We start from the raw sequence: 44,798 nt of genomic DNA on the forward strand, positions 1-44,798 counted from the left end.
GTCCAGAGGGCACACGCCCTTTGGGGCCCTCCCTTGCAGGGAGGGTTTGGGTGGGTAGAGAAAATCGATTTCAATGGGGTTATAGGGGCAGCGCCCCTGATATTAGTCATTAAATCGGGGTCCAAGGGGCTCCGCCCCTTGAATCTCCCTCTAGGGAGACTTAAACGGGTGGCGTCGGGCACCAGCCCGGCGGCCCCTCGCACAACATCGTGGCATACGCCGGATCGTCCTTAGCCAAGTCGGCAAAATAGCTGCCAAGCACATGATTGCCAGATACAGAGCCCATGCGGAAGGAGCGCTTCACTTCTCCTTTGACATGCATGTAGTAGAAAATGTTCTTCGTCTTCGGCTGCCGATAGACGAGCGGAGGCAGGTGCGGCACAATATCATACTCATTTTGCACCCGCCAGTGCTGTTTAATGGTCCGATTATAGGATCGAGCGAATTTCACATCGCCGACGCGCGGAGAACCATACGTGTAGACGATTGGTTCTCTGCCGGTATTGGTCCCAATATCAAAAGCCGCAAGCGTCGCAAGCGCGCCGCCAAGACTATGGCCGGTTATAAATAACGGCTTGTCGGGATCGGTCGCTCGCAGAATTGCACGAACAGCCTCGCGGCAAGTCATATAAATATCAGTGAAGCCCTTATGCGATTGGCAGGACGTCTTCACCGGTTTGTACGGAACTTGTTGAGAGATAAAGTCCGACACCCAATCCATAGCAGAGCCGGAGCCTCTGAAGGCGAGGACGACAGCGCGATCGGATTCCAGTACAAAGCCGAAATATTCCGGTGTATCCTCGTAGGATTGCGCTTTGAAGGAGCCTGCTAATTGATAGCCTGCAGGTACAAGAAACGCCCCGTCGGGGCTGCCGTATTGCACATAGGTTTGGCCGCATACCGCAGCTAGAAACAAGGCTGTACGCGTGTCGAAATGCTGCCCGTTCTCGTTGTTCTTCAATGCCATCTGCCATCGCCTCCCCTAAGCCGCGCCACACAGACGGTTGCCAATAGTCATCACTCATAGCTTATGAAGGAGAAAGGCAATTCGGAACCATCGACATTAATCTCCATAGAGTGACAAAATCACATCATGAAGCAGCAAAATAACACATAGGATGCTGTGACTTTTGGCACTATACTGATAGGAAGGTCATTTTGCACATACAATAAGTCATAGGAAAGGTGACACGTTACAGATGGCAATTGTACAGTTTCCAGAAGGCTTCAAATGGGGAGCGGCAACCGCTTCGTATCAAGTAGAAGGCGCGTATCAAGAAGGCGGCCGCGGGCTGTCGATCTGGGATACGTTCGCACGTACGCCAGGCAAAGTATTCATGGGCGATAACGGCGATGTCGCCTGCGACATGTATCACAAATATCCAGAAGACGTAAAGATGATGGCGGACATGGGCATTCAAACGTATCGTTTCTCGATCGCTTGGCCTCGCATCATTCCAGACGGTTCCGGAGAAGTGAATCAAGAGGGTTTAGAATTCTACCACCGTTTGGTAGACGAGCTTCTGAAGTACGGCATTGAGCCAATGTGTACGCTGTACCACTGGGATCTGCCGCAAGCGCTGCAAGACCGTGGCGGATGGGATAACCGTGAGACGATCGATCATTTCGTTCGGTACTCCGAAACCGTTTTCGAATCATTGAAGGGTAAAATCAAACTGTGGGCAACATTCAATGAGCCATGGTGCGTATCTTTCCTGTCCAACTACCTGGGCGATCATGCGCCAGGCAACCGCGACCTGCAGCTCGCGACGAATGTGTCGCACCACCTGCTCGTTGCGCATGGCCGTACGGTTCGCAAATTCCGTGAGATGGGCATCGTCGGCCAGATCGGCATTGTGCCGAACATGGAATGGCGTGAACCTTACAGCACGCGCCAAGAGGATATCGACGCTTGCGAACGTCAAGCAGGCTGGTTGAACGAGTGGTTCATTCGTCCGGTCATGCATGGCCATTATCCAGAGATGCTGGTTGAATGGTTCCGCGGCAAAGGCGTTGAAGTGCCGATTCAACCAGGCGACATGGAGGACATCTCGCAGAAGATCGATTTCCTCGGCGTAAACTACTACACTGGCACGGTCGGCAGATATAAAGCGAACGAAGGTCTGTTCGATTGGGAAGAGGTCGACATGGGCTGGGACCGTACGGACATCGGTTGGACGTACTACCCGCAAGGCTTGTATAACGCTCTCATGTTCCTGAAGAACAACTTTGGCGATATTCCGATTTACATCACGGAGAACGGTGCATGCTACAATGACGAGCCGTCCGCAGATGGCAAAGTTCACGATGACCGCCGTATTCGTTATATCAAATCCCACCTGGCATCGGTATCCCGTGCAATCGAGTCCGGCGTTAACGTCAAAGGCTACTATGCATGGTCGCTGATGGATAACTACGAGTGGGCATTCGGATACTCGATGCGCTTCGGCATGACGTACGTCGACTACGATACGCAAGAGCGTATTCCGAAGGACAGCTTCAAGTTCTACAGCAAGGTTGCAGCGTTGAACTGGTTCACGGTATAAGCATTCGGACAAGCCGGCGGGCGGGATTTCACAATCCTGTCTGCCGGCTTTCGTTTTCCCTTTTTCTTGCAATCTTAATGTTAATTTAACGTTGAGCAGGTATAATAACTTTATCTGTGCACTTATATTGATCGGAGGGAATTAGAGTGGGACAAGCAGTAAGCAAATCGACATACAAGCAGAACCGTAAAGATTTACGAGTACGCAGCAAAGAACGTCAGAAGAAAATCAGAACGTTGATGTGGGCAACGGGCGGCGTCCTTATCGTCGCGATTATTTTGTTGTTTGCACTGGCTCCAAAGCCGGATCCAGCGCAATTTGATTTTGAAACCCTTCCAACGCTTGGCAGTAAAGACGCAAAAGTGAAAATTGTCGAGTTCGGCGACTTCAAATGTCCTGCCTGCCAGCAGTTCGCACAGGACGTTAAGCCGGAACTGATGAAGGAATATATCGATAAAGGCATCGTATCGCTGTCGTTCATGAACTACCACTTTATTGGTCCGGACTCGAAGACAGCAGCCCTTGCCGGTTTGGCTGTCTATCATCAGAGCAATGATGAATTCTGGAAGTATTATCAGGCGTTGTACGACAAGCAGCCTGACGAAGGTCTCCCGTGGGCGACCGTTGATTATCTCGTCCAGCTCGCGAAGGATGAGAAGCTGAATATCGACTACGACAAGCTGCGCAGCGATATCGAGAATGAAACGTATGCAGATGAATTGTCCGATCAAATGAGCCGCGTACGTCCGCTTGACATTACAGGCACCCCAACGCTGTTCGTGAACGGAACGAAGGTCGGCGGATCCGATACGCTGTATTGGGAGCCAGTCCAAGCAGCGATAGAGAAGGAATTGAAGAAACTGGACGAGGCGGGCCAATAATCGATGAATGCTGACAATCGCTCGTCGTTCTTTTACACGTACGGCTTATACATGGCTTGGATCGTCAGCATCGCGGCGACGGCGGGCAGCTTGTATTTGAGTGAAGTGATGCATTTTACACCGTGCCGCTGGTGCTGGTTCCAACGGATCTTTATGTATCCGCAAGTCGTTTTGCTCGGAATGGCGGCTTACCGCGGTGATCGGCGGATGGCCTCTTATGTGCTGCCGCTCGCGATAATCGGCGGATGTATTTCGGCTTGGCATTATGCCGAGCAGAAGGTGCCTGGTCTGTACAAAATGGTGCCATGCACGGATGGCGTGCCATGTAATGAAGATTACCTCGATTGGTTCGGTATTATTACGATACCGCTTATGGCGCTTGTCGCCTTCATCTTGATTGCCGGCAACCTGTGGCTTACGAATCGCGCATACAAGCGGGAAGAAGTGCTGGAAGCGGCAGAAGAATAACAGCCATGCATAGCTGTTCAGGCGGATCCTACCAGACCGCTTGGGCAGCTATTTTTGATTCGATTGCTCCGGCGGCGGGTATTAATAACATAACAATGCGGACTTGCGTAAGAAGAAACGAGGGTATGAGATGCAAGCTCAAGAACGGAGCAATGACAGACTGAATATGCGCGTTGTCCTCGTGGACGACAACGCGATGAATGTAACCGTCGTACAGGAAATGCTGAAGCGGGCAGGGTATCGCAATTTAAGCTCCTGCTCCTCGGCAACTGAATTATATACGCTGCTTGGCATTGGTGAGGATGGAACGGATCTCAAGCCCGCTTATGAAGAGCCTGATGTCGACCTCATTCTGCTCGACATGATGATGCCCCGGATCGACGGCATTACAGCGTGTCGGACGATTCTAGGCATCGAACGGTTGAAGGATATTCCGATTATTATGGTTACGGCAATAAGCGATTCTAAGAAGCTGGCGGAGGCGCTTGACGCTGGCGCATCAGACTACGTGACGAAGCCGATTAATCGGGTCGAATTGATGGCCCGGATCCGTTCGGCGCTCCGCCTGAAGCAGCAGAAGAACTGGCATCGGGAGCGGGATCGCCGGCTGCGGGATGAGCTTCGACTAGCTCGAGAAGTGCAATACGCCGTTCTGCCGCAGCGACTGGAGAATGATCAGATCGTCATCGATGCGATCTACCGTCCGTCGGAGGAGCTGTCGGGTGACTTGTACGCATGGCATCGGATAGATGACAACCGATATGCCGTTGCTGTTATCGATGCGATGGGACATGGCATTTCGTCCTCGCTTGTATGTATGTTCATCGCATCCGTGCTTAAGGAAGTGATGAGCAAGCTGTCCGATCCGGAGGATGTCGTGCGAGAGCTGAATCGACGGGCCATGCAGCTGCATTTTTCCGATCAGCTCATTCAATATTACTTCACGGGCATCTACATGGTGATCGATATGGAACGCGGAGTTGCCGAGTATGTGAACGCCGGACATCCGCCGGGGCTACTGCTTCGATCGGGCGCGGGCCAAGTGGAGCAGTTCACAGGCGGCAGCCCGGCTATCGGTTTGTTCGAGGGAATAACGGTCAATAAGCAATCGCTTCAGCTCGCTCCGGGCGACCGCATCGTCATAGTGACGGATGGACTGCTCGATCGGACGGACGAGGCTGCCGAGGACCCATTCGATAATCTCGGCAACAAACTGATCAGCCCGGGATTGGAAGACTGGAGCAGCTTTCCGGAAGGATGGCGAGAGGCTTTGTTCGAAGAGCCGACCGAAGGACGAGGAAGATCCGATGACCAATGCTTATTGTGGATCGCATTGAAATAATTGCGCAAGAATAACAAGCCTCCCGTTCGCCGAACTCATACTCGGCGCTGCGGGAGGCTTGTTTCATTCCAATGATATTATTGACGGCTGCGCGGCTTGTCCACAGCGCTGGTGTCGTTCAGGTTCATCATAGCGAGTGTTGTTGCAGGGCGATCCGTTCCCGAATCGCTGTTCGACTTCTTGCCGGAGCTGCGGCGTTTTCTCGTACGAGAGCGCGATAACCCTTCCTCGGATGTGCTGTTCTGCAGTTTATGTCCGGCATCTGCTGCCCGAGAGGAGGGGCTTGGTTTGCGGCCGCCGAACCAATGCGCCCGCCACATAAGGAACCATATGACTGCTGTTAAGAGCAGATCGATCGCACACATCGCAGGAAAGCTCCATATCTCGTCCATATAAGGTAAGCTGCGAATGTTCATGCCCCACAATGCGCCAACAACAATCGTTGGAGCGAGCAGTACCGCTGCATTCGCCAGCACCTTCAATGTATCGTTGCCGCGTTGAGTGGATGCGGCTTCTCCCATCGCGATAAGCGTATCGAGTTCTCGCGCATAGGTCTGGATCAGCGCGTCGATCCGTTCCAGCTTATGCTGCAGACGGACATAAGCCTCGCTCTTGATCAGCGTTCCCGCAGAGAACGCTTCTTTCAAAGCATTATTGAGCTCATTCACTGGGACGAACAACCGCTGCCAATGAAGCAGATCGTATCGGCAGTCGAACAATAAATTCATCCGTTCGATCTGCTGATCGCGGTTCCTCAGCGCCTGCTCCTGATCGAGCAGCTTCTTCTCGAAGCTGTCCAGTCCATGATGCAGCTGATCGAGCACGACGCTCATTATTGTCGCTAGAGCTTCGCCGCCGCTGATACACTGCTGCAGTTGAACGTTCCAAGGAGGCTGCTGTGTTCGAATCGACAGCCGCCAATCGTCATGAATCGTCGTTAGTATGTTTGCTGTTACCCAGTAACGCAGAGGCTGAATGTCTTTCTTATCATCGGACAGCTGTACAAGCAGTGTCCCGTATAGAAGCGGCTGGCCATCCTCAAGTCGATGAACGACAATATGATTTGCGCTTCGCTCGAAGCAGTCGTCCAGCCATGCCGAGCATTCCGGCATACGCTGCTTCAAGGCGAGCAGACGTTCCTGCGCTTGCTCCTGCCGCAGCTGTTCGCGTTTTAATTCTATGTCTGCCGGTATTCCGCCCTCTAAGGGCTTGTCCGTATTCGATCGTTTGGCACGCGACGGCATCGAAGGAAGGAGTTCAAGCTGCAATTGCACGTCGTCCCGAGCGTCGGTCGATTGCTGGTGCAGGTCTTCCGCGAACGGCTGCCGAAGCTGCAGCCACTCCCAGCCGGCTGGGAATCGAAACGTTCGTTCGTTCATACAATGCCTCCTGTTGGAATCGATACCGTATATCTCATTGTTTCATCATAACCCGAATAGGTGGAAGTGTTCAACGTAAATAACGAGAACAGCGCACCGAGCATGCCGCCAATGCGTCATTCGTCGGTGCGCTGATTCATAGTTCGGAATGATGACTGTCCGTTAGGCTCCGCCGCAGCTTCTCGATGGCTCGGCGTTGAATGCGCGAGATGCTCATCTGAGAGACGCCAAGCTGCTCAGCGATAAGCCGCTGCGGCACGCCGTCTTCGAATACGAGCTTCAGCACCTGCCGTTCCTCAGGCTTCAAGGATGCCATAGCTGCTTCGATGTCGAGCTTCTTATCGATATGCTCATATTCATCAAGCTGCGAATGGAGCAGTTCGCCAAGCGTTGTTGTGCTCTCTTCTTCGCTGATCGGCGTATCCAGCGATACATAGTGATACAGATCGCGCCCGCCGAGAATCTCGAGCGTTTCCTCGACGGTCAGATCCATATGAGCGGCGATTTCTTCAACCTTGGGGGAACGCTCCAGACGGACGGTGAGCTCATCGATCGTCTGCTGGACGGAGATTCCTTTTTCCTTAATGCGACGAGGCACTTGAATATACCAGGACTTATCCCTCAGGTAGTTCTTCATATGACCGATGATGCTCTTCATTGCATAAGGTTCGAACTGTACGCCAACTGCCGGGTCATACTGCTTATACAGCCGTAAGAGCGACATTTGGCCAACCTGTATGAGATCCTCGTACAAGTCAGGACGATTCCGTGCAATCTTGCTTGCAGCCATTCGAACGATAGGTGCGTGATATTCAATTAATATCGTTGCAGCTTCATTGGTCGGATTCCTCTGGTACTCCGCAATCCGCGCGGCGCTGTCATGAAGCTGCCGGGACGGAGGGAATGTCATGCCCATTCCCCGCTTTTGGTCAAACGTTTGGTCATCATGACCTGTGTACCAGTACCGCTCGATACTTCAACCTGATCCATCAAGGCCTGCATGAGATAAAGGCCAAGCCCGCCAGCCTCCAGCTCTTGAACCGCCTTGCCATGCAGCGATTCGGCTCTGCGCGCCACTGCCGCCGCATCGAAGCTGCTGCCATCGTCCTTCACGACGATCGATAATGCATCCGATTGCTTGATGAATCGAATCTCGACGCGCGGCTGCTCTTCAGGTGCAGCGAACGTCGTGCCGTCGGGCAGATCGCCGTATGCATGAAGCACTGCATTGTTGCATGCCTCAGACAACGCGACCTTCATATCTTCAATCTCCTCGAAGGAGAAGCCCATTTTGCTTGCTACCCCGTATAAGGTTAATCGAGCAAGATCTACATATTCTGCTGCTGCTGGAACGAAGATCGTAATGATATCATCCTTCATACGCATCGCATCTTGATCTCCTTTCAGTACGATGATGGCGCAGAGCCGGACAGGAATGGTGAAATGCCAGTCATATCGAATAACTTCCGAATATTCGGCGGAATCGCCTCAACAAGGAAAGGTGCGTTCTTCGCATGGCGTGCCCGCACAACGGAGACGAGAATGCCGATGCCGGTGCTGTCCATGTAGCGCAAGTCGCGCAGGTTGAGCACGAGCTCCCGATCGCTTAATTCCACAAGGGTAGACATTGCCGCACGCATCTGGGATGCCGTCTCTAGGTCAAGCTCGCCGCTCAGGTATACGGTACAACGACCTTCCTGATTCTCTGTTCTTAAATAAAATTTATCGGGTGATTTCATAACCGATACCCCACTTCAATGGAATGCACAACGTGTACCTTATTAATAATATCTATTAATTAACCATAACCGCAAATAACGAAATGTGAAACAGGGCATAATGTAACCGATTTATCCCATCTCATGAGCTCAAGCAGCCCACGGTATTCCGTGATCGGTCAGGAGGTTTCTTTATGGCAAGCAAAATCGGTATTTTCGCATCGGAACGGCATGCAACTACGGCTGTGCAGCAGCTGCTTCAAGCGGGGTTTACAACGGGTGAAATTAGAATTATAGCCAAGGATGGATACCACTCCCGTACATTAGAAGCGGAGTGCGGCATGCATGTCGATGAGCTGCGCGATATCGTCGATGCAACGGGCAATCATTCAGACGGTTACTCGAATGGTGATTTTCGTCAATCTTCGCTTGTCGGCACTTCGGTTGCTGCAGCGGGCTTAGCAATCGGCAGCTTGAACTTCTCAGGCGGGATTCCCTACGCGGGAGCAGCCTTTCTGGCCGCCGTACGCACGGACGGCAACGAGTCCACCTATGACCGCATCCTGTCTTCGCTGGGTGTAGAGGACGGAAAGCTTGACCAATGCCGTACTGCTGTTCAAGATGGCTCCATCGCTGTTATGGTGCTCAGCTCGGAGAGTAAGACGCTGCTGGAGGTCGATGGAGGACCTGAGTTATCGAAGCTAAGCAATGCCGAGGCAATCTATCGTGCTGCAGGCGCGACGACCATTCTATAGCGTGAAGTTTCAGCCAGTCATTCCGCTGCAGCAATTGCAGGATGACTGGCTGTTCTTGTTTATGGAATCGACAGAAGCGATGGCCGATCAAGCTTCAGAAGCTCCGCAAGCGGAGGTGCTTGGCCCTGGATCAGCTCGTATAGAAGTTGACGCGCCATGACGCTGTAGACCGTTCCATTGCCGCCGTATCCAAGGCAATAATAAACATTGCGGCGGGCAGGATCACGCCCGATGAATGGAAGGCCGTCACGCGATTCGCCGAACGTAGCGCTCCATTCGTACGCTGTCGGAGCGGTCATTGCTGGGAACATTTGCTCCAGACGGTCATGAAGCTTGCTGATCCGTTTGTTCCTGGCTGCAGCACTCTCGATCGGTTGCGGCGGTTCTTCGTCAAGCCCGCCGATAATGATCCGGTTATCAGGCGTTGTTCGCATATACAGATAGGGGCGGGCGGTTTCCCAGATCATCATCCGCTCATGCCATGCTTCGAAGGAAGCAGTCTGAGGTTCCGTCACAATGGCGAAGCTTCGATTAAGATTGGATTTTACCAGCTGGGTGCGCAGCTCTTCTGGCTCATAGCCGACCGCGAAGATGACGCGTTCGGCTGTAATCGTACCGCCATCGGATGTTGTGAGCAGATGCTCCTCGGTTTTGCTAGTGGTGTGACGGATTGCATCAGTATGCTCATAGATTGTAAGTCCAGCATTTACGGCATCATCGGCAAGCGCATGAATAAGCAAGAAAGGATTTACCTCAGCATCTCCATGAGTCACAATCGCGCCCGTTTTCGTGAAGGGGAAATGCGCTTGTATATCGTGCGGCGTCCACCACTCCACATCAAAGCCATGGCTATTCAGCATTTGGAATTCTCGCTTAAGCTTAGGCACATCTTGTTCGGTAGTGGCCATATATAAGCTGGAGCGATGCTTGAAATCGCATCTGCTCGCCAAGCTATCGGTTAGGCTGGAAAGATGCTTGATCGCGTCACTGCAAGCCTTGTAGAAGAGAACGGCTCGCTCCTCTCCGATCCGATCTGCTAACTCCGACAGCATGATGTCATTGGTGAACTGAATGAGTCCGGTATTCGCGCAGCTGCTTCCGCCGGCTATTGTCCCTCGTTCCACGACTGCCGTCCGGATGCCTTTAGTGGCCAGCTCATGCCCGCATAATATGCCTGACATGCCTCCTCCTACGATAACGGAATCATACTGAACATGTCGATTTCCAAGCGGCTCATAGGACTGAACGGGCTGTGAAGCTGTGCTCGGCCAGTACATGGAGCCCGTGTGCAATTGTTTCCTCGTCATCCAACAATCACTCCCGCTACTTACTATGTCCAATTCCGAACATCCAATGCTCACTCGCTCTTGTCCAGATATCCTAGATGTGTTGCATGACCGGGAGCCGAATATAATTATTAGCAGGACGGGTACATTACAGAACGATAAACATGAGCTGCCGTGAAGGAAGATGGATGTGTTCGAGAGGGGATGCAGCGGATGGGTACGACGAATATCGAACGGGTTGAGAACGGCGGTGTTCCGCTGGCTGTGACGATACGAGGCGCAGAGACGGAGAATGTGCATCACGGCCATATTGCGGTCGTAGATGCAGAAGGTCAGCTCATCGCATGGGCAGGGAATGCTGATGTTCCAACGTTCATGCGATCAACTGCGAAGCCGGTCCAAGTTCTGCCTATAATAAGCGCGGGTGTTATGGACATTCATCAGCTGCCCGAAGCGGCAATCGCGATGATGACAGCTTCCCATCGAGGTGAGCCGGCGCATGTTCGGATGCTGGAGCTTATGCTGCGCGAATTAGCGGTCCGAGAGGAGGAGCTTGTCTTCGACGAGGGACTTCCGCTTGATGCAGACGCTAGGGATGCGTACATGCAGTCGGGCGGCAAAGCTCGCAAGCTATTCCATAATTGCGCGGGCAAACATATTGGACTGCTGGCTGCATGCAAATTGGAGGAATGGCCAATGGCCAGCTACGCCGAATTGGATCACCCGATTCAGCAGTCCATTCGCCATTGGATCGCCGAACTGACGGAGATGTCGGCAGCGGATTTGACCGGCGGATTCGATGGATGCGGACTTCCGGTGTATACGATTCCGCTAAGCAGGCTAGCACTGCTCTATGCAAGGCTGGCTGCCCCGCCGGCAAGCGTAGGGGAGGATGTACGGGTCATGCTTGACCGCATTACCAATGCGATGAATGCAGAGCCTGATCTCGTGGAAGGAACAGGCAGGCTTGCGAGCCTGCTGCTGCGCAATCGCAGCTGTGTTGCGAAGAGCGGCGCACAGGGCGTATTCGCGCTTGGACTGCGGGAAGAGGGACTGGGCCTTATTATCAAAATGTCAGACGGAAGCGAGTCGGCCTGGCCTGTCGTTCTTGCTTCTTCTATTCAACAGCTTGCGAGCGCTGGCCTGCTGAGCTCTCGCATTGCCGATCAGCTTAGCCAGCAGATCGGCGGAGCGTTTCCCTCTTCGATGTACAACGATGCGGGACGAATGATCGGAAGAAGAGAAGCGATCGTCCAACTTCAATACTCAGAATAAGAGACGTTTCTCTCCTTGAAGCACGCCGCGACGATAAGAGGATGGCGACTGCTCGTACAGCCGTTTGAACTGCTTGGAGAAATACAGCGCATCGGGGATGCCGACGGATGCTGCGATTTGCTCTACGGTGAGCTCCGGGCGCTCCCGCAGCAGCAGACGTGCCTTGTCGATGCGCAGCCGCAGCAGGAAGGTGACGGGCGTCATCCCTGTCGCGCGCTTGAATACACGGGACAAGTAGGCGCGATTGTAGCCGAGCGTTTCGGCCATTTGCTCGATGGAAACCGGCATCGCGAACTGAGCGGACAAGTAATGCGTGACTTGGCGGACGAGCGTCTCCCCGCCATTCTCGCTGCGCTCCATATTGCCCTCCAGCCCGGCAGCCTTGCCGCCATAAACGCTGAAGAGCAGCTGCAAATAACCTGCGGCCTGCACGGCCCCCATGGCGCCGCCTTCCCGCAGCGATCGATACACTTGATGGAATAACACGGCTGTTCGACGATCCGCTGCTTGGCGGAGCACTCGATTGGAGTCGTGGAAGCCGCATGACGCCAACAGCTTGTCCGCCTCCTCGTTCCCCTCGAATGCAATCCATCGATACATCCACGGGTCTGAATCGCTAGAAGTATACCGTATCAGCTGCTCAGGCTCGATCAGAAAGGTATCTCCGGCATGAAGCTCATAGGGAGTTTCGCCGATCGTAAAGGTCCCGCTGCCCGACAGGATGTAATGCATGAGATAGTAATCATACACTTTCGGACCGACCTTATGGCCGGGCTTCGTCTGGCTTTCGCCAGCGAACAATACATTCAATCCATGAAATCGGTCAGATGAGTGATTAGAGGCGACAGTATACGTGTACGGATGCTTCATGACGTGCAGCTCCTCGTAATTTACATAATAGTTACCAGAACGATAAAGTCACATCTTATTGCGAATCAAACATGAAGTTGTCTTCATTGTGCTATAGGTTGGGGCATTGTGCAAGAAAGGAAGTCACATAAATCCATGTGAAGAGCACTTCAAGCCATTTTCGATCAATCGCCGATTCCGTTATACTGAATTCAGATAACAGCAATTCATTTCGATAGGATAAGGAATGTGATCGCTACAATGGCTAACCTACAACAACTGAAGAAGCAATTTATCGAGCTCCACGGCGGGTCCGAAGATACGATTCGAGTATTCCATGCACCAGGACGCGTGAACCTGATCGGCGAGCATACCGACTATAACGGCGGCTATGTGTTCCCGGCAGCGCTGACGTTCGGTACGACGCTGCTTCTTCGTCCGCGTACGGACGACAAGCTGGCGTTCGCTTCGACGAACTTCGAGCTGCGCGGCGAAGTATCGCTCGGTCACATCGTCAACGACGAGAAGGACGATTGGATGAATTATCCGAAAGGTATCGTCAATGAGCTGCAGCAGCGCGGCGTGAAATTCGACAGCGGCTTCGATCTGCTCTACCATGGCGAAATTCCGAATGGCGCAGGCTTGTCCTCCTCTGCTTCGATTGAGGTCGTGACGGCGTTCGCACTGCTAAGCACGGCAGGCGAGCCGCTTGATACGGTAGAGATTGCGAAGCTCGCGCAGCGTTCGGAGAACGAGTTCAACGGTGTCAAATGCGGCATCATGGATCAGTTCGCCGTTGCGAACGGTCAGAAGGATCATGCGATTCTGCTCATGTGCGATACGCTCGAGTATGATCTCATCCCGTTCCGATCGGGTGCCTACAAGCTTGTCATCGGCAACACGAACAAGCGCCGCGGTCTGGCAGACTCGAAGTACAACGAGCGCCGCGGCCAATGCGAGCAAGCGGTAGCGGATTTGCAGCAGGCGCATCCATCGCTTACGCTGCTTGGCCAACTGAGCTTGGAGCAGTTCGAAGCAAGCGAACATTTGATTCAAGATGAGACGGTTCGTCGTCGTGCGCGCCACGTCGTCGAAGAGATCGACCGCGTACTTCGCTCGATCGAAGTATTGAAGGCCAATGATCTGGCAGCTTTCGGCCGCTTGATGAACGGCTCGCATGATTCGCTGCGCGACCTTTATGAGGTGACTGGCGCTGAACTGGATGCAATGGTGGAAGCAGCGCGCAGCGTTGATGGGGTACTGGGTTCGCGAATGACAGGCGCAGGCTTCGGCGGCTGTACGGTATCGCTCGTTCATGAAGATGCGATTGAGCGCTTCAAAGAAGAGGTTGGCCGCAAGTATAACGAAGCGACAGGCCTCGCGGCTGACTTCTACGTGTGCAGCATCGGCAACGGGGTAGAAGAGCTTGTATAATTTATAGAACGTTGATAACTATTTTGATATAGAGGAGAGATTCGGTATGGCAGTATTGGTAACGGGTGGCGCAGGATACATCGGCTCGCATACGGTAGCGGCATTGCTGGAGCGCGGGGAAGAAATCGTCGTAGTCGACAATCTGCAGCAGGGCCATCGTGAAGCGGTGCTTGGCGGCAAGCTGTATGAAGGCGATCTTCGCGATGAAGCATTTCTGGATCAAGTGTTCAAAGAGAATTCGATCGACGCGGTGATCCACTTCGCCGCGAACTCGCTTGTTGGCGAGAGCATGACGAATCCCGGCAAGTACTACCACAACAACGTGTACGGCACGCTGTGCCTGCTCGAAGCGATGAACAAGAACGGCGTGAAGCGTATCGTCTTCTCGTCGACGGCAGCAACTTATGGTGAGCCGGAGCGCGTTCCGATCGATGAGCATGACCGTACGGTTCCGACGAATGCATATGGCGAAACGAAGCTTGCAATGGAGAAAATGATGAAGTGGTTCGACACCGCTCATGGTATCCGCTATGTATCGCTTCGTTACTTCAATGCGGCTGGTGCGCATGCCAGCGGCAAGATCGGCGAGGACCACAGCCCTGAGACGCACTTGATTCCAATCGTGCTGCAGGCTGCGCTTGGCCAGCGTCCGCACATCTCGGTATTCGGCGACGACTATCCGACCGAGGACGGCACATGCATTCGCGACTACATCCATGTCAGCGATCTGGCAGACGCCCATGTACTGGCGGTTGATCGTCTCCGCCGTGGCGAAGACAGCGCGGTTTACAACCTCGGCAACGGCCAAGGCTTCTCGGTTAAGCAAGTCATCGATATCGCGCGCACGGTGACGGAACGTGAAATTCCGGTTGTAATGGAAGCCCGCCGTGCCGGCGATCCAGCCGTTCTGATCGCATCGTCCGAGCGTGCCCGCAAGGAGCTCGGCTGGCAGCCGAAGCGTGACAAGCTCGATGACATCATCCGCAGCGCTTGGCAGTGGCATTCGGCGAATCCGAATGGCTACGGCAAGTAAGGACAAGAGGAGTGACAGCTATGACTGAACAACTAAATGCTCCGATCGACGCTGATCAGGCAGCCATGCTAATCGAACGGCTTGTCCGTTTCGGTCTGCAGCGCGGCATGATCGATCCGCTCGACGAATCCTATACGCGCAACGCCCTGCTCGAATTGTTCCGATTCACGGCGCCTTATGAAGGCGATCTGCCGGGTGAAGCGCTGGACAGCCCAGTGTCGCTGCTTGAGCCTCTGCTTGATTATGCTGTAGAGGCAGGGCTCATCCCGGACGGCACCTTGACGCAGCGTGATCTGCTTGATGCGCGCATTATGGGCATGCTGATCGGTCGTCCGTCCGAAGTAGTGGCTTCGTTCCGTGCAACGGCAGAGCGCGAAGGCATCGAAGCGGCAACGAGCTGGTTCTATCAGCTTAATATCGATGCGAACTATATTCAGATGAACCGGATTCGCAAGAACCAGTACTGGCGCCACGAGACGCCGTTCGGCAAGTTAGAGATTACGATCAATCTATCCAAGCCGGAGAAAGATCCGAAGGAGATTGCGCTGCTTAAGACGCTTCCTCCGAGCCGTTATCCGAAATGTCTGCTGTGCGAATCCAATGTTGGATACGCGGGCAGAGCCGATCATCCAGCGCGTCAGAACCTTCGCGTACTGCCGCTGGATCTTCGCGGGGAACGCTGGTACTTCCAATATTCGCCGTATGTGTATTATAACGAGCACAGCATCGTGTTGAAGGGCGAGCATTCGCCAATGCGCATCTCGCATGAGACGTTCGGCCGTCTGCTGAACTTTATCGATGCGATGCCTCACTACTTTATTGGTTCAAATGCGGATCTGCCGATCGTAGGCGGTTCGATTCTCCACCATGACCACTTCCAAGCGGGAAGACATACGTTCCCGATGGAGGAGGCGCCGATCGAAGCGTCGTTCGTCGATCCTTCGGAGCGGGGAGTGCGCTACGGCATCGTTAACTGGCCGATGTCGGTCATTCGCGTCAATGGCGGCAGCAGTGCGGCAGTTCTTGCTGCTGCGAACCGAATTCTGGACGCATGGCGCGAATATTCCGATGCCGATGCGGACGTATTGGCATTCAGCGAAGGCGCAGACGGCAGCCTTGCGCCGCACAATACGGTTACGCCGATCGCTCGCTTGAACAACGGCGAATACGAGCTGGATCTTGTGCTGCGCAACAATCGGACGAGCGAAGAGCATCCGGACGGCATTTTCCACCCGCACAAGGAGCTTCACCATGTGAAGAAGGAGAACATCGGGCTGATCGAGGTTATGGGCCTGGCCGTGCTTCCGGGCCGCTTGAAATCCGAGCTTGAGGCGATTGCCGCTTACTTGACGGGCGAGAAGGCTTGGAGCGAGGCGGAGGCAGCAGCAGATTCGTTCGCATTGCGTCCGCATGCGCCTTGGATTCGCGAGCTGATCGAGCGCCATGGCAGCGCGCTGAGCTCAGAACAAGCGGTTAACGTTCTGCAGCAGGAGACGGGCGACAAGTTCCTGGCCGTCTTGAAGGATGCTGGGGTCTACAAAACAACAGCTGAAGGCCGTGCGGCATTCCGCCGATTCATGGCTTCGCTCTCACTGATCGAACAATAATTGTAGTTCATTCAAATAAATTACGATTATTGAAATATAATAAATACAATAAATCGCTTTCGTTCGTCATTAAGTGGCAAGCGGGAGCGGTTTTTCTATGTACATTGCACTAATTTGCGCGAACGATGTCTGAAATTATTCGCTTTGTACGGTTGGCCTTTAGATAATATTTATGGTATTATTTTATAGAAAATAATACTAAATGATTTTTATATGTTGTAAGGTCATTTTGTAACTTATTTTTTCAAGCCGATATAGCGATTGGAGGAGTAACCGATGTCTAGCGCAATTTTTCCACTAGATGAATTCATGAAGTTGAATACAGAGGAACAAATCGAGCACCTGAAGCGTTGGAAGATGGACTACACACTAAAGGATATTCGAGATGCTTGGGGCTTCAAGCATTCCGCACAATATTATATGCTGCTGAAGAAGCTGCGTATCTACGAGCGTGTCGTGAACAAGTCTGACAAATTTTTCCCGGGCGAGGCAGTCGCTCCTGCTTTGTATGGTTCAGACCGTTTCGCGGCGCAAGCCGGTTACGGCGCTGCGAAGCAGCCAGGCGATCACTTCTCCTATCATCTGAATGTAACGCTTAGCGGTAACGAATTGGCAGAGAAATTAGAGCGTGCAGCACAGTTTCTGAAGGGCGAGGGCAAACAGGTAACGGTGAAATTGTCGATTGAGACGGTTGCGCCGACTGCGTCACCAGACCCAGAGTCGAGCGAGAACGAGCAATAAATGATACAGAAGACCGAGGCTTCATTAAGAGCCTCGGTCTTATTTTGTGTTGCGACAGAAATCTGTTGTTAATTGTAGAATAATGTTTATGCATGTTATAAAATGTAATTAAATATTTAATAATTTAAACTATTGGTTCCGAAGCTTGCCTAATTCGGATACAAGAGCCTCAACTTCCGAAATGCTGAAGGATGGTTTGGAAGCAATTACTTCATAAATATCCTTGATATCCTCATATCGGTTCAAGTCGAAGTGGTTTGGCTGCATAGCAGCGGCGGTTGCCATCTTCAGCTTGGATTTGATCTCGTCAATCATAAACGCCACATTGCTAATTGTCGGTTCGTTTAAGTTCATTTTCGTATCCCTCACTATTCCATCGTTTGATGTATTGTACCATGCCTTGTCGTTCATCGCCATTGAAGCACGATGGCCGATCCGTGATTGCGCAACAAAGAATACGTTTCCGAGTCTGCAGGAGAGAACAGGCCTCGTTAGAGGTTTTATCGGATTTAATGGGGCTTGCCGTTCATTGCTGATCCAATTGAAATCAAGTATCATGGATGAGGAATGTAGGAAAGGATCGGAAGCGTTATTATGGGAATTCGCAGTAGAAATCGAAAGCCGCAGCCTGCTCCCAAACGGGTATCCATAACAGTCGATGCGAACGGCATTCAGACGCTCCTTAGACCGGCTGCGGCAGAGCACAGGCTTGGCCGGGAAGTGGCATTCGTCTGCATCGGGACGGATTGCTCTACCGGGGATGCTTTCGGTCCATTAGTCGGCTCTGCGCTTCGGGCTCGGGGCTGGGACAATGTCAATGGCACGATGGAGCAGCCGCTCGATGCGAAACGGATTGCACAAGAAGGCATACAACCTCCGGCCAATGCGATCGTCATTACAGTTGATGCATGCCTCGGCAGACCTGAATCTATCGGTATGTTCGCCTTTGCGGAAGGTCCATTGAAACCAGGACAAGGGATAGGTTTGGATTTGGCTCCCGTTGGGGATTATTCCATTGCGGGCGTTGTCAATCGGCAAGGGCCAAGACCGTATCAAACCTTACAAGCAACTTCGCTTTACCTCGTGATGCGAATGGCGGAGTCGGCAGCTTCTGCGATTGATGCGGCGCTGCGAGGACACAACCTTAAATAGTGCAAGTCCAGGAGGAGTTATGATGAACCAGCAATCGATAGCAGATCGTTCAATTGATGTACATAATGGTACACTTACAATCGCATATGCGGATACGATGCCAGAAGGCGGTGCGGAGATCAATGTCGTACTGCTGCACGGATATTGCGGCAGCTCCGCTTACTGGGAACGGGTCGTGCCGCAGTTGTCTTCATCCGGCGCACGAATTATCGTGCCGGACACGAGAGGTCATGGCCGATCGTCGGCGCCTGTTTCGTCGGCGTATGCGATGGAAACGTTAGCGCAGGATGTGCTTGCGCTTATCGACGCGCTTCAATTGGAGCGAATCGTCCTGCTGGGGCATTCGATGGGCGGTTACACGGCGCTTGCATTTGCAGAGCAATATGCAGACCGTCTGCGCGCGTTCGGCCTCATTCACTCGACTGGACTGCCGGATAGCGAAGCCGCACGCGAGAATCGGGATCGTACGGTAAGCAAGATTGAGGAGCAGGGAATTCGCACGTTTGTTGAAGGGCTCGTTCCGAACCTGTTCGCACCGAATGCACCTGCTGATCTAGTCGCCCGCGCCATTGACATCGGATATGGAACATCCGCGCAAGGCGCGCAAGCTTCGGCGCTTGGCATGAAAGATCGCCCGGACCGCCGCAGCCTGCTGGAGACGTCGCAGCTCCCGCTGCTTCTTGTGGCAGGGGCGCAAGACGGCATTATTCCTGTGGAGCGGACGTTTACGACGAACAGACAAGGAGCAAGTCAAGTGCTGCTTCAGTCGGCGGGACATATGGGGATGCTCGAGGCTCCGGAAGAGCTAGCTGCAGGCATTCTTCAATTCGTAGCAACGATCTAGAAGGAGGCGCTTATGCTTCAGCGTGACTATATGATGCGCATGATCGAAAGCATGACCGAAACGCTTGGTCAAATGATGGGCTTACGCAAGCAGCAGAAGCAGGAAGAGGCGCTTGCGTTGTCCGGGGACCTGCTGGAGAAGCTGCTGCGGATGAAGCCGGAACTGGCCAGGAAGCTGTCAGCGGGCGATTTGATAAGTATGCTGGGCCAACGAGGAACGGCTGATCCTGAAGATTTGCGCGCGCTCGGTACATTGATGTCCGCGGAGGCTGACACATTCGAAGAGCTGGGACGCGAAGCGGAAGCTGCTGCGCTGAGAGGGAAGGCGCTCCATATGATGCTTGCGGCAGAAGTGGAAGAACAGGCGCATGCAAGCGTGCTGGCTGAGGAACTTGGCTTAACGGCAGGAGCCGTACAGCAGACAAGCGAGTCGGACACATCGCCGGACAAGTCGGACGAGGCAGCTCTATTAATGGAGCGGCTGGGCAACGCAAGATTGCCGCGAAGCACTGGACTGCTTGCGGCGGAAGTTTGCGAGCGCAGAGGCTGGTATGACAAAGCAGAGAACTACTTATACGCCATGTATGAAGATGGCGTTGGCAAGGCTGGCGATCTGAAAGATTTCTATACACGATTGTTGTTAAAGAGTGACGAACAGCTGGAGGCGGGCGGACTGCCCCGCGAAGAGCTGATGCTCGGCTTGGACGAGCTCGATCGATGAAGGAGTGAACGTAATAGCTTTATGGAACAATGGCGGTTAGATTTGATGCGTTGGGTGGATGAAGGATTGGTGCTGCAAGCGACGCTCAGTCAACTTCGCCGCAAAGATGGAGACGCACCTGCTCGCACGACGATTCGTCCTGTTCAATTGAAGGACGGGCTGCACTATCAATTCGAGTATCATTACCCGAACAAAGCGAAGCATGAGAATGTGCCTGCTGCGCAAGCGGGTGAGCGCATTGCTGAGTGGATCGATGCGAACTATCGGCAGGCGCTGTTCAAGACGAAGGAAGCGGACTATCAGATTCTGTTCAGCAAGAAAGGGAAGGCAGCTGTTCTCAAGAAGCCGGCTTCTGCGCAAGGTGCTGATACAGCAGACCATAATCGCAAGAAAAATCGTGTGCTGGATGCCCCTGCACCGTTCTTGATAGAGCTTGGCATCATGACGGCAGAAGGCAAAGTGAAAGACAGCAAGATGGATAAGTACCGTCAGATCAACCGTTTTCTTGAGATGGTGACCGATGTACTGCCGCATCTGCCGAAGGATCGTCCGGTCAAGGTAATCGATTTCGGCTGCGGCAAATCGTATCTGACATTCGCCTTGTATCACTTGCTCGTCATTGAGAAGGGCTACGAGCTTCAAGTGGTCGGTCTGGATTTGAAAGCGGATGTCATTGCGTTCTGTCAATCGCTCGCGGACAAGCTTGGATATGAAGGGCTCCAGTTCAGAGTAGGTGACATCGCCGAATACAATGAATCGGCTTCCGCCGACATGGTCGTAACGCTCCATGCATGTGATACGGCTACCGATGCAGCGCTTGCGAAGGCGGTTGGCTGGGGAGCGCAGGTTATTCTATCGGTGCCATGCTGCCAGCATGAACTGTTCCGTCAGATTGAGAACGAAAATCTGAAGCCGCTGCTCTCGCATGGGCTGCTGAAGGAGCGGTTCGCAGCGCTGGCAACCGACGCCGCTCGCGGAGCGCTGTTGGAGTCGGTCGGCTATAAAGTACAGATGCTCGAATTCATCGATCCGGAGCATACGCCCAAGAATCTGCTTATCAGGGCAGTAGCGGCCGCGGTGCCGGAATCCGTCAAGCGTCGCAAGTGGGACGAGTATGTTCAATACCGCAATATGCTGTCTATTGATCCTTATTTGGAGAAGGCGCTGGGTGAAGAGAGGCGTCCTCGGCCGGTAATCGAAGGTGAACACTGATGATTGGCGTTTGGATTGAATTTGCCAACTATTTGATCCTGCTTGTTCTCTTTGTCCTCGTATTCGTGCGCGGTTCCTTTACAACGCTGCATCGAATCTATTTGTTATTCCATATGTTCATGCTGAATTGGCCGCTTGGCCAGACGGTGCTCTATATGGCAGAGGCTCCTGATTACCGAATGTACATCATGAAGATTATGTTCGTCTGCTTGGCGGTATTGGGGTATGGCTGGTTCGTATTCGCGATCTTCCTGACCGGTCGATCTTACGTCTACAACAAGCCGAGGCTGTTATTCACTGCCATCCCGTCGATATTAACGGCCTGCATGGTGATGATTAATCCGTCCGATTGGTTTATCCAAGAAACGGGAACGCGGCTGACAGAAGCCAGTTATGGACCGTTGTTCTGGTTGCTCGTTGCTGTTCTCGGCGGCTATATGGCGCGTGCGATTGGACTTATGCGAGGAGCGATTCATACTGGCGGAGTTTCGGCGCAATTGCGCAAGCGATTACAAATGGCGCTGCGCGGGCTGATGTTGTTTTTGGTGTTCGGCGTCATTGATATTTTCGTTAATGTAATCTTCGAATCGAAGGGACATGTTGTGCCTGGCTTGATGTCGCTCGGGATGACCTTGAGCGGTCTTTACTTCGTCATCGCCATACAGCGCAATCGATTGTTCGATCTGGTGCAATTCGCGCAGCAGGACGTATTCAATTCGATGTCTTCCGGCATCGTAGTTGTCAACGAACAGGGCAATGTTGCCGATATTAATCGTGTAATGCAGCCGATCATGCCATTTCGCGTCGGGGACAAATTCGATATTCGTGCGATGCTCAGCACGATGCGGGCAGTATCCGAACAAACCGAGTTGTTCATTGAATGGCATGAGGCGAATTCGCCAGAACGTCTGGAGATGGAGGTGCTTGTTCCTTCATTCACGACTGCAAAGCGTCACGTCGTCGTTGTATCCGCGCCGATCAAAGCGAATAATGACGAGACGGCAGGCCGTATCATAACGATTCAAGACGTCACGGATTATCGGCTGCTCATGGAAGAGACGCGCAGGCAGAACGAGACGCTTCAAGTGCAGAATCAAGAGCTGCTCAAGATGCAGGATGAGCTGTCCGCAGCGAATCGCAAGCTGGAGCTGATGGCGGTCACGGACAGCCTGACGGGCTGCTTCAATCGCCGTTACCTGCTGAGTAGACTCGAGAACGAGCTTCCGTCGCTTGCGATGTACAGCAAGCCGGTCGCCGTGCTGCTATTTGATATCGACTTGTTCAAATCAGTGAATGATACGTATGGCCATTTGGCTGGGGACATGATACTTGTCCAGACAGCGGAGACAATCCGCACGATGCTGGGGCCTAACGATGTGTTGGCACGGTATGGCGGTGAAGAGTTTACGGTGTACATGCCCGGAGCCGATATGAAGCACGCGACGGAAGCGGCGGAACGGATTCGTAGAGCGGTGGAATGCAGTGAACTGCCATGGAATGAGGATATCGTTGAATGGAACCGTAGGTCCGAGCTTGAAGTGGCGGCTGGAAGCGAGTTTGGCGCCGGACAACGAGATGCCTGCGTCAAGAAGCTGTCTGTGACGATTAGTATGGGTGTAGTGGCAGATGAATCGCTGCAGCCGGCCAATGCGATTGAGTCGGCAGCGTACTTAAGACAGCTGTTTGCACGAGCGGACGAGGCGTTGTACATCGCGAAGAACGCGGGTCGTAATCAAGTGGTAAGCCGTCTTTTCGAGCATTAGTCCGAATTCATTAAATGATTTAGCGATTAACATGAGAGCGTAGTCATTAGGCAATAGGTCATGGTACAATAGATTGGTGTTCCATATTTTTTGGCATGAAGAAGGCGGGAACTAGTATGAAGAAGGTAAACATTCATCAAATTAAGCCTGGGGACAAGCTGGCTAAGCCGATCCTGCAGGACAATGGGAATGTTCTCCTAGGCGTGGGCGTTGAACTGAACGAACGGTTTATAGACAGACTTCGCAAGCTTGGCATCGATATGCTGTTCGTTGAGGACGCTTTTACCGATGACCTTGAGCCGCCTGAGGCAATTTCGGAAGCGACACGTCAAAAAGCGGTAAATGCTATCTATCAGACGATGGCTAATTTGAAAGACCAGAACTTCATGAAGGGCAAAGCGGTTGCTCCTGAGATGGGACGTCAACTGCGGCAGGTGTTCGGGGAAATTCTGAATGACGTCATGGTACGCGGCGATGTCATGGTGAATTTGACGAATATCCATACGACTGATGCTTACTTGTTCCAGCACTCCGTTAACGTTGCAGTATTGTCCGGCATTATCGGGATTGCCAAAGGCTACAATAAGATTCAATTGGAGGAACTCGGCATTGGAGCGCTGCTGTTTGATGTTGGGATGACGAAGGTTCCATCTGCGCTGCTGAACAAGCAGGAAGCGCTGACGGATGCAGAGCGTGCAATCGTAGAACGACACACGAATGATGGCTTTGATATTCTTCGTAAGCAGTATGATATTTCACTGCTTTCCGCCCATTGTGCGCTGCAGCACCACGAACGGTTCGATGGATCGGGATATCCGAGAGGCCTGAAAAGTGACGAGATTCATCTGTATGCCCAAATCGTTGGTCTGGCTGACACCTATGACGCGCTGACATCGCCGAGACCGCATCGCAAGCGTTACACGCCGTCGGAAGCGATTGAGTTTCTATTCGCAGCCGGCAACACGTATTTTGATTTCGAGCTGGTCAAGCTGTTCTGCAAGCATATTTCGGTTTACCCGATCGCTACGACCGTCCGGTTGAGTACAGGACAGATTGCAGTCGTATCCGCGAACAATTCGCTTGCGGTACACCGTCCGAAGGTGCGGGTTGTAGAGGAGCCGGATGGCACTCGTCCTGCGAATCCTTATGAAATTGACCTTAAGAACGAAATCAGCATTCTGATCGTTGAAGAATTGTAACTCGTCATCATACATCTAGATATAGCGCAAGAACTGAATATGTGGATATCGAACGATAATAGCAAACTTGTCGAAAGGCAAGGACGCAAAGCCATAGGGCCTAACGCTTGCATATGCGGCGGTTGGCAGCCTGGTTACCGAATTCGCTCCCCTGCAGGTAGATTTTGGAGCGGCTTCTTTTTGAATGCGGCTTTTTTTGTTTGCTTTTTTACGGAACATGTAAAGTGGCATCATCGTCTGCGAAATTAGAAGACTTGTATAAATCCATCATGTGTCCATCATTAAGGGGGTTCAGGTTAATGTCGATAAGGAGCGGGCAAGAGCTTCGCAAGAAGGACAAAGAGATGATTGCACCGAAAGCGCTTGTTCATAGCAGAACGATTGTGGAAAAACAGGACTATGTCACGACAGGCATCTCTACTTATGTAGAAGGTGAATTGCTTGGCATTGATCTGAATGAATACAAACGGTTCGAGCTAGGAGATTCCGTGCAGCTTACTTTTTATTCTCCTGTGGGCATTCACCGCCTCCAATCCACGATTATTGGCAAGGATGAAGGCTCGATCGCGGTTATTTTTCCGCCGAAGGCGTTTCAGTTTGTCGAGAAGCGGGAGAGTCCGAGGGTAGCGGTGAGGGCGGTTGGCAAGCTTCGTTATCCGAATGAAGAGTCTCCAGGACAGGAACGGAAACTGGAGCAAATGATTGCGCCGTCGAATGCAGGGGTGATGTCGGACGAGCTGCTTGCAGAGCTGGATGAGCTGCTTCAAGCAGCAGGCGTCGAGCAGGATGATTGGGCTGGCACGCCGATTCGAATTAGCAATATCAGCAACTCGGGTATCGGTTTCGTGATTGAACAGCCTACGGTTCCGATGATGGCAGGGGAAGAAGTTGAAGCAGAGCTCCGAATTGAGGGGCAACGGATTATTCGATGCAAGCTCTCGATTGTTCGTTCGGAGGCGACGCCGGAAGGACGATACTACGGTGCTCGTTTTGAAGGGCTCGGCGAGAAGGAACAACGTGCGCTTCGCGCTTATATTCTACGCGAGCAGGTCGGCGCGTTCTATACGAATCGTAGAAAACAATTGAAAAATACCAAAGGAAGCCGCTCAGACAACTGAGCGGTTTTTTCTTTTATACACCGCTCCCCGTGTTTCGGGGCTGTTTGTTTTGTTTCATCGATGTCCGCTGCGGCAATACTGCGTATCAGATGATGTGTGAATGCCGCTCAGGGAAGGAGATGTAAGGTATGAGGGTTCGAGGGAGCGATAACCGTGACAGAAGTAGTCGGTTTGCAGGAGGTGCGGCATCCGGGGCTGCCGTTGTTGGGGCTGGTGCGGCTATCATGCAGGCGGGGCTATACGGGAATAGTGCTGCTGTAATATTCTCGTTAGCTGCGGTGATTGGAGCGGCTAGTGCGGCATTAGTAATGGCTGTGCGTGCAGGCCGCCGAATCCAAGCGTCTCCGACTCCTATGCCCGGCGGGGCGAGCGGCGGACGGCATCCGGAGCGGCAGCGGGTCATGCATGTTGTGCTGCTATGCTTGTTCGGACTGGCGGGTATCAGTTTGCTGCAGCTGGTTGTTGGACATTCGCATCATTCTGCGGCATCGGCCGAGGCGTGTATACGCTGGCTTGGTACAGCAGGAATCGTCATGCTCCTGCACCAACAGCATGGGAAGCGGAAGCAGCAGGTCGTTACAGCTAATGTTGTGAGAGATGGTTCGCGGATACAGATTAGTCTGCTCGTAACGCTGGGCGTGTTGATTGGACCTGTCTCCATCGCAGGCTGGTTCGGTTTATTGCCCGAGCAGATCTCGCGAGGATTTCTGCTCGTTGAATCCGATATCCGCATCGCGAGCATAGGAATGAGGTTATCCGGATTTCTGCAATATCCGAATGCACAGGGCATCTTCGCGGCAGCTTTATTGCTGCTGCTGCTCGCGGTGTGGACGACGCATTCGGCGCATCGGCTTATGCTGTTTGCAGGCGCGTGTCTTCCTGCGCCGCTGCTGCTCGCGCTGCTGCTGTCGGAGTCGCGCGGCGCCGGGCTTGCCTGCGCCGCCGGCGCAGCCGCGGGCGCGCTGCTGCTGCGCGGCCGCAGGCTCGCGCTCTGGCTGGCCAGCGCAGGCTGGGCCAGCTTATGCGGCGCGCTCGCCTGCCGCATCGCGCTGGCGCCCGCGCCAGCCGCCGGCGCAGCGCGCGCTGCCGCGCTGCTCGGCTGCTTCGCAGCCTGCGCCGTGGGCCTCGCAGCCCTTCGCAGCAGGCTGCTCGCCCCAGGCGCGGCGCGGCAGGGCCGCGCGCTAGCTGCGAGCGCTGCGCTGCTCGCAGGCGGCCTCGCCGCGCTGGCTGCGCTGCCGCCAGCGCAGCTGTACGCGCGGCTCGGCGCGCATTACGAGACGGCGGCTTCGCGCGCGTCTCTATACCAAGAGGCGCTTCGCCTGTGGCGGGAAGCGCCTCTACTTGGCCGCGGCGGTGATACCTGGCGGCAGCTCGCAGGCCGACGGTTCGGCATCTACGAGGTGCACAGTGGGTACCTCGACATTTTGCTGAACGCTGGCCTGCTCGGGTTATCCATCATGCTGCTGATGCTCGCCGCATTGCTTATCGCGATCTGGCGGGCGGGCGAATATCGCATTCTGCTTGCGCCTATACTCGTCATGCTGCTGCACGCAGCCATTGATTTCGATATGAGCTATGGCTGCTGGTGGCTGCTGCTATTCGGGATAGCCGCGTACGGAATCGATGCCCGTGCGCGATCGGCTTTGCCTTAACATACTAGCCCCCGAATCAGTCGGAAAGGCTCGCATGACCTTAGCCGACGTGCTTCGGGTATTACGATCCAGCCCCGCCGTTCGGCCACTCGCTAGACGCCGAATGCAAGCCAGGAATGCTTCGCCTAACACTTCGCATTCAGGTTGACGTGCTTCGGGGTTTACGTTCCGGTTCTGCTGGCAATCTGACGCATCTCGGTGTTCTGCATATCCCGTCCCGCCGTTCGGCTGCTAGCCTCCGAACGCATGCCGGAACGCTTCGCATAACGCTGCCCGGTCAACCTCCCACAGCTCGGCGATTTCGGCGCTGACGTTCTCATCCCACCAGTCGGACAATGCTTTGCGATTGCTCTGGTGCTCGTGAATCCAAGGGAGATTAAGCGCTACCTTCTTGAAGTAGAGCTTCTCGGCCTCCTCCACCTTCTCCTTCGGAATCCATTTGTTCAACCGCTTGGCGGTGCGATACAGCTCGTTGCTGCAGGCTCTCTTGATTTTGCGAGCGGTCGGGTACCCGGTTGTATGCTTCTCGTTCGTGGGCCTCATACGACAACCGCCTCCTCTCTACGGCTATCGTATGCACCGATTTCACATGCGGACACTAGCCTTGAATGAGGGGTACGGCGATCTGCCTTTCAATTTTAATGTACGTAAATATACCCAACCATCGGGCCGTCGCTGCGCATATCCGCATGCGTCAGACACTTGATTTCATACGTACCGGCTTGCTCGGCGGTGAAGCGGACAACGGTTGTTTCGCCCTTCTTCACTTCGCCTTTCACGCCAAGCCCTTCGATGACGAACGGATGCGCGTCGCCGCTTATGCCGATGATTCGAAGCTCTACAGGAACGCCTTTCTTCACAACGATCGAGCCTGGATTGAAGATGTATGCCTCTAGCATCTTGCCATTGCGATCCGTCGTCTCGAACTCGCCGGTCACTAGCGTGAACACCTGCACGCCATCGGTTGGCGCAGCGGCGGCAGGCTCAACTCTCGTCAAGTGCACGCGCCAGAGCGCAGCAACCAATAACGTCATGACGAGAAAGGCTCCCGCGATCTGTAGATTTCTTTTCTTAATAACGAGAAATTTAGTCATGGAACTTCTCCTCCGCTTGTACGTATCTATTCGAGGCTAGTCTATGCGCAGGCCTGTCTGAACATGCCCCTTCTGGCACTTGGACTTGGCATGCTGGTATGCTAGAATACGAAGCAAGATAAGACATGCCTGTGGGAGAGGCGGAAGGAGAAACCATGCACGTATTGTCAGATGTGGTGGCGACGCTGCTAGAATGGATGAAGGATCTCGGCTACTTCGGCATTTTGTTCGGCCTAATGGTAGAGGTCATTCCGAGTGAGGTTGTGTTGGCTTATGCGGGTTATTTGGTCTACGACGGAAGAATATCGTTCCTGGGAGCAGTGATTTTCGGAACCCTCGGCGCTGTTCTTCAGAACTGGATTTTGTATGCGATCGGCCGATATGGCGGCCGGCCTTTCCTTGATAAGTACGGGAAGTTCCTGAAGATTAAGAAAAAGCATATCGATATAGCGGAAAGCTGGTTCGACAAGTACGGCAAAGGCATCGTTTTCACTGCCCGTTTTGTCCCTGTTATGCGCCAGGTTATCTCGATTCCTGCGGGTATGGCGCGCATGCCGTTCGGAATTTTCACTTTGCTGACGGCGCTGGCGTCGCTGCCATGGTCGATTCTGTTTGTTTACTTGGGACGTTCCCTTGGCGACAATTGGGACACCATCGAAGAGGAAGCTGGCAAGTATATTCATGAGGGCATTCTGGTTGCGCTTGGACTCCTTGTTGTTTATGTTGTGTTCAAAATTGTACGTTCCCGCAACAGCAAAAAATCATCTTAATATATCCCGACTTATAGCGGACATGGACCCGGCAGAACGGCTGAGACCATGTCTGTTTTTTTGCCTGTATCTCCCTGAATCTGCTACAATATTAGAGGACGTTCAAAAAGTCCGCTACCGATCACGAAGCATTACAAGAAAGGTATTCGGCGTCGAATCTTGGATGAAGCTGTGACTTCCGGTTCTCACGTAGCGCTACACTACGCTCCGATCCTCATTCCCGCTTGATCCAACCTTTTCGGTGCTGAAAACCGAACTTTTTGAACACTCAATAATACGAAGAATGACAACTATTTATATCGGATATGAAAGCGAGGTTCGCCATCATGGGTAAAAATGTAAGCGCGAAACTAGGTCAAGGCATTTCGCCGCAGCAGTTCATCGACGGCATGACCAAAAACCAAGAACAATTCCGTTCCATATACGAATCTTTCGAGTGGCCGAACGGGGATGACCGTACGTTTTTCGAATCGCTTAACGGACGCGATGACCTGCGCTGCCTCATTATTGCTGCGGATTGGTGCGGCGATGTCGTTCGCAACGTGCCGGTCGTATTCCACGCGCTTGCTGCAAGCGGAATGCCGACGGAAGTGCTCATTATGGAGCAGCACCTCGAGACGATGGATGAGTTTCTGACGATGGGCGGCCGTTCGATTCCGGTCGTTATTTTCGCTGATCAGCAAGGCGTTGTTCGCGGACAGTGGGGACCTCGCACGAAGCATGTGCAAGAACCGATGATCGCCTTCAAGCTGGCGAATCCGGATCGCGAAGCAGCGGACTATCAGCAGAACCTGTCCGAAGCGCGTACGGAGATTATGCGCCGTTATGGCGAAGGCGAAGGCATTAGCTATCAATCTGATATTATTATCGAGCTGCGTCAGCTGCTCTCTACGTTGTAAGCCGATGTCGAAGCTGAATATACAGTCGTTTCAACTAGGCCCGCTGCAGACGAATTGTTACTTATTGACGGATGAATCCGGCGAGAGGGGCGTCATTATCGATCCTGGCATGGGACCGAAGCGGCTGCTCGAACGGATCGAATCCATACACATAGAGGCAATCTTGCTGACGCATGCTCATTTTGACCACATGGGCGGCGTTGATGAAGTTCGCAAAGCGAAGGGATGCCCCGTTTATATTCATGACCTCGAGGCGGAGTGGCTGGTCAATGCGCAGCTGAACGGCTCCATGAGATGGAAAGACGTAACGCCGCCGCTCACGACCGATCCGGCGGAATATGCGTTGGACGAAGGACAGACGCTCGAGCTGATCGGCCATAAGTTCTCCGTTATGCATACGCCTGGCCATTCGCCAGGCAGCATCAGCCTGTTGTGCGGGTCCGATCTGTTCAGCGGGGACGTCTTGTTCCGCTCGTCGATTGGACGTACGGACCTGCCTGGCGGACGCGAACGGGATCTATACGACTCGATCCGTCTTAAGCTGTTCAAGCTGCCGGACGACGTAACGGTTTATTCCGGTCATGGACCGAAGACGACGATCGGATTCGAGAAGGCGAACAATCCGTTCGTTGGCTTGCAGCGCTAGTTTGATATCAGTACGAGATGGAAGGAGCTTGCTGAAAGTGGTCGTTGAGAAGCAGGATGCACCTACGGAAGCGAATTTAGCAAAGCAATCAGAAGAGCAGGTTGCAGCCGAGCGAGAACGGATTATTCGCGATATCTCCGCCGAGCTGTCCATACCGCTGTCGAAGGTGAAGGCAGCGGTATCGCTGCTGGATGAAGGCAATACGATTCCGTTCATTGCGCGTTATCGCAAGGAGATGACGGGCGAGCTCGACGAGAATGCGCTCCGTGATATCGAAGAGAAGCTGCAGTATCGGCGCAACCTCGAAGAGCGCAAGCGCGAAGTGATCCGGCTCATCGACGAGCAGGGCAAGCTGACGGACGAGCTTCGCCGAGGCATCGAGTCCGCCGTTAAGCTGCAAGAGGTCGAAGATCTGTACCGTCCTTATCGGCAGAAGCGGAAGACAAGAGCCAGCGTCGCGAAGGAACGCGGACTGGAGCCGCTCGCGCTCTGGATCTGGTCCCAGCCCAAGCAGGGCGATCCGGCTGTAGAGGCGCTTCGTTATATCGATGCCGACAAAGGCGTGAATTCCGCGGAAGAAGCGCTGCAAGGCGCAATGGATATTCTCGCTGAAAATATTGCCGACGACGCAGCAATTCGCGCCTGGATCCGTAAGTTTACGCATGACCAGGGTGTACTTCGCACGGAGGCGAAGGATGCCAGCGCAGAGACGGTATACGAGATGTACTATGCTTATCAGGAGCCGGTACGCAAGCTGCCGCCTCACCGTGTGCTCGCCATTAACCGCGGCGAACGTGAAGAAGTGCTGCGCGTGGCGCTCGACGTTCCAGTCGACCGCGTGCATGACTGGATGAACCGAACAATCATCCGTAAGCATACGGCTCCGCAGATTGTGTCGGTACTCTCATCGGTCATAGAGGATGCTTACAAAAGATTAATCGCGCCGTCCATTGATCGCGAAGTGCGCGGCGAGATGACAGAGAAAGCGGAAGAGCATGCGATTTCGATCTTCTCGGTCAATCTGCGTAATTTGCTGCTGTCGCCGCCTGTCCGCGGCCAGGTCGTCCTCGGCGTTGACCCTGCGTACCGGACGGGTTGTAAGCTAGCGGTCGTAGATGACATCGGCAAGCTGCTTGAGGTAGCTGTCTCTTACCCGACGCCTCCTAACAATAAGGTTGCTGAAGCGGAACGTATCGTGAACGGCATGCTGGACAAATACAACGTAGGCCTTATCGTTATCGGCAACGGTACGGCGTCCCGCGAGACGGAGCAATTCATTGCTGATCTTATCGGCAAACGGAGACAAGCACGCGCTGCCGGAGCTGATGAGCTGAAATATATGATCGTCAGCGAAGCGGGCGCTTCGGTCTACTCTGCTTCGAAGCTCGCGGCAGAGGAATTCCCATCGCTTGACGTCTCCGAACGAAGTGCGGTTTCCATTGCGCGTCGTCTGCAGGACCCATTGGCTGAGCTTGTGAAGATTGAGCCTAAAGCGATCGGCGTCGGTCAATATCAGCATGACGTCAGCCAGAAGCGTCTGGAGGAAAGCTTGGGCGGCGTGGTCGAGTCTGCGGTTAACCATGTCGGCGTCGATGTGAATACGGCATCGCCGTCGCTGCTCTCCTATGTAGCAGGGGTCAATGCGACGATCGCCCGTAACATAGTCAAATACCGCGACGAGAACGGCAAGTTCGTGCAGCGCAAGCAGCTTGCGAAGGTTCCGCGGCTTGGCGCGAAGTCCTATGAGCAGTGCATCGGCTTCCTCCGCATTCCAGACGGGGACAATCCGCTTGATCGGACGCCTATTCACCCTGAATCTTATTCCGTCGTGGACAAGCTGTTCCGCGCACTTGGACTGAAGCTGCAAGACGTCGGTTCGGAATCGGTGAGAGCTAAGCTGGCGGATGCAGACGTAGCTCAGCTGTCTGCCGAGCTAGAAGTTGGCGTTCCGACGCTGCGTGACATTATCGACAGTCTGCAGCGCCCGGGCCGCGATCCGCGCGAAGAGCTGCCGCCGCCGATCTTCCGGACGGACGTGCTGAAGCTCGAGGACCTGAAGCCGGGCATGGAGCTGCAAGGCACGGTCCGCAACGTTATCGACTTCGGCGCTTTCGTCGATATCGGCATTAAGAATGACGGTCTTGTCCATATTTCGCGTCTTAGCACCAAGTTCGTGAAGCATCCAACGGACGTCGTCTCTGTCGGCGATGCGGTAACGGTCTGGGTTCTCGAGGCCGATGCCAAGAAGGGCCGCGTCAGCCTTACGATGGTTAAGCCTGATTAGATACGTGTATAGCAAAAGCCGATCCCAGTTGAAGCGGGATCGGCTTTTTGTTTCTTATTAACAAATGTTCTATCACACGTACACAAGTAAGCTGTGCCCTTTAGGGCATGCGAATTCCCATCACCCAAATACGCGATCACATCTGTATTCGTGTATTCGGTGGATGGGGGTCACAAGAGGCGCAGCCCCTAGTTACTCGTGACGGATTCTTCGTTCGGACGCTGCTTAGCGCGGTAGAAATACCAGCAATCATTCAGCAGACGAATCTGCCGAATGTCCTTCTTCTGGTAGGCACGCATTAGTTGATTGCACAGCCACTGCGGCATCTGCTTCGTCCTCCTCCCGGACCGTACTGTATGAATAGCATATGGGCACGGGCGGCCCGATGTGCAGGTCCGAGACGATTTCATTCGCGTGAATACGCCAATAACAATCTTTCTTTTCAGAGTCTGCCGGGAAAGAACGAATTCTCATTGGCGTTCAAGGTTGTACATTGATGAAATGGAAGGGATTTCTAAATAAATATCGAACAACTTACAAGAGTCTGGGCTAAATCCTATACGAATTGGAGGCTGGTTTCCAATGAATAAAATGGAATTGAAAAGTGAGTTAGAGCGACAATTCCCGCATAATCAAGCACGGCTGAAGCGAATTGAATGCGTATACATTCCTGTGACCAACGCTGCCGTAACCAAAGAATTCTTCATGAGACATGGGTTGATTACATTATCGCCTGGCGGGAACGTGAAGCTTGCCTCCGGCCAAGGGATCTATTTCCTCGAGACGCAAGAAAAGCAGTCTTCGAATTTCGTGACGCATGATTGGGACCAGAATGACGATGAACATGTGATGGAATCCATCTGTTTCGAAGTGGAACAAATCGATGAGCTCTATAAACAGATGAGGGACGGTGGCGCGAGCGTCTCCGAACTTAAGGGGAGTGACGGTTGCGGAACAGCCTTTCATTTCTTCGATCCAGACGGGAACAAGTATGCAGCATGGCAAGCTACTTAGTAGAGGGGGTTCAGAAAAGTCTGCTTTTCGCGCTAACAAATAAAACGCACTGAGCCGCCAGTAAGGCGGTGCAGTGCGTTTCATCATGTTAATTCTCGTATTCCTCTTCATACCACTGTTCCAGTTGAGCTTGGAGTGCGCGGATCTCTGTCAGCAGCGAGATGAGCGGGTACGATTGCTCTTTGATTTGGACAAAATCCTGCTCCAGCTTGTTCAAATAATCCAAACCAGAGATCGTTTGAATGCTTGCGTCATGCAGCTCGACATTGTCGCATTCAGCAATTGCATAGGGCAGCGCAGGGACGTTGCTTGCCGTCAGCTTGTCGATTTCTTTATGCAAACGCAGATTAAGCGCGCTGAGCTGGTAAGCGTGAGATTGCGGCATTTCGACGAAATGTACCGAGTCATTCTGTTTCATCAGAACGTAGCGCATAGTTGGCATAATAGTACAGATTCTCCCCTCTAATAACAACAACAGCTACTTGAAGTGTATCGCAGCCCGCCTTTACAATTCAAGTAGGTGGAGGAGATTATCGATGAATGATGAGACGCTGCAGACATGGGTCGAGCGCGTGTCGTTGGAGTGGTTCGGCAGACCGTTCAAACACCGTGCGACGTTCAACGGCCGTTTGAAGGCGACGGGCGGGCGATATTTTACCAAATCGCATAACATTGAGATCAGTCCGCATCAGCTGGAGGCGTTCGGGGCGGAGGAGACGGAGAAGATTATTAAGCACGAGCTGTGCCATTATCATCTTCATCTGCTGAAGCGGGGCTATCAGCATCGCGACCAGGATTTCAAACAGCTGCTCGCCCAAGTGGGGGCATCTCGCTATTGCCGTACATTGCCGGAACGCGAAGCGCGTAAGCCAAGGCCGTTCAAGTACAAGCTTTTATGCGGTGCGTGCGGGATGGAATACTTGCGTCGTCGCCGGCTTGATCCAGCTCGATATCGATGCGGCAAATGCGCGGGAAAATTATCGTTAAAAACGCTTGACTAGGATGGGACAGGCGTGGTAAATTATTAATTGTCACTGTAACGATTTTCCCTGATAGCTCAGTTGGTAGAGCACTCGACTGTTAATCGAGTTGTCACAGGTTCGAGTCCTGTTCGGGGAGCCATGGAGAAGTACCCAAGTGGCTCAAGGGGACCCTCTGCTAAGGGGTTAGACTGCGTAAGTGGTGCGAGGGTTCGAATCCCTCCTTCTCCGCCACATTTTTTATCTGATTTGCATGCAAGGACCGTGCAATCCGATCGGTCTTTTTCTTTTGCTCAGATGTTCGATTGCTTAACATTTCGAGAAAAGTGCTTGCAAAACAATTGCGTACATGTTATGATCTTCAAGTCGCCTGATTGAACGGGCAATGAAGATAACGCGGCCCGTTGGTCAAGGGGTTAAGACACCTCCCTTTCACGGAGGTAACAGGGGTTCGAATCCCCTACGGGTCACCATTTGAGAGCCATTAGCTCAGTTGGTAGAGCACCTGACTTTTAATCAGGGTGTCGTAGGTTCGAGTCCTACATGGCTCACCATTTGCTTCTATCCCTCGAAGCGAATGCGAGATTCACTTTTTAAATGTGCGGTAGTGGTGGAATGGCAGACACGCTATCTTGAGGGGGTAGTGGGCGTACGCCCGTGGAGGTTCGAGTCCTCTCTACCGCACCATAACTTATCAAACAACAATCACTTGTACTATGCCGATTGAGGCATGGAACAGAGTGATTTTTTTGTGTTTCAGGGACATTTTTTATTTTACTCCGATCGTACATGTTCCTAAAAAAACATCACCATACCTGAAATCTCACACCTACAACAGCTAGTTGTAAACGATTACTATTACACATGTAAGGGCTTTCGGAACAAAGACAGTGGGAAATGGAGGTGCACCTAGGGGTATGAGTGTCAAAGTAGAAACGAAGCCGAGCACGCAGCAATCAACGGCGGGCAGGTCAAACATTCAAGTATGGGTGCAGAAATTAATCGCGCAGCGGTATTTGCAAGTGATGGCGCTGCTAGGTGTCGCATGGATGGTTGTATTCAATTACATCCCGATGTATGGAATCATAATCGCGTTCAAAGAGTTCGACATTATCCATTCAATCTCGGATGCGCCGTGGGTTGGATTCGATCACTTCAAAGAGTTTCTTGAGGATGACAGCTTAGGCTATGTCATTAAGAATACGATCGGCATGAGTCTTATCAAGCTCGTTATCGGGTTTCCGCTGCCGATTCTATTCGCACTACTGATGAACGAATTGCGCTCCATGATTTTCAAGCGCTGGGTACAGACGATTACTTACCTGCCGCACTTCTTATCGTGGGTCGTCCTCGGCGGCATTATGGCTACGTGGCTGTCGGATGTCGGTATCGTGAACAAGATTCTTATGGGGCTTAATTTCATTCAAGAGCCTATCACGTATCTTGCAGAGCCGAAGTACTTCTGGGGAATCGTAATTACATCTGATATTTGGAAAGAACTCGGTTGGTCGGCGATTATTTACTTGGCTGCTATATCGAGCATCTCTCCCGAACTATATGAAGCAGCAACGATCGATGGCGCGGGTCGCGGACAGAAAATGTGGAACATTACGATTCCATCGATCAAAGGGACGATTTCGATCCTGTTCATTCTCGCCATCAGCGGCGTGCTTAACTCGAACTTCGATCAGATTCTCGTCCTCCGCAACCAGCTGAATGAAACGTCCAGTAACGTCATCGACGTGTATGTGTATCAGGTAGGCTTGTTGTCAGGCAGATATTCCTATGCGGCGGCAGTCGGATTGATCAAGTCCGTCATTGCATTGATTTTGCTGCTTGGAGCCAACAGCGTAACGAAGCGATTGAACAACACGTCCCTATTCTGATCAAGGCGGTGACCTAAGGATGTTTTCTTCGAAAAGGCAGTCGGCATCGGAATTTACATTTGAAATTCTCGTAACCCTTCTGATGCTTATCATATGTTTCATCACGTTGTATCCAATCTGGTATGTCCTCGTCAATGCATTCAATGACGGCGAGGATGCCATGCGCGGAGGCATCTACTGGATTCCGCGAGTATTCAGTCTGACAAGCTTCAATGCAGTATTCCGGAGCGACGGCATCATGACCGCGATGTGGATTACGGTAGCGAAGACGGTAGTCGGCGTAGTCGTTCACGTATTCTTTACAGCGATGGTCGCGTACGCTTTCTCACGCAAGGAGCTCATCGGCCGCAAGGTATACATGCTGATCGGTACGATCACGATGTTCTTCGGCGGCGGTCTCATTCCTTACTACCTGCTCATTCGTGACCTGCATTTGCTCGACAATTTCTTGGTTTACATTATTCCCGCAGCGTTCAGCTTCTTTGACCTTATTATCTTCCTCTCCTTCTTCCGGGAAATACCGGCCGGTCTAGAGGAAGCGGCAAGAATCGATGGCGCGAACGATTTCCAGATTTTCTACAAAGTCATCATTCCCGTCTCGATGCCGGTCGTTGCAACAATCGCGTTGTTCCATGGCGTGTATCAGTGGAACGATTATTTCACCGGCATGATCTACATGAATGATATGGATCTGCAGCCGATTCAGACGTTCTTGTACCGGGTTGTCGCGCAGTCCAGCTCCAATCAGATGCTGGCAGCCATGCCAAGCGGCGTATCGGTCTCGGTGACGAGTCAATCGCTTAAGCTGGCGACGATGGTCGTGACGACAGCGCCAATCGTCATTGTGTATCCGTTCTTGCAAAAGTATTTCGTTAAAGGGTTCATGATTGGCTCTATCAAAGGCTAAACGCCTGATCAACCTCAATTATCAGTCTGGCCGCCATCTGCGGCCGGGTTGCTAATAAATGAAATCATTTAGAAAAGGGGACTTATCAATGAGTAAAACACGTAGATTGTGGACCTCGATGATGGCATTGACTGTCGTATTCACGATGGTGTTCTCTCTCTCGGCTTGCGGAAGCAGCGACGATGAGAAAACGACAGAAGAGAAAACGACGAATACCGAAACAGCGACGACAGACAATACGGATAAGGGTACGGATCCGGCAGCGACAACGACTGCAAATCCAGATGAGCCAGGCTGGAAAGCGGATGCTAAAGATCCGATTACATTTGATTGGTATATTAACTTCTCGTGGTTCAACAAGAAGTGGGGCGGAGACGCTACTGCAGAATATATCACGAAGAAAACGGGCGTAGATATCAACTTCATCGTGCCGGCCGGCAACGAGAACGAGAAGCTGAACACGATGATCGCATCCGGCAAGCTGCCGGACTTTCTGACGCTGGGCTGGTATGAAGAAGGCGTTCGCAAAATGATCGAAGGCGATCTCGTCCTTCCGCTGAACAAATTGGCTGAAGAATACGATCCGTACTTCATTAAAGTAGCAGACCCTGCTAAACTGGGCTGGTACACACAAGCAGACGGCAATGTGTACGGCTATCCTAACGCATCGTCTTCGCCTGCCGACTATGAGAAATACGGCAGCAACTTCACGTCGAACCAAACGTTCGTCGTTCGCAAAGATATGTACGAAGCAATCGGCAGCCCAGACATGAGCACGCCGGAAGGCTTCCTGAACGCATTGAAATTGGCGAAAGAGAAATTCCCAGAAGTAAACGGCCAACCGCTTATCCCGCTTGGTCTGCATGAGTTCACAGAGAACGGTAACTACTCGCTCGAAGGTTACCTGCAGAACTTCCTGGCTATTCCGCAGCAGAAGGATGGCAAGCTGTATGACCGCCGCCTGGATCCGGAATATATCAGCTGGCTGAAGACGTTCCGTCAAGCAAACCAAGATGGTCTGCTGTCCAAAGATATCTTCATCGACAAACGTCCGCAAATGGAAGAGAAAATTGCGCAAGGCCGCTACTTCGCAATGCTCTACCAACGCTCTGACTTTGCAACGCAGAACATCTCGCTCTATCAGAAAGATCCGAACACGGCGTATATCGCGGTTAACGGACCTGCAAACTCGTCCAAAGCAGCACCGACGCTGTCGGGCCCTGGCATCTCCGGTTGGACGGTGACGCTCATCTCCAAAGACGTTAAAGACAAGAAGAGAGCAATCGAGTTCCTGTCGTACCTGATCTCGGAAGAGGGCAACAAAGATATGTTCCTCGGCGAGAAAGGCGTAACGTACGATACGATCGACGGCAAAGACCAATTCAAGCCGGAAGTTATTGACCTGCTCAACAAAGACCGCGCAGCATTCGACCAGAAGTACGGCGCTTCCTATACGTACTGGATGCTGATGGATACGAACATGAACTTGGCTTGGGCTCCTCCTAGCGTTGACCCAGCGAAGCAAATGGAAGACTGGACGAAAGGCAAATCGATCAGTATGTCGGAGTTCGACAATCTCGATGCACCGGCCAACTCGCCAGAAGGCATCGCGGGAACGAAGAATGCACGCGCTTGGGGCAAAGCGCTGCCGAAGCTGCTCCTCGCGAAATCGGATGCTGAATTCGATGAGATCTGGAACAAATATATCGGCGAGCGCAGCGATCAAGACAAGATCGACGCTTACCGTCAAACGAAATATGAAGAGAATGTAGCTAAGCTCGAAGCCTTGAATAAGTAATCATACTGTAATAGCCTGGAAGTCTGCCCGTGCAGACTCCCAGGCTTATTACAATAACGGGCAAGGATGGTGCACACATTAATGATTAGACTTGCTCGGCAATGGAGCTCTAAGGTTTCGGTTGAGATTGGTCGAATGCCGATTCAATTGAAGCTGATTTTATCTTTTATTTGTATAATTTTGATTCCGATCATTCTCGTATCGTGGTATCTGTTCCATAACGTGTATCTCAACACGATCAAAGAATTAACGAAGAAGAATAACATTATACTCGAGATTGAGAAATCGAACGTGCTTAGCAACATGTCGGTCATGGAGCGGACAGCTCAATTATCGGTTTCTAACAATGAGATCCAAGATTATTTGGAGAGCGGAGTCGAGCTTGATACGGCTAGTCTGATCGATTTCAAGATGAAGACGTTCTCTACGTTTCAATATTTCCTGTTCAACAATCCCAGCATAGCGAATATCCGGCTTTATACCGAAAATCCGAATGTGCGCGAGTTCTGGCCCGTCATCTTCAAAGAGTCTCGGATTAAGACAAAGCCCTGGTATGATACCGTCATCAAACAGAATGGAATCGTATGGTGGGACATCAGCCAAGGAACGGAAAGCATCCTCGATAGCGGGAATGAGGATATTCCATCGGTCTATGTTTCCTTGCTGCGGGAGCTCAAATACCGCGATGATCGGCATAACGGCGTATTGGAAGTCAGCATGGAGATACACAACTTCTTCATGAAGACGTTCAGCGATGTACAGGATAATGACTCGCAGATGCTTGTCATGAATCGGGAGGGCGAGGCGTTTACGAAGGATTCATCTCCTTTGTTTCAGAAGCTTCCGATCAACGAGGTTAAGATGGAATTTGTCGACCATCTGAATGATAGCGCTGCGGGGAGCTTTTCTTTCTCATACGAGGGCAAGCCTTATATCGGGATTTACAGCCATGTCGGGCAATTGGACAGTTATCTGCTCAATGTTGTATCGCTGGAGAGCACGCTGGCCGACATTAGCAAGCAGCGGAATACGATCATTATTGCAACGATTATACTCATCGCACTGTTGTCGATGATTTCATATTTGCTTCACTCGCTCATTCTGAAGAAGCTCAAGATATTGCGGGAATCCATGAAGAAGGTGCGTAAAGGCGACTTCAACGTTGATATCGCGATTACGAGCATGGACGAGGTCGGCGAGATTGCGTTTCATTTCAGGCAGATGCTTAAGAAAATGAACGAACTGATTGCCCAGGCCGTAAGCCGTCAAGCTGCTACGAAGGAAGCCGAGCTTAATGCGCTTAAGAATCAGATCGACGCACATTTTCTATACAATACGCTTGAGAATATCAAAATGCTGGCGGAGGTCGAAGCGCAATACGCTATATCCGATGCGTTGACTTCGCTTGGCGGCATGATGCGGTATAACCTCCAGTGGACGAGCAATCATGTTCGACTGCAGGATGAGCTTGTTCATATTCAGAACTATATCGCGATTATGAACATTCGTTATGACAATGGCCTCGAATTGAATGTGGAAGTGCCAGAGGTTTATAAGGAGCAGGAAGTGCTGAAGATGTCGCTGCAGCCGATCGTGGAGAATGCTGTGAAACATGGTTTCGGACATCGAGGCAAAGGTAAACTGACCATTACGATTAAAGCCTACGCGCTGAATGACGATTTGGTAATCGAAGTGATCGACGATGGCAACGGCATCGAGGAAAGCAGACTGCGAGATGTGAACATGTTCATTCGACTGGATGACGCCGTGTATCAGGAGATGCGAAGCACCGCTAATGCGGGAGAGAGAGAAGGAAGCGGAATCGGTCTTCGCAACGTGGATCAAAGGATCGTCATGAATTATGGCAAAGGGCACGGCATTCGGGTTGACAGCGTGCTAGGCACCTATACCCGAGTGACCATGGTGCTGCCGTATTTAAACATAGCGGGAGGTAATGATGCTTATGCGAAACCTATTAATCGTGGATGATGAGCGGAACATCAGAGTCGGCTTGAAGTCGATGATCGATAGAGAGTTTGCCGGAGCGTACTCATTTTATTTTGCTGCGGATGGGGAAGAAGCGCTGCAGGTGTTGGCTGAAACGGAAATCGACCTCGTCATAACCGATATACGAATGCCTGTTATGGATGGGATAACGCTCATTCAGCGTTTGCAGGAACGGGGGATTCGCACGGATGTCGTCATCTTGAGCGGACACGATGATTTCCAATATGCGCGGGCCGCGATTCGGTTCGATGTGAAAGAATATTTGCTTAAACCAATCGTAAGAGATGAGCTGTTTCGTGTACTCCGCCAGTTGGAGGACGAATGGCAGGAGAAGAACGAGGCCGCCGATGAGCTGCGCAATACGATTGCTCTGAAAGCGGAATTCGCCGTGACGCAGCTTCAGAATGTATTGATGCACGACCGCTATTCTGCACAAGATATCCGCGGTTTATTAGAGAGAGCGGCATTGTGCTGGATGGATGAAGGGTTTCAAGTCGCTATCATCCGAATGAACAGCGGCAGTCGATCCGCAGAGCGCAACGAATTCATGAATCGCATCGACAAAATAATGGGTTACGAGAATGAGCGCCACTGCATTCGCTTCTATGATAGAGAAGAGCGGCTGGTCATCATTACAGGCAGAACGATCACCATAGATCGGTTGTCCACATATATGAAAGAACACCCGGCCTGCGGGTTTCAGGCTGGCGTCAGCGAACGGATGACTCGCATGGAAGCTGTAAGACATGGATATAAGCAGGCTGTTGCGGCAGTCGCCTATTCGGTGCTGCAGACATCACCGGACGTCATTCGCGCAGAAGAATTTGCCGATAAGAGCAAATCGTATAAGCTGCCGGTAGAGGATATACAGAAAATATCCAATTTGCTTGGACTTGATCGGGAGGCCGATATTAAGCGGCTGCTGCAGCATGTGCTCGATATCAAGACGATTATTCGATATGACATCAGCTACTTAGAGGGCATCAGTCATTTGCTGAATGAGCGTGTGTTCGACAAAGTGTTCCAGGTGTACGGTGAAGGATCGCTTGAAATTCTGAAGCTGCACCGCACCGTCGGAGATATTTATAACGCTCCGTTCCATGATTATTACTACAGTGTGCAGAGCTTGCTGCTTCTGCTCAATGACTATGTTCGTCAAGTGCGCTCCGTCTATAACGATCGAAGCGACATCGGCCGCGCCATCAGCTACATACAAGAGCATTATCACGAGGATTTGAATATGGCGATGGTATCCAATCATGTATCGCTTAATTATTCATACTTCAGTCAAGCGTTCAAAGACTTTACTGGCGAGACGTTTGTCGCTTATTTGCGGAAGCTGCGGCTTCAGAAGGCGAAGGAACTGCTCCTGACATCGGATATGAAAGTCTATGAGATTAGTGCGAGTGTCGGCTTTGAGAATGTGAAACATTTTACGCGAGTGTTCAAGGAAGTGGAAGGGGTATCTCCGCTTGAGTATCGTGCGATGAACGAAGCGCTGGACACCGAATAGCGGTTCTACAATGATGGGAGAGGATCAGTGTGGTGTTGACGGACAATAATGTAGCAGGATTTGTACGTGCGCAGGGCAGCAAGCTGGTGAACGGCAATGGGGAACCGCTTATTCTGCGAGGCGTGGGTCTTGGCAGCTGGTTTCTGCCGGAAGGCTACATGTGGAAATTTCCGGAGCAGGGTGATCGTCCGAGACGAATAGAGCGGATGATTGAAGGCTTGATCGGCAAGGAGAAGGCGGAGGAATTCTGGGAGATCTATTACGATCGTTACACGGCGGAAGTCGATATTCGGAAGATCGCGGAGGAAGGCTTCAACTCGATCCGCATTCCGATCAATGCCCGGGCTTTTATTGAAGATGGAGAGCCATTACGCTTCAAGGGGAATAACCTTCGCCGCCTTGATCAATGCATCGAATGGTGCCGCAAATATAACATTTATGCCATCCTTGATCTGCACGGTGCGCCGGGGGGACAGACTGGAGCGAATATCGACGACTCTGAGAATGATCAGCCGGAGCTGTTCACTGACGATGCTTATCGTCGTATTACGATCGAGTTATGGCGCCAGCTCGCTGAGCGCTACAAGGATGAATGGATCGTAGCGGGTTATGACCTGCTTAACGAACCGCTGCCGGATTGGAATGCGGCGCTTAATCCTGCATTGATGCCGCTGTATCGAGATATCGTGAAGGCGATCCGAGAAGTAGACCAGCAGCATATGATCATTCTTGAGGGGGCGCACTGGTCGACAGACTGGACGATTTTCGATGAAATGATTGATGATAATACGCTTCTGCAATTTCACAAGTATTGGAACAATCCGGACACGGAGAGCATTCAGAAATATATCACTGACCGCACCCGCTGGAATGCACCGATCTTCATGGGCGAAGGCGGGGAGAACAATATCGATTGGTATTCGGGCGCTTTCCGCTTGTTCGATGATCACGATATTTCGTGGAATTTCTGGACGTGGAAGAAGATGGACGCGATCAATTCGCCTTGTTCTGTAAACAAGCCGGAAGGCTGGGACCGATTGGCGGATTATCTTGCGGGAGGCGAGCAACCGAGTACTGAGGATGCGCAGCGCATTTTGTGGTCATACCTCGATAATATCGCGCTTGAGAACTGTACATACCACGCTGAAGTTGTTCATTCGCTGTTTAGAAGAGCGCCTGTCCGGATTCCGGCAATGTTCTACGGGTACCAAGGCGAAGAAATCGGCTATCATATCGGTACTAGGTCAGGTCGGAATGTCGGCTTCCGCGTGAACGATGGTACGGATATCCGCTTCGTAGACAGTGATAGGCAGCTTGCAGACTTCCAGCATAACGGCGGACGCCCATGGAAGTTGGACCAGCGGCTGTGCGTACAGTTGGCGGCAGGGGATTGGCTGGCGTATGAGTTTACTTCGGCGAATGTTGGCGGCGGAGAAGGCATTGAATCAGTCGCTTATGGAGTAGAGATTCGGCTGCGTGCCACAGAGATTTTAGGTGATTGGAGCGGGCTAACCGTCAGTCTGGATGGCTGGCAGCTGGGAACGGTGCGGCCGACCAGTGCTGAATGGACGATTATTAGACTAGAAGAGTCGGTTGCACTTGATGAAGGTCTTCATCGTATCGTAATAGAAGCAGTTGGTGGACCTGTGCAGATCGAGTGGATCGATATCGTATAAGGGTGTAAGCGAGAACCGGATTGACGGAGTTACTTCGCGGTCCGGTTTTGTGCGTTATATATTCTAATTCGAATAGTAATTGTCATAGTTCTATGATTTCTATTAATAAATCAAAAAAAATAATAAAAAGTAGTTGCAAAGAGTGTTTAATACATGGTATATTCTAATTCCGGCCGAGAAACATGAAGCCGGCGGGCTTATAACAAATCAAGTTTTGAAGATAACATCTTCGAAATGAATGAAAAAAAAGAGCTTGCACGACACGCGGTCATGTGGTAAGATAATGAACGTTGTCGAAACAAAGCAAAAAGAAATGATTGACACGCTGATTAACATCTGGTAAGATGTAA

At 52.2% G+C, this 44,798-nt stretch carries 42 protein-coding genes, 5 tRNA genes and 1 riboswitch; of the genes, 35 read left to right on the plus strand and 12 right to left on the minus strand.

Annotated features, from left to right (window positions below; all coding sequences use genetic code 11):
• Positions 1-160 precede the first annotated feature (160 nt).
• Positions 161-967, minus strand: coding sequence for a lipase family protein (locus SBI19_RS25170; protein WP_317972284.1), 807 nt, complete (start codon positions 965-967; stop codon positions 161-163).
• Between the two features lie 232 nt (positions 968-1,199).
• On the opposite strand from SBI19_RS25170, the gene SBI19_RS25175 reads away from it, so the two are divergent.
• The 4 genes from SBI19_RS25175 to SBI19_RS25190 all read left to right on the plus strand — a co-directional run bounded on the left by SBI19_RS25175 (position 1,200) and on the right by SBI19_RS25190 (position 5,237).
• Positions 1,200-2,546 (plus strand): GH1 family beta-glucosidase, encoded by a 1,347-nt coding sequence (locus SBI19_RS25175; RefSeq protein ID WP_317972285.1) that lies wholly within the window; start codon positions 1,200-1,202, stop codon positions 2,544-2,546.
• A gap of 146 nt (positions 2,547-2,692) precedes the next feature.
• Positions 2,693-3,427: a DsbA family protein gene (locus SBI19_RS25180; RefSeq protein WP_317972286.1), complete on the plus strand. Its 735-nt coding sequence runs from the start codon at positions 2,693-2,695 to the stop codon at positions 3,425-3,427.
• A gap of 3 nt (positions 3,428-3,430) precedes the next feature.
• A complete protein-coding gene (locus SBI19_RS25185) occupies positions 3,431-3,895 on the plus strand; it encodes a disulfide oxidoreductase (protein ID WP_317972287.1) in 465 nt (154 codons plus the stop codon).
• A gap of 166 nt (positions 3,896-4,061) precedes the next feature.
• Positions 4,062-5,237, plus strand: coding sequence for a SpoIIE family protein phosphatase (locus SBI19_RS25190; RefSeq protein ID WP_317972325.1), 1,176 nt, complete (start codon positions 4,062-4,064; stop codon positions 5,235-5,237).
• A 77-nt stretch (positions 5,238-5,314) separates the two neighbouring features.
• Here SBI19_RS25190 and SBI19_RS25195 read toward each other — a convergent pair whose 3' ends face one another.
• From SBI19_RS25195 to SBI19_RS25210, 4 genes are all read right to left on the minus strand, one after another.
• A complete protein-coding gene (locus SBI19_RS25195) occupies positions 5,315-6,616 on the minus strand; it encodes a CorA family divalent cation transporter (protein WP_317972288.1) in 1,302 nt (433 codons plus the stop codon).
• A 136-nt stretch (positions 6,617-6,752) separates the two neighbouring features.
• Positions 6,753-7,532 (minus strand): sigma-70 family RNA polymerase sigma factor, encoded by a 780-nt coding sequence (locus SBI19_RS25200; RefSeq protein WP_483312338.1) that lies wholly within the window; start codon positions 7,530-7,532, stop codon positions 6,753-6,755.
• A complete protein-coding gene (gene rsbW, locus SBI19_RS25205; protein WP_317972290.1) occupies positions 7,523-8,002 on the minus strand; it encodes an anti-sigma B factor RsbW in 480 nt (159 codons plus the stop codon). The genes SBI19_RS25200 and rsbW overlap by 10 nt, the downstream gene beginning before the upstream one ends.
• Positions 8,003-8,019: 17 nt before the next feature.
• Positions 8,020-8,355 carry an STAS domain-containing protein gene (locus tag SBI19_RS25210; RefSeq protein WP_317972291.1) on the minus strand — a complete coding sequence of 112 codons (336 nt, stop codon included), beginning with the start codon at positions 8,353-8,355 and terminating at the stop codon, positions 8,020-8,022.
• A gap of 173 nt (positions 8,356-8,528) precedes the next feature.
• On the opposite strand from SBI19_RS25210, the gene SBI19_RS25215 reads away from it, so the two are divergent.
• Entirely contained in the window at positions 8,529-9,089 is a 561-nt protein-coding gene (locus SBI19_RS25215; protein WP_317972292.1) for a hypothetical protein, read from the plus strand.
• A gap of 59 nt (positions 9,090-9,148) precedes the next feature.
• Here the strand turns inward: SBI19_RS25215 and SBI19_RS25220 are convergent, their stop codons facing one another.
• Complete coding sequence (locus SBI19_RS25220) at positions 9,149-10,396, minus strand: NAD(P)/FAD-dependent oxidoreductase (protein WP_317972293.1); 1,248 nt, start codon at positions 10,394-10,396, stop codon at positions 9,149-9,151.
• A 192-nt stretch (positions 10,397-10,588) separates the two neighbouring features.
• Between SBI19_RS25220 and SBI19_RS25225 the strand changes: the two genes are divergently transcribed.
• Positions 10,589-11,650 (plus strand): asparaginase, encoded by a 1,062-nt coding sequence (locus SBI19_RS25225; protein ID WP_317972294.1) that lies wholly within the window; start codon positions 10,589-10,591, stop codon positions 11,648-11,650.
• On the opposite strand, the gene SBI19_RS25230 is transcribed toward SBI19_RS25225, so the two are convergent.
• Positions 11,642-12,520 (minus strand): AraC family transcriptional regulator, encoded by an 879-nt coding sequence (locus SBI19_RS25230; protein WP_317972295.1) that lies wholly within the window; start codon positions 12,518-12,520, stop codon positions 11,642-11,644. The two genes, SBI19_RS25225 and SBI19_RS25230, sit on opposite strands and share 9 nt — an antisense overlap.
• A gap of 240 nt (positions 12,521-12,760) precedes the next feature.
• Here SBI19_RS25230 and SBI19_RS25235 point away from each other — a divergent pair, with 240 nt between their 5' ends.
• The 4 genes from SBI19_RS25235 to SBI19_RS25250 all read left to right on the plus strand — a co-directional run bounded on the left by SBI19_RS25235 (position 12,761) and on the right by SBI19_RS25250 (position 17,314).
• The gene (locus SBI19_RS25235) at positions 12,761-13,933 is read left to right on the plus strand and encodes a galactokinase (protein ID WP_317972296.1); all 1,173 of its coding nucleotides are present in this window, start codon (positions 12,761-12,763) and stop codon (positions 13,931-13,933) included.
• Between the two features lie 46 nt (positions 13,934-13,979).
• The gene (gene galE / locus SBI19_RS25240; RefSeq protein ID WP_317972297.1) at positions 13,980-14,966 is read left to right on the plus strand and encodes a UDP-glucose 4-epimerase GalE; all 987 of its coding nucleotides are present in this window, start codon (positions 13,980-13,982) and stop codon (positions 14,964-14,966) included.
• Positions 14,967-14,986: 20 nt separating this feature from the next.
• A complete protein-coding gene (locus SBI19_RS25245) occupies positions 14,987-16,573 on the plus strand; it encodes a UDP-glucose--hexose-1-phosphate uridylyltransferase (RefSeq protein WP_317972298.1) in 1,587 nt (528 codons plus the stop codon).
• A gap of 276 nt (positions 16,574-16,849) precedes the next feature.
• Positions 16,850-17,314 carry a hypothetical protein gene (locus SBI19_RS25250; protein WP_317972299.1) on the plus strand — a complete coding sequence of 155 codons (465 nt, stop codon included), beginning with the start codon at positions 16,850-16,852 and terminating at the stop codon, positions 17,312-17,314.
• A 129-nt stretch (positions 17,315-17,443) separates the two neighbouring features.
• Here the strand turns inward: SBI19_RS25250 and SBI19_RS25255 are convergent, their stop codons facing one another.
• The gene (locus tag SBI19_RS25255) at positions 17,444-17,668 is read right to left on the minus strand and encodes a DUF1128 domain-containing protein (protein WP_317972300.1); all 225 of its coding nucleotides are present in this window, start codon (positions 17,666-17,668) and stop codon (positions 17,444-17,446) included.
• Positions 17,669-17,908: 240 nt separating this feature from the next.
• Here SBI19_RS25255 and yyaC point away from each other — a divergent pair, with 240 nt between their 5' ends.
• The 8 genes from yyaC to SBI19_RS25295 all read left to right on the plus strand — a co-directional run bounded on the left by yyaC (position 17,909) and on the right by SBI19_RS25295 (position 26,974).
• Positions 17,909-18,466: a spore protease YyaC gene (gene yyaC, locus SBI19_RS25260; RefSeq protein WP_317972301.1), complete on the plus strand. Its 558-nt coding sequence runs from the start codon at positions 17,909-17,911 to the stop codon at positions 18,464-18,466.
• Positions 18,467-18,485: 19 nt separating this feature from the next.
• A complete protein-coding gene (locus SBI19_RS25265) occupies positions 18,486-19,310 on the plus strand; it encodes an alpha/beta fold hydrolase (RefSeq protein ID WP_317972302.1) in 825 nt (274 codons plus the stop codon).
• Positions 19,311-19,322: 12 nt separating this feature from the next.
• Positions 19,323-20,030 (plus strand): DUF6483 family protein, encoded by a 708-nt coding sequence (locus SBI19_RS25270; RefSeq protein ID WP_317972303.1) that lies wholly within the window; start codon positions 19,323-19,325, stop codon positions 20,028-20,030.
• 45 nt (positions 20,031-20,075) lie between these two features.
• On the plus strand, positions 20,076-21,242 hold the full coding sequence (locus SBI19_RS25275; protein WP_317972304.1) for a class I SAM-dependent methyltransferase: 1,167 nt from the start codon (positions 20,076-20,078) through the stop codon (positions 21,240-21,242).
• A complete protein-coding gene (locus SBI19_RS25280; RefSeq protein ID WP_317972305.1) occupies positions 21,242-23,005 on the plus strand; it encodes a diguanylate cyclase in 1,764 nt (587 codons plus the stop codon). Before SBI19_RS25275 ends, SBI19_RS25280 begins: the two co-directional genes overlap by 1 nt.
• 116 nt (positions 23,006-23,121) lie before the next feature.
• Entirely contained in the window at positions 23,122-24,204 is a 1,083-nt protein-coding gene (locus tag SBI19_RS25285) for an HD-GYP domain-containing protein (RefSeq protein ID WP_317972306.1), read from the plus strand.
• Positions 24,205-24,254: 50 nt separating this feature from the next.
• A riboswitch (cyclic di-GMP riboswitch) is annotated at positions 24,255-24,346 on the plus strand.
• 157 nt (positions 24,347-24,503) lie between these two features.
• The gene (locus tag SBI19_RS25290; RefSeq protein WP_317972307.1) at positions 24,504-25,322 is read left to right on the plus strand and encodes a PilZ domain-containing protein; all 819 of its coding nucleotides are present in this window, start codon (positions 24,504-24,506) and stop codon (positions 25,320-25,322) included.
• A gap of 128 nt (positions 25,323-25,450) precedes the next feature.
• Entirely contained in the window at positions 25,451-26,974 is a 1,524-nt protein-coding gene (locus SBI19_RS25295) for an O-antigen ligase family protein (RefSeq protein ID WP_317972308.1), read from the plus strand.
• Positions 26,975-27,205: 231 nt separating this feature from the next.
• Here the strand turns inward: SBI19_RS25295 and SBI19_RS25300 are convergent, their stop codons facing one another.
• Together SBI19_RS25300 and SBI19_RS25305 are read right to left on the minus strand one after the other, a co-directional pair.
• Positions 27,206-27,517, minus strand: coding sequence for a dehydrogenase (locus tag SBI19_RS25300; protein ID WP_317972309.1), 312 nt, complete (start codon positions 27,515-27,517; stop codon positions 27,206-27,208).
• Positions 27,518-27,612: 95 nt separating this feature from the next.
• Positions 27,613-28,068 carry a cupredoxin domain-containing protein gene (locus tag SBI19_RS25305; RefSeq protein ID WP_317972310.1) on the minus strand — a complete coding sequence of 152 codons (456 nt, stop codon included), beginning with the start codon at positions 28,066-28,068 and terminating at the stop codon, positions 27,613-27,615.
• Between the two features lie 155 nt (positions 28,069-28,223).
• Here SBI19_RS25305 and uptA point away from each other — a divergent pair, with 155 nt between their 5' ends.
• From uptA to SBI19_RS25325, 4 genes are all read left to right on the plus strand, one after another.
• Complete coding sequence (gene uptA / locus SBI19_RS25310) at positions 28,224-28,838, plus strand: undecaprenyl phosphate transporter UptA (protein WP_317972311.1); 615 nt, start codon at positions 28,224-28,226, stop codon at positions 28,836-28,838.
• A 326-nt stretch (positions 28,839-29,164) separates the two neighbouring features.
• Positions 29,165-29,737 (plus strand): thioredoxin family protein, encoded by a 573-nt coding sequence (locus SBI19_RS25315; protein ID WP_317972312.1) that lies wholly within the window; start codon positions 29,165-29,167, stop codon positions 29,735-29,737.
• A 4-nt stretch (positions 29,738-29,741) separates the two neighbouring features.
• A complete protein-coding gene (locus SBI19_RS25320) occupies positions 29,742-30,383 on the plus strand; it encodes an MBL fold metallo-hydrolase (protein WP_317972313.1) in 642 nt (213 codons plus the stop codon).
• 37 nt (positions 30,384-30,420) lie between these two features.
• Positions 30,421-32,667: a Tex family protein gene (locus SBI19_RS25325; RefSeq protein ID WP_317972314.1), complete on the plus strand. Its 2,247-nt coding sequence runs from the start codon at positions 30,421-30,423 to the stop codon at positions 32,665-32,667.
• A 188-nt stretch (positions 32,668-32,855) separates the two neighbouring features.
• Here SBI19_RS25325 and cmpA read toward each other — a convergent pair whose 3' ends face one another.
• Positions 32,856-32,993, minus strand: coding sequence for a cortex morphogenetic protein CmpA (cmpA, locus tag SBI19_RS25330; protein WP_317972315.1), 138 nt, complete (start codon positions 32,991-32,993; stop codon positions 32,856-32,858).
• Between the two features lie 256 nt (positions 32,994-33,249).
• Between cmpA and SBI19_RS25335 the strand changes: the two genes are divergently transcribed.
• Positions 33,250-33,681: a VOC family protein gene (locus tag SBI19_RS25335; RefSeq protein ID WP_317972316.1), complete on the plus strand. Its 432-nt coding sequence runs from the start codon at positions 33,250-33,252 to the stop codon at positions 33,679-33,681.
• 88 nt (positions 33,682-33,769) lie between these two features.
• Here SBI19_RS25335 and SBI19_RS25340 read toward each other — a convergent pair whose 3' ends face one another.
• Positions 33,770-34,123 (minus strand): hydrolase/acyltransferase, encoded by a 354-nt coding sequence (locus tag SBI19_RS25340; protein ID WP_317972317.1) that lies wholly within the window; start codon positions 34,121-34,123, stop codon positions 33,770-33,772.
• A gap of 94 nt (positions 34,124-34,217) precedes the next feature.
• Between SBI19_RS25340 and SBI19_RS25345 the strand changes: the two genes are divergently transcribed.
• From SBI19_RS25345 to SBI19_RS25400, 12 genes are all read left to right on the plus strand, one after another.
• Positions 34,218-34,682: a SprT family protein gene (locus SBI19_RS25345; RefSeq protein ID WP_317972318.1), complete on the plus strand. Its 465-nt coding sequence runs from the start codon at positions 34,218-34,220 to the stop codon at positions 34,680-34,682.
• A gap of 45 nt (positions 34,683-34,727) precedes the next feature.
• Positions 34,728-34,803 (plus strand) — tRNA-Asn (locus tag SBI19_RS25350).
• A 1-nt stretch (position 34,804) separates the two neighbouring features.
• A tRNA-Ser gene (locus tag SBI19_RS25355) sits at positions 34,805-34,895 on the plus strand.
• Between the two features lie 164 nt (positions 34,896-35,059).
• Positions 35,060-35,134: transfer RNA gene (locus tag SBI19_RS25360), tRNA-Glu, on the plus strand.
• A gap of 5 nt (positions 35,135-35,139) precedes the next feature.
• Positions 35,140-35,215 (plus strand) — tRNA-Lys (locus SBI19_RS25365).
• Positions 35,216-35,262: 47 nt separating this feature from the next.
• A tRNA-Leu gene (locus tag SBI19_RS25370) sits at positions 35,263-35,348 on the plus strand.
• A 230-nt stretch (positions 35,349-35,578) separates the two neighbouring features.
• Positions 35,579-36,547, plus strand: a complete 969-nt coding sequence (locus tag SBI19_RS25375; protein ID WP_317972319.1) for an ABC transporter permease — start codon at positions 35,579-35,581, stop codon at positions 36,545-36,547.
• 82 nt (positions 36,548-36,629) lie between these two features.
• A complete protein-coding gene (locus tag SBI19_RS25380) occupies positions 36,630-37,454 on the plus strand; it encodes a carbohydrate ABC transporter permease (RefSeq protein ID WP_483312339.1) in 825 nt (274 codons plus the stop codon).
• An 88-nt stretch (positions 37,455-37,542) separates the two neighbouring features.
• Positions 37,543-39,252: a type 2 periplasmic-binding domain-containing protein gene (locus SBI19_RS25385; protein ID WP_317972321.1), complete on the plus strand. Its 1,710-nt coding sequence runs from the start codon at positions 37,543-37,545 to the stop codon at positions 39,250-39,252.
• A gap of 81 nt (positions 39,253-39,333) precedes the next feature.
• A complete protein-coding gene (locus SBI19_RS25390) occupies positions 39,334-41,241 on the plus strand; it encodes a sensor histidine kinase (RefSeq protein WP_317972322.1) in 1,908 nt (635 codons plus the stop codon).
• A complete protein-coding gene (locus SBI19_RS25395) occupies positions 41,216-42,772 on the plus strand; it encodes a response regulator (RefSeq protein ID WP_317972323.1) in 1,557 nt (518 codons plus the stop codon). Before SBI19_RS25390 ends, SBI19_RS25395 begins: the two co-directional genes overlap by 26 nt.
• A gap of 29 nt (positions 42,773-42,801) precedes the next feature.
• Positions 42,802-44,448, plus strand: a complete 1,647-nt coding sequence (locus tag SBI19_RS25400; protein ID WP_317972324.1) for a cellulase family glycosylhydrolase — start codon at positions 42,802-42,804, stop codon at positions 44,446-44,448.
• The last annotated feature ends 350 nt before the right edge of the window (positions 44,449-44,798 follow it).

The organism is Paenibacillus sp. CCS19, assembly GCF_033239625.1.
In the GTDB taxonomy this organism is placed as follows: domain Bacteria; phylum Bacillota; class Bacilli; order Paenibacillales; family Paenibacillaceae; genus Paenibacillus_T.

Coding starts and splice junctions, on each gene's coding strand:
- SBI19_RS25340 (WP_317972317.1), bottom strand. CDS start 34,123: ATGCCAACTATGCGCTACGTTCTGATGAAACAGAATGACTCGGTACAT.
- SBI19_RS25200 (WP_483312338.1), bottom strand. CDS start 7,532: ATGGGCATGACATTCCCTCCGTCCCGGCAGCTTCATGACAGCGCCGCG.
- SBI19_RS25215 (WP_317972292.1), top strand. CDS start 8,529: ATGGCAAGCAAAATCGGTATTTTCGCATCGGAACGGCATGCAACTACG.
- SBI19_RS25185 (WP_317972287.1), top strand. CDS start 3,431: ATGAATGCTGACAATCGCTCGTCGTTCTTTTACACGTACGGCTTATAC.
- SBI19_RS25320 (WP_317972313.1), top strand. CDS start 29,742: ATGTCGAAGCTGAATATACAGTCGTTTCAACTAGGCCCGCTGCAGACG.
- SBI19_RS25255 (WP_317972300.1), bottom strand. CDS start 17,668: ATGAACTTAAACGAACCGACAATTAGCAATGTGGCGTTTATGATTGAC.
- SBI19_RS25175 (WP_317972285.1), top strand. CDS start 1,200: ATGGCAATTGTACAGTTTCCAGAAGGCTTCAAATGGGGAGCGGCAACC.
- SBI19_RS25385 (WP_317972321.1), top strand. CDS start 37,543: ATGAGTAAAACACGTAGATTGTGGACCTCGATGATGGCATTGACTGTC.
- SBI19_RS25295 (WP_317972308.1), top strand. CDS start 25,451: ATGAGGGTTCGAGGGAGCGATAACCGTGACAGAAGTAGTCGGTTTGCA.
- SBI19_RS25250 (WP_317972299.1), top strand. CDS start 16,850: ATGTCTAGCGCAATTTTTCCACTAGATGAATTCATGAAGTTGAATACA.
- SBI19_RS25305 (WP_317972310.1), bottom strand. CDS start 28,068: ATGACTAAATTTCTCGTTATTAAGAAAAGAAATCTACAGATCGCGGGA.
- uptA (WP_317972311.1), top strand. CDS start 28,224: ATGCACGTATTGTCAGATGTGGTGGCGACGCTGCTAGAATGGATGAAG.
- SBI19_RS25270 (WP_317972303.1), top strand. CDS start 19,323: ATGCTTCAGCGTGACTATATGATGCGCATGATCGAAAGCATGACCGAA.
- SBI19_RS25230 (WP_317972295.1), bottom strand. CDS start 12,520: ATGAAGCATCCGTACACGTATACTGTCGCCTCTAATCACTCATCTGAC.
- SBI19_RS25210 (WP_317972291.1), bottom strand. CDS start 8,355: ATGAAATCACCCGATAAATTTTATTTAAGAACAGAGAATCAGGAAGGT.
- SBI19_RS25195 (WP_317972288.1), bottom strand. CDS start 6,616: ATGAACGAACGAACGTTTCGATTCCCAGCCGGCTGGGAGTGGCTGCAG.
- SBI19_RS25335 (WP_317972316.1), top strand. CDS start 33,250: ATGAATAAAATGGAATTGAAAAGTGAGTTAGAGCGACAATTCCCGCAT.
- SBI19_RS25395 (WP_317972323.1), top strand. CDS start 41,216: ATGCGAAACCTATTAATCGTGGATGATGAGCGGAACATCAGAGTCGGC.
- SBI19_RS25375 (WP_317972319.1), top strand. CDS start 35,579: ATGAGTGTCAAAGTAGAAACGAAGCCGAGCACGCAGCAATCAACGGCG.
- cmpA (WP_317972315.1), bottom strand. CDS start 32,993: ATGCCGCAGTGGCTGTGCAATCAACTAATGCGTGCCTACCAGAAGAAG.
- SBI19_RS25245 (WP_317972298.1), top strand. CDS start 14,987: ATGACTGAACAACTAAATGCTCCGATCGACGCTGATCAGGCAGCCATG.
- SBI19_RS25315 (WP_317972312.1), top strand. CDS start 29,165: ATGGGTAAAAATGTAAGCGCGAAACTAGGTCAAGGCATTTCGCCGCAG.
- SBI19_RS25170 (WP_317972284.1), bottom strand. CDS start 967: ATGGCATTGAAGAACAACGAGAACGGGCAGCATTTCGACACGCGTACA.
- SBI19_RS25345 (WP_317972318.1), top strand. CDS start 34,218: ATGAATGATGAGACGCTGCAGACATGGGTCGAGCGCGTGTCGTTGGAG.
- SBI19_RS25290 (WP_317972307.1), top strand. CDS start 24,504: ATGTCGATAAGGAGCGGGCAAGAGCTTCGCAAGAAGGACAAAGAGATG.
- SBI19_RS25285 (WP_317972306.1), top strand. CDS start 23,122: ATGAAGAAGGTAAACATTCATCAAATTAAGCCTGGGGACAAGCTGGCT.
- SBI19_RS25225 (WP_317972294.1), top strand. CDS start 10,589: ATGGGTACGACGAATATCGAACGGGTTGAGAACGGCGGTGTTCCGCTG.
- SBI19_RS25390 (WP_317972322.1), top strand. CDS start 39,334: ATGATTAGACTTGCTCGGCAATGGAGCTCTAAGGTTTCGGTTGAGATT.
- SBI19_RS25265 (WP_317972302.1), top strand. CDS start 18,486: ATGATGAACCAGCAATCGATAGCAGATCGTTCAATTGATGTACATAAT.
- SBI19_RS25280 (WP_317972305.1), top strand. CDS start 21,242: ATGATTGGCGTTTGGATTGAATTTGCCAACTATTTGATCCTGCTTGTT.
- SBI19_RS25275 (WP_317972304.1), top strand. CDS start 20,076: ATGCGTTGGGTGGATGAAGGATTGGTGCTGCAAGCGACGCTCAGTCAA.
- yyaC (WP_317972301.1), top strand. CDS start 17,909: ATGGGAATTCGCAGTAGAAATCGAAAGCCGCAGCCTGCTCCCAAACGG.
- rsbW (WP_317972290.1), bottom strand. CDS start 8,002: ATGCGTATGAAGGATGATATCATTACGATCTTCGTTCCAGCAGCAGCA.
- galE (WP_317972297.1), top strand. CDS start 13,980: ATGGCAGTATTGGTAACGGGTGGCGCAGGATACATCGGCTCGCATACG.
- SBI19_RS25380 (WP_483312339.1), top strand. CDS start 36,630: ATGCTTATCATATGTTTCATCACGTTGTATCCAATCTGGTATGTCCTC.
- SBI19_RS25190 (WP_317972325.1), top strand. CDS start 4,062: ATGCGCGTTGTCCTCGTGGACGACAACGCGATGAATGTAACCGTCGTA.
- SBI19_RS25220 (WP_317972293.1), bottom strand. CDS start 10,396: ATGACGAGGAAACAATTGCACACGGGCTCCATGTACTGGCCGAGCACA.
- SBI19_RS25235 (WP_317972296.1), top strand. CDS start 12,761: ATGGCTAACCTACAACAACTGAAGAAGCAATTTATCGAGCTCCACGGC.
- SBI19_RS25300 (WP_317972309.1), bottom strand. CDS start 27,517: ATGAGGCCCACGAACGAGAAGCATACAACCGGGTACCCGACCGCTCGC.